We start from the raw sequence: 55,788 nt of genomic DNA, 5'->3' as shown, positions 1-55,788 counted from the left end.
GTCCGACGCCAAGCTCTCCCGCCCGATGAAGATCGTGGTGGACAGCGGCAACGGCATCCCCGGCGCTACCGCACCGGCCATCCTGCGCGCGCTGGGCTGCGAGGTGGTGGACATCTTCTCCAAGGTGGATGGCGACTTCCCCAACCACCATCCGGACCCGTCGCGCCCCGAGAACCTGGAAGACCTCAAGCGCATCGTGCATGCCACCGATGCCGAACTGGGCCTGGCCTTTGACGGTGACGGCGACCGCCTGGGCATCGTCACCAAGGACGGCACGATGATCATGCCGGACCGTCAGATCATGCTGCTGGCCGCTGACATCCTGAAGCGCCTGCCCGGTTCCGAGATCATCTTCGACGTGAAGTGCTCGCAGCGTCTGGGCCCCTGGATCGAGGAACACGGCGGCAAGCCGCTGATGTGGATGACCGGCCACTCCCTGGCCAAGGCCAAGCTGAAGGAAACCGGTGCGCCGCTGGCCGGTGAGCTGTCGGGCCACATCTTCTTCGGCGAGCGCTGGTATGGCTTCGATGACGCCATGTACACGGCCGCCCGCATGCTGGAGATCCTGTCGCGCTCGGACGACCCCAGCCAGGTGCTCAACGACCTGCCCAACAGCGTCAACACGCCGGAACTGAACGTGCCTTGCGCGGAAGGCGAGCACCACGAGGTGGTGGCCAAGCTCAAGGAGATCGCCGAGTTCCCCAATGCCAAGAACGTGATCACCATTGACGGCATCCGGGTGGAATACGACGACGGTTTCGGCCTGGTCCGGGCTTCCAACACCACGCCGGTGCTGGTGCTGCGTTTTGAAGGCCACACCCAGGAGGCGCTGGAGCGCATCCAGAAGGAAGTGCTGGCCCAGCTCAAGCGCGTCAAGCCGGACATCACCTTCTCGGCCGGCCATTGAGTCTCCCTCGAGATTCCTGGCGGGAGCGTCTCGCCCGCGGCTTCTTCAGCAGCGTGCTGCGTCTGGGCACGCCGCTGTACCTGCTGCGGCTGATGCGCCGTGGCAGTGCGGAGCCCTTGTACCGGGCCCATCTGCCGGAGCGTTTCGGTTTCGGGCCCGAGATCGAGCCTGGCGCGGTCTGGGTCCATGCCGTGTCGCTGGGCGAGACTCGTGCGGCTGCGCCGCTGATCGAGCGCCTGCGCCAGGACCGTCCCGGGCTGCGGCTGCTGCTGACCCACACCACGGCCACCGGTCGCGAAGCGGGTCAGGCCTTGCTGCAGCCGGGCGATACCCAGCGCTGGCTGCCGTTTGATACGCCGGGGGCGGTGCGCCGCTTCCTGCGTGCCACGCGGCCGGCAGTGGGCGTGCTGATGGAAACCGAGATCTGGCCCAACCTTCAGCACGAAGCAGCGCGGGCTGGGGTGCCCATGGTGCTGGCCAATGCACGCTTGTCTGCCCGCAGCCTGCGGCGCGGCGAGCGTTTCAAGGCCTTGCTGGCCCCGGCGGCGCGCACCTTGCGTCTGGCCTTGGCGCAAACCCGGGAAGATGGGCAACGCCTGACCCAGGCGGGGGTGCCTGAGGTCCAGGTCAGCGGCAATCTCAAGTTCGACCTGCAGCCGGATGAGGCCTTGGTGGCCCGCGGCAAGGGCTGGCATGCCGGCCTGGGCCGACCGGTGGTGATGCTTGCCGTCTCGCGTGAAGGCGAGGAGGCGGCGATGCTGGCCCAATGGCAGGCCACGGCGTCGCGACGGGCCGGGGGGACAGGCCCCTTGCTGCTCATCGTGCCGCGGCACCCGCAACGTTTTGATGAGGTGGCGACGCTGGTGCGCAATGCCGGCCTGCGGCTGGCGCGGCGCAGCGCTTTTGCACCGGAGGGTCCCACGGCCGAGGACATCGGCGCTGACGTGTGGCTGGGCGATTCCATGCGCGAGATGGCGCTGTATTACGGTCTGGCGGACGTGGCGCTACTGGGCGGCAGTTTTGAGCCGCTGGGTGGGCAGAACCTGATCGAGGCGGCCGCCTGCGGCGTGCCGCTGCTCATGGGCCCGCACACCTTCAATTTTGCCGAGGCGGCCACGCTGTCGCTGGAGGCGGGCGCTTCCGCCCGCGTGCAAACGCTGGGCGAGGCCACCACCCAGGCCCTGGACCTGCTGGGCGACCCATCCCGCCGCCAGGCCATGGCCTCAGCGGCGACGGCGTTTGCCGCCGCCCACCGCGGCGCGGCTGCCCGTATGTCGCAGCGCATCCTCGCCCTGACCCCCCAGCGTTGATCCACCACAGTTCTCCCTGCACCTTCGGCGCAGAGCACTGCAAGCCACACCGCACCCCTACGCACCAAAGCGCTTGAACGCGCGCAGCGCCGTTCAAGCGGGGCTCTGATGAGCGAAGAGGGCCGCCGCCGGGCCGCTCCCAAGGCGGCCCGCAGCCCCCTCGGGGGGCGGATGGGCGGGCCTTAGGCCCGAACAGCCGGGGGCTACTGATTACTTGTAGCCCGCACTTCGCTGAGGGAGGTCACGCCTTGCAGGACTTTGGTGATGCCATCCTGCCGCAGCGTCCGCATGCCTTCACCCATGCCCTGGTGCATCAGCTCCTCGGCACGTGAGCCCGTCTGGATCAGGCGGCGCACGGTCTTTGAGACCACCAGCAACTCATGCAAACCGGCACGGCCCTTGTAGCCCGTGTTGTCGCACTTGGCACAGCCCGGGCTGTGATAGTGCAGCAGGTTGGGCTGGCCATAGGCCCCTTGCCACTCGGCCAGCACCGACTCCCGCGTCGGCCGGTTCTCGGCCGCGAAGCCGTGCAGGAAGTCGTCCAGCAATTCCTGCAGGCGCGCATCCGGCATCGGCTCGGACTTGCGGCAGGCCGGGCAGAGCCGGCGCACCAGGCGCTGGGCCAGCACCGCCAGCAGTGAATCAGCGAAGTTGAACGGGTCCATGCCCATGTCCAGCAGCCGGGTGACGGTCTCGGGCGCGCTGTTGGTGTGCAGGGTGGAGAGCACCAGGTGGCCCGTCAGCGAGGCTTCCACCGCAATCTCGGCGGTTTCCTCGTCACGGATTTCACCCACCATGATCACGTCCGGGTCCGCCCGCAGGAAGGCGCGCAGTGCCTTGGCAAAGGTCCAGTCAATCTTCGGGTTGACCTGTACCTGCCGCAGCCCGGCCTGGGTGATTTCCACCGGGTCCTCGGCGGTCCAGACCTTGCGGTCGGGCGTGTTGATCTGGGCCAGCACCGAGTGCAGCGTGGTGGTCTTGCCGGAGCCAGTGGGGCCCACACACAGCACCATGCCGTAAGGGCGTCCCGCCGCCACCTTCAGGTTGTCGAAGTTGTAGGCGGACAGCCCCAGCTTCTCCATGGGGATAGGCTTGGCCGAGGCCAGGATCCGCATCACCACATCCTCCAGCCCGTTGTTGGTCGGGATGGTGGCGACCCGCAGCTCGATGGGATGCTGCGCGGAGAAACGGGCGAAATTGATCTTGCCGTCCTGCGGCTTGCGACGCTCGGAAATGTCCAGGTCGCACATGATCTTGATCCGGGCGATCAGCGCGCTGCGGTAGGTGTGGGCCAGCTCCAGGTGGGGCTGCAGCACCCCGTCCTTGCGGAAGCGGATCCGCACCTTGTCCTTGCCCGGGTAGGTTTCGATGTGGATGTCCGACACATGCTGGTTGTAGGCGTCAATGATCATGCTGTTGATCAGCCGCACCAGCGAGTTGTCGCTCTGCTCGATCGGACGCTCTTCCTCCCGGGCCGCTTCCCGGGCCTGCTGTTCCTGGCCTTCGCGCTCCAGGGTCTCGATCAGCTTGTCCGAGCTGTCCAGCTCGAAGTCCATGCCAATGGGTGGCAGGCTGGCATCGCGGCCTGCCGCGCCCTGGTTGCCAAAGCGTTCATAAGCCATGGGCAGGGCGAATTGCAGCGAACCCACCCGCGCTAGGGCCGGCACCACCTTGAGCTGGGTGATGAACTCCACTTCGTCGATGCAATCCCGGCGCGTCGGGTCTTCCATCGCCACGATCAGGCGGCCATCCCGCAGCACCAGCGGCAGCACCTCCAGCCGGCGCGCCACGGACAGCGGCAGCTTGCGCACGGCGTCCGGTTCGATGGCGAAGTGATCCACGTCCACCAGCGGATAACCCATCTTGCGGGCCAGCGCCGATTGCAACTGGGCGCGCGTGACCACGCCCTTGCGGACCAGCAATTCGCCCAAGGGCACCGAGCGGTCCAGCTTCTGCTGCTGCAGCGCTTCGTCCAGTTGCGCCTGGCTGACCAGGTCCAGTGCCAGCAGCGCCTCGCCGATGCGCACCATCGGCATCTTGGCCTGCTGCTCGATGGCCTGCATCAGCTGCTCGGCGCTGACGATCTGCTGGGCCACAAGAATGTCGCCCACGCGGCGGTCGCGCAGCTGTTTCTGTTCCTGCAGGGCGTCGTCCACCTGGTCGGCCGTGGCCACATGCTCGCGCACCAGCAGGTCGCCAATGCGGTCGCCGACCTCATAGCTGGTCAGCACCTCGCGCGGCACAAACATGCAGCGCACCCAGTCGCTGGTCTCGCTGACCGGCGGGAACAGGAACAGGCCGAGGTCGGATTCCTGGTGGCCGATGGTCGTGCCCTGGAACTCCTCGCCGCTCTGGTAGACCAGGCGGAACTCGGTGCGCGGGCGCTGGTCCAGCGAGTGCGGGTCGTTGAGGGACGCGGGATCGCGCGGCGGCACCTCGATGGCATGCAACAGCTTGAGCGCCCGGAACTGCGAGAACTTCAGCGGCATGGCGTTGCGGGCCGGCGGCACCAGCACCTGCGCCAGGCGCTCTTCCGGCACCATCAGGATCACCTTGCCGACCGTGCGGCTACCGTTCAGGCCGAGGATTTCACAGGCCAGCGGATCACGTTGAGACTTGGGCCGCGGGTAGGCGGCAAAGGGCGGGGTAGGCCATTCGAAGCCGCTGTCGCCCCCGCGCCGCGTGCCCGCATGGGCCGCCGGGGCAGGGCTCTGCGGAGCGGCCGCAGGGGCCACCGGCAGCTGGCCTGGCTCGGTGTGAGTCCATTGCAGCGGGACGGACGGGTCGGACATGTAGCGGTCTCCGCGAGTATTTTTGACTGGACAAAGGGGCGTCTTAGGCCTAAGCCTAACGCGTTTGCGCTACTTCCATAACGAGTAATAGCAATTGAGAGGCCCGCTAGACTCGGTTCCGTGAAGAACATCCTGATCACGGGCTTCGAGCCTTTTGGTGGTGAAGCCATCAATCCGTCCTGGGAGCTGGCCCAGGCCCTGCACGGTGAAGTGATCGCCGAGGCGCGGGTGGTGGCGGTGCAACTGCCCTGCGTGTTTGGTGAGTCCTTGCAGCGCCTGGACGACGCGCTCACGCGTGTGCGGCCTGCGTTGGTGCTGGCGGTGGGGCAGGCCGGCGGGCGTTGTGACCTGTCCCTGGAGCGGGTGGCCATCAACGTGGACGATGCGCGCATTCCCGACAACGCCGGCGCCCAGCCGGTGGATGAGCCGGTGGCGGCGGACGGGCCGGCCGCCTACTTCAGCACTCTGCCGATCAAGGCCATCGTGGCCGCGCTGCGGGCGGCCGGTTACCCGGCTTCCGTGTCGCAGACGGCCGGCACCTTCGTCTGCAACCACGTGTTCTACGGCCTGCAGCACCGGCTCATGGGGCAGGGCGTGCCGAGCGGCTTCATGCACATTCCCTACCTGCCGCAGCAGGCCGCCCACCATCCGGGCGCCGCCAGCCTGCCCCTGGACACCCTGGTGGCCGCCACGCGCCTGGTGTTGAAGACGGCGCTGACGGGGCAGGAGATCCGGATGGCGGCAGGTCAGCTGGATTGATCCGCCCGCAGGGCCAGTTCTTGCGCCACCGTGCGCAGCGCTGCCACCAGGGCGGGGGGCTGCAGGATCTTGAAGTCGAAGGGCAGCGCCGCCAGGCTGCGCGCCATCCACGCCAGGTCATCGATCTGGCACTGCAGCAGCACCCCATCCACGCCGGATTCGAGGCTGCTGATGGCTGCCAGCGGCTGCTGCACCAGCGCTTCCAGCGGCGCCTGCACCTTCAAATGCACCGCATGAGCACGCGGCACGCGCACCATGGATGCCTGCAGATGCGCCAGCACGTCGAACGACTCGGGCCGACCAAAGCTCTGGGGTAGCGGCTCGACCGAATCGATGCGGTCCAGCCGGAACGAGCGCATGGCCTGGCGCAGCCCGCAGAAGCCGACCGCATACCAATGCCCGCCACGAAAACCCAGGCCGTAGGGGTCGAAGTCGCGTTCTGACCGCTGCCCCTGCACGTCCTGATAAACCATGCGCATGCGCTGCTGCGAGAAGGCGGCCGCACCGAGCGCGGCGATGACGGCCGGATCGGCGGCGTCCCGGGTAGGCTTGAGGTCCAGGGCTACACGCTGGGAGATGCCGCGCTGGCGCTTCTGAAGCGCCGCTGGCAACACCCGCTCCAGCTTGGCCTGGGCACTGGCCACGGCCGGGCTGGCATCCGCCCAGCCCAGTTGCCGCACCGCCAGCAGCCCCAGGCCGATGGCCAGCGCCTCGTCGTCCGAGAACATCATGGGCGGCAAGCGGTAGCCCGGCATGAGCCGGTAACCACCGAACCGGCCCCGCTCCGCCTGTATGGGAATGCCCAGATCTTCGAGTGCGGCGATGTAGCGGCGCACGGTACGGCGCTCCACCTGCAGCTCGTGCGCCAGGGTCGCGCCATCGACCTGGCCACGGGACTGCAGCAATTCCAGCAGGACCAGCACGCGTGAGGCGGGTTTGGACATGCGAAGGAGTCTAGAACGGTCGGGTTCGATATAGGCTGTATTTTGTCCTATATGCCTCCTAGGCTTGCGGCTCTTTCAAGGGAGATCAGGATGACTGCTGCCGAGTTGGGGGTGTACTTCGCGCTGGTGCTGGGGGTGGTGGTACTGCCGGGCGTGGACATGGCGTTTGTGGTGGGCTGGAGCCTGGCCAGGGGATGGCGGGCGGGCGCGGTGGCGCTGGCCGGCGTGGTGGCTGGCGCCTTGTGCCATCTGAGCATGGGCGCGCTGGGCCTGGCCCTGCTGCTGAAGGCGGTACCGGGCGCGTTCACTGCGATGATGATGGCCGGCGCGCTCTACCTGGCCTGGCTGGGCTGGGGGCTGATGCGCGCGCAGCCACAACCCGCAGGCGATGGCGGCTCGCCGGCCGGCTTGCCCGGGGGCTTGCCGAACGGACGTCGCCTGGAGGGGCAAGGCGGGCAAGACGGGCAAAGCGGGCAAAGCGGGCAGGGGAGGCTGGAGAGTCTGGGGGCCGTGTTTGGCGGCGCCGTGCTGACCAACCTGCTCAATCCAAAGGCCTACCTGTTCAGCCTGGCGGTGCTGCCGCAGTTCCTGCATCCTGAGCGGGGCGGGCTGGTGTGGCAGCTGGGGGCCATCGGTGCCTTGACCGCACTGGCGCAGATCTCGGTGTACGGTGGGCTGGCGGTGCTGGCCACGGCGGGGCACCACCGGCTGCGCAACCTGTCGGTGTCGCGCCAGCGAGTGCTGCTTCGTGCGGTGGGCCTGCTGTTATGGGCCACCGCGCTGTACACGGTCTACAGCGGGTGGCGATGGGAGAGCGGGGAGGCTGTCCCGCCCTCGCCATCACAGGCGGCTGTTGACGTCCCAGGCGCCCATCACTCGCGCGGCCGGAAGGTGATGAGCATCACCTGGGGCACGGTGCCGTCGGTGTCGCGCGGCAAGATCTCGGTCTTGTCCAGCGCCCGCAGCACCGCAGCATCAAAGTCCGGCAGTCCGCTGGACTTCATGATGCGGCGAGCCACGATGGTGCCGTCCGGGCTGCAGCGCACTTCCACTTCCGCCTGTGGGTTGTCGGTGCCCCCCGCATCGGCGTAGATGATGTTGGGCCGCACGCGCGCCTTGATCCGGCCTGCGTAGTTGGCCGACGGGCCCGCACTCTTCAACGCCGAGCCGGTGGCATTCGGGGCGCCGGTAGCGCCGGCCATGCCCATGATGCGCTTGACGTTGGCATCATGGCGCGCCTGCTCGGCTTTGGCCTCGGCGTCCTTGCGAGCCTTCTCGGCCTTGTCAGCCTTGAGCTTGTCGGCCTGGTCCTTCTTGGCCTGCGCCTCCTTGCGGTCACGCTCCTGCTTGTCAGCGTCTTCCTTCTTCTGCTGATCAAGCTTGCGTTTCTTTTCTTCCGCGTCGCGCAGTTCCTGGTCTTCCTTCTGCTTGCGCTCCTTGGCCTTGGCAATGGCGATCTCGGCATCGCGCTGGGCCTGCACCTCCTCGGCCGAGGGTGTCTGTGGCTTGGGGGGCTCGGGCTTGGGTTCCGGCTTGGGGGGCTGCGGCTCTTCCTGGGGCAACTGCTCCTTGGGCGCGGCGGCCACCGGAATGGAGGCCCACAGCTCGGCCTCGGAGGCCGGGACCGGGGTGGAGCGCCAGCTCACGCCAAAGCTCAGGGCCAGCACCAGGAAGATGTGCGCCACGACGGCCAGCACCAGGCCGCGGCCCATGCCAGGCGCTGGCGGCGGGCGCAGCGCATCGCGGTCCATGGGGAAACGGGAAACAAGACTGCTCATGGGGCGTCAGCTGTCCGACGGACCGTTCTTGACCGACAGGCCGACCCGCTGGATACCGGCACGCTGCAGCACGTCCATGGTCTTCACCACGGCTTCGTACTTCACATTGCGGTCAGCGGAAATCACCACCGGGGTGTTGGCGTCGCCGGCCTGGGCATCCTTGACCCGGGCGGCCAGCGCCTTCAGCGGCACGGGCTGAGGGTCCTGCTCGCCGTCCAGCTTGATCTTGAGTTGTTCGTCCTTGCCGACGATCACCTGGATCACGTGGGTGGGCTGCTGCTTGCTGGTGCCGACGCTGGGCAGGTCCACCACCCCGGTGGTGATCAGGGGGGCGCTCACCATGAAGATGATGAGCAGGACCAGCATCACGTCGATGAAGGGCACCATGTTGATTTCGTTCATGGTGCGGCGGCGGGAGCCGCTGCGGGATGACATCGCGGGCATGGCGGGGTGCTCCGTTGTGTCTGCTCAGCGGGCCGCCGCAGGTGCCGGCTGGCCGGCATTGCGCTGCAGGATGTTGGAGAACTCTTCGATGAAGGTCTCCAGCGTGATGGCGTTGCGGTCGATCTGGCGGGCGAAGCGGTTGTACGCCAGCACGGCCGGGATGGCGGCGAACAGGCCGATGGCGGTTGCCACCAGCGCTTCGGCGATGCCGGGGGCCACGGTGGCCAGCGTCACCTGCGTCAGGTTGGACAGGCCCACGAACGCATGCATGATCCCCCAGATCGTGCCGAACAGGCCGACATAAGGCGAGACTGAACCGACCGAGGCCAGGAAGGACAGGTGCGACTCCATCGCGTCAAGCTCACGCTGGAAGCTGGCCCGCATGGCGCGGCGGGCGCCGTCCAGGAGGGCGTTGGATTCGGTCACGCGGCGTTCGCGCAGCTTCAGGAACTCGCGCATGCCGGAGGCAAAGATGCGCTCCAGCGGGGCGCCGTCATGGTGGTTGGAGACGCTGTTGTACAGATCGTTGAGATTCTTGCCCGACCAGAACTCCTGCTCGAACCCCTCGTTGCGGGCCTTCACGCGCGACAGCGAGATCAGCTTGCTGAAGATCACGCTCCAGCTCGCAAGCGAGACCAGCAGCAGCGCGGCGATGACCAGCTGCACCGTGAAGCTGGCATGCATGATCAGGGAGATGATGGAGAGGTCTTGGTTCATGAAGTCAACGTGAGATCAACGTGAGGTCAGCAAGGGGCCGACGCCCGGGTGTGCTGAGGGTAGGGCGGCGCAGGGACGCGGCAAACAGGTAATTTTTGCTCGAAATCGACCCGGCACTGTGTCCGGATGTTGGCTGGGCCGTTTCAGCGCTGCAGGCATTGCAGGATGCGTGCCGGGATTCTCGCCGGCTTCAGGCTGGCCGCATCGACACAACCGATGCGGATGCGACCCTCGGTCAGCAGCTGTTCACCGCGCCAGACCTGCTGGTCGATGGTCAGGCTGGCCCGGCCGATCTCGGTGGGATGCACGGTGATCCGCAGCCAGTCGTCCAGCCGGGCGGGGGCCAGGTAGCGCAAGGCCGTGTCGCTGACCACGAACATCAGGCCCTCATCACGCCGCATCAGTTCCTGCTCGAAGCCCAGGCCGCGTAGCCATTCCGTCCGGGCACGCTCCATGAACTTGAGATAGTTGGCGTAGAAGACGACGCCACCGGCGTCCGTGTCTTCCCAATAGATGCGCAGCTCATGCTGGAAGGCTGGGAGCCGCGGTGCGTTGGACGATGAGGTGGGGGCGATGGCGGTGCCGGTCATGGCGTGGGGCGGGGGTGAGTAGCGCGAAGATCGGCCAGCCGCACACGGATGCGTTGCAGCGCTTCACGCAGATCGTCCGTGCTGCTGGCGAAAGACAGCCGCAGGAAGCGTTCGCCCAAGGCGGGCCCGAAGTCGCGGCCCGGGGTCAGGGCCACCTGTGCATGTTGCATCAGGTCCATGCACAGGTCCCAACTGCCCAGGCCCGTGCCGGAAGCGTCGGCCCAGACATAGAAGGCGCCGTCCGGCACCACCGGAACGGGCAGGCCCATGGCGTTCAGTTCAGGCACCACCATGTCACGCCGGCGCCGGAGCTCCTCGCGGCGCCGTTCGAACTCCGCCAGTGACTCGGGTTCGAAGTTGGCCAGGGCCGCCTTCTGGGCAATGGTGGACGGGCAGATGTAGAGGTTTTGTGCGAGCTTCTCCACCGGGGAGACCAGCGCAGGCGGCAGCACCAGCCAGCCCAGCCGCCAGCCGGTCATGCCGAAGTACTTGGAGAAACTGTTGATGGAGATCACGTCGTCGCCCAGGGCCAGCGCGCTGCGGCGGTAACGGTCGTCATAACTCAGCGCCTGGTAGATCTCGTCCACTACCGTGACGCCGCCCTGCGCGCGCACAAAGGCGTGGATGCGTGCCAGTTCATCCGGCGCGATGGAGGTGCCGGTGGGGTTGCTGGGCGAGGCGAGCAGGACACCCCGGCTGTGTTCGGTCCAGCGCTTTTGCACCTGGGCCATGTCCAGCTGGAAGCGTTGCTCCGCGCCCGCGGGCAGCAGCACCGCCGTGGCGTCCACGGCGGCGAGGAAGTGGCGGTTGCAGGGATAGCTGGGGTCGGGCATCAGCACCTCGTCGCCACGCTCGAACAGCGCCAGGCAGGTGAGCTGCAACGCGGCGGACGCACCGGCGGTGATGACGATGCGCTCAGGCGCGATGGCGAGGTCCTGCGTGTTGCGGTACCAGTCGGAGAGCCGCTGGCGCAGGGCCACCAGGCCGGTGGCCTGGGTGTAGGGGATCTGGCCGGCAGCGGTGAAGCGCGCGGCGGCCTCGCGAACCGCCGCACTGGCGCCGAAGTCCGGTTCACCGATGTTCAGGTAGATCATGTGCCGGCCGCCCTGGGCCGGGTCGCACACGGCGGAGCGGGCGATCTCATCGGCGCGCTTGGCGCACTCCATGACGTAGAACGGTTCGATCCGTGCAACTCGATCGGAGAGTCTCATTTCATGCGTTCTTTGATGATAGTAGATGCTAACAAAAGTCAAAGTACGGAATTTTTACGTCACGGCGCTGGTGAACGCCGCTGCGCGTTACAAGAATAATAGCCGTCCGGCCCAGCGCCTCCCCCGAGGCGTCATGCTGAGATGGCAGCAAGCAGCTCTGCGAGTTGATCGAGCTCCCTGGGAGAGAGTCGGCTTGCGCGCGCGATAGCTTGAATCGCTTCATCGCTCAGGGCTACCGTCAGAGGGCCGTTCATGGGGAGTCTCCCAAGGCTTGACATAGATGATGCGGAGTGACGACGATCAGCAAGGCCTACGAGGTGCAAGGCAGTAGCGACAGCATGGCATCCTCCAAAAAGGCCCTTGGTGTCTGCAACAGCCTAATGCTGATGTTCAAGGCAGCCCCGATGATTTCCGGCGCAATTCGTCGTGAGCATCGTTACCATCATCGTCGCCTTGTTGCGCGGGGCTTCAACCTGTCGGTTCCAGGAACCAAGGACACCCCTGGATATACCCCGCAGTGGTCCTTGCTGACCGGTTGGAGCGCGCAGCCACAGGGGTTTGCCGGCCAGCGTGAAAGGCGCTGAGTACAGCACGCGTTCGAACTGCAGGTGGCAGTCGCGGTGCACCGTGACGCGGTGCCAGCTACCCAGGTCCGGAGCGATGGCGGGCAGAGGCTGCAGCCAGGCCCGTTCCAGTTCGAACAGCGCCAGCGGCTTGACCCGGGTGGTGCCATGAACACGTTGGCTCGCCTCCTGCATGACCCACAGACGCACCTGGGCGTTCAGGTCCGCCAGATCACGGAACGTCCGAGTGGGCAGGAAGTTGCCCTTGACGTACTTCACCCCAGCTTCCACGATGCCCTTCTTCTGGGGATCGTGGGGCGGGCAAGCATCGATCTTGAAGCCGTAGCCTTCGGCACACTCAGCGTAGGCACGTTGGACCAGTGGATCCTTGGCGCAGGCGCGGATGATGGCGCACTTGGCGTTGTCGATGATCAAGCGGCTCGGCACGCCGTGGAACCATTCGAACGCCCGCCGATGACAGCCCAGCCATGTTGCCACCGTCTGGTCCCAGACGAACTCCACATATTGATGGCGGCTGTGGGCCAGGGTCATGACGAACGCCCACGTTCTGCGGGGACGACCATCGGGATGCACCAGAACAGGCCCTGCGCCGAAGTCCACCTGGGCTGCATCACCTGGCTCGAAGCTCAACCGTACGGTCACGTTCGCCGGCTGTCGCCCTCGCAGATCCACCAGCAGCCGTGCCACGGAGGAGTAGCTGCCGTGGTACCCGTGCAGCCGGCATAAGGCAGCGTGGATCGCCTTGCCTTGCACACCAGCCGATTGCCACTGGGCCACCAGGTCGCGCCAGGGCTCCACGCTGGAGATGGAGGAGGCGGCCCGTCGCTGGCCAGCGAAGGCCTGTGCCAGTTCCTCGTCCGTCGGGAGATCGACGCTCGGATCCAACCAGCCGCGGAACTGCGCAACAGACCTCACCTGGGCCAGTTTCTGCCGCCCCATGAGGCCAGCCCGGGCGAGGTCGCGCTCAGAATCACCCGCGCGAAGCCGCACGAGCACTTGTCGATACTGGAACATCTCGATTCTCCTGCGGCTCACGATTGCTCCCAGGTGGCGGAGAAGCCATCAAGGTAGCGGTAAGCGAAACAAGGTCGAGATGCACGCCCCAGGGGCGGGGTGGCCTGTAACTCCCGCTGCTATTGAACTATGTCGCGCGGGCACTGACGCTAATCGCGGCGCCATTGACGAAAACGTGTTGGGGCCGGAGTGTGGCGCTGCCCACCACTTCAGTGGACGAGGGCTGCGAGCGCAACCGTCAATTGGGTAAATTATTGGAGGGTGGTGAAAAGTTCCGCCAAGGTTAGCGAATATTCGCCATCGCTTGTCTGAAGGCGAGCGCCCTGCTCTATGAGAGATTTTAGTTCGTTAAGAACGTATTGCTGAGCCAACTGCAATGCCTGCCAAGGGTCAATGCCGACCAGATATCGACTTCTGGGGTGCAGCCCAACAATCTGTGCACTGCACCTCCAGTCAACCTCTGCAACCTCCGGGTATCCAATTTGTATCTCGAGTGCCGCGGAGTTGTCGTCGGAAAAGACTGCGAGAAGTGGCTTTTGAAGCATGATTGAGTTGGCCTCCATGGTAATGAATAGAGTCTGAATAACGCGAGGGCTCTTCAGCGAAGGATATCCTCTAGCAGGCTGCTGAAATACTGCCGCGACTCACGCCGCCCTGCACCTCAGTTGTCGGAATTTCGACCAGTCTGATTCGAAGTCGATTCGACAACGCTTTTCGAGAGCCCAAATGGGGCGTTGGGCGGCGTTTCAGGCGCCGCTATCGCTCATCCGGCGACTGGCAGAAGGACTCGCCCTAGCGAGCGCATGCGCACCAAGTTGTAGGCTGCCATGTTCAGCACGAACAGTTGGTCCACTTTCTTCAGTCCGCGCACCATCACTTGGCGGATCGAACCGATGGATTTCGCCCACCCGAAGCCTTGCTCGATGCGTTTGCGGCACCGCATCGACAAGTCGTAGCCTGGTGTCTGCGCAATCGCTTCGGGCACGGCCGAGCGGCGTCCCGATTTGTTCTGTGCCACATGAGGCACGACCTTGGTATCCGTCCGGTCAACTCATCTTGAACGGCGCGTGACCGGCAGCCAGGATGGTGCCCACCAAGTAAGTTAGGTGGACACCATGTCAGACGCCAAGCCGGCCAGCCGCCGGCGTCACGATGCAGAGCTGAAGCGGCAAGTCATCGCCGCATGCGCGGTGCCAGGCGCGTCCGTAGCCCAGGTGGCGATGAGCTACGGCCTCAACGCCAATCTCGTTCACAAGTGGCGCCGTTTGGTTTCTGGTGACGATGAGATTTGCAACTCGCCCGCCTTCGTCCCCGTGTCGGTCGTCTCGGTGACACCACCATCTGATCCACCGCAGTCCATCGAACTGGAACTGCGGCGCGGCCCGGTTCATGTCCGCGTGCGCTGGCCGATGAGTAGCGCTACGGCCTGCGCTGCCTGGCTCCGCGAGATGCTGCGTTGATCCGGGTCGATGCGCTTTGGCTGGCGGTCGAGCCACTGGACATGCGCGCCGGCACCGAGGCCGCCCTGCGGCGCGTGGTCACGGTCTTCGGCGCGGCCCGCCCCCACCACGCCTACCTGTTCGCCAACCGCCGCGCCAACCGGATGAAGGTGCTCGTGCATGACGGTATCGGCGTGTGGCTGGCGGCCCGCCGCCTCAACGCGGGCCGCTTCGTCTGGCCCCGCGACGTGACCGGCACGCTGAGCCTGAGCCGCGCTCAGTTCGACGCCCTGGTGCTTGGTCTGCCCTGGCAGCACGTCGGCGAAGCCGGCGTCATCACGCTGCTGTAGCTCCGCGTCCATTGCGGCATCTGCCGATAGGCAGCGAGGTCCACTGCAGGCAGCATCACCACTCGTGATTGCCGACGACCTCGACACGCTCGATGCCAACCAACTGCGCGATGCCCTTCGGGCTGCACGCGCCGAGGCTGCGTTCAAGCAGGCCGTCATTGACAAGCTCACTCACGAGAACGCCATCCTCAAGCGGCTGAAGTTCGCGGCGCAGAGCGAGCGGTTCAGCGCCGAGCAGAAGAGCTTGCTGGACGAGACGCTGGACAGCGACTTGGCGGCCGTCGCCGCCGAGATTGAGGCGCTGCAACCTGGCCGCGCTGCTGGCGAGCGGCAACAGCCGCGGCGCGAGAAGCTGCCGGCGCACCTGCCGCGTCGCGACGTGCACCATGAACCCGAGAACACTGCCTGCGGCTGCGGGCAGGCCATGCAGCGCATTGGCGAGGACGTAGCCGAGAAGCTGGACTACCAGCCTGGCGTGTTCACCGTCGAGCGCCACATCCGCGGCAAGTGGGTGTGCAAGTGCTGCGAGCGCATCGTGCAGGCGCCGGTTGCTCCGCACATCATCGACAAGGGCCTACCGACGACGGGCCTTCTTGCGCAGGTGCTGGTCGCCAAGTACCTGGACCATCTGCCGCTGTACAGGCAGGAGGCCATCTTCGAACGTGCCGGTCACGCCATCGCGCGCTCCACATTGGCCCAGTGGGTCGGCGAGTGCGGCGTCCAACTGCAGCCGCTGGTGGACGCGCTGGCCGCGGAACTGCTGCGCCAGCCGGTGCTTCACGCCGACGAGACCCCAGTGGCCATGCTCAAGCCAGGCCACGGCAAGACACACCGCGCCTACCTGTGGAGCTACTGCAGCACGCAGTTCAGCCCGTTGCAGGGCGTCGTCTTCGACTTCGCCGACAGCCGCGGCGGCCAGCACGCCCGGGACTTCCTCTGACTGCCCGGGACGCTAAGCAAGCCAGCTTGGCAAGGCAAGCTTGTCTGTGACGACTTCGCCGGCTACAAGGCTTGCTTCGAGCTGGGCGTGACCGAGGTCGGCTGCATGGCGCACGCCCGGCGCAAGTTCCACGAACTGTGGGCCAACCACGGCAGCCAAGTCGGCGAGCAGGCGCTGAAGTTCTTCGGCCAGCTCTACGAGGTGGAACGGACAGCAGCCAACGCCGATAGCCAAGCCAGGCTTGAAGCACGCCGATCAGCCCGGCCGTTGGCCGATGCACTGAACCAGTGGCTACGGCAACAACGCCAGCGCGTGCCGGATGGCTCAGCCACCGCCAGGGCCATCGACTACAGCCTCAAGCGTTGGGCGGCGCTGATCCGCTACCTCGATGACGGTGACCTGCCCATTGACAACAACTGGGTGGAGAACCGCATCCGGCCCATTGCACTCGGGCGGCAGAACTGGCTCTTCGCCGGCAGCTTGCGCGCGGGCAAGCGGGCTGCGGCCGTGATGAGCCTCATTCACTCGGCCAAGCTCAACGAGCTTGAACCCTACGCCTACTTGCGCGACGTGCTGGAACTGCTGCCGACGCAGCCGGCCAGCCGCATCAATGAGCTCCTGCCCCATTGCTGGCGAGGAGAATGTCAAGAGTGAAGTCAACAACACAACCTACTCGATGAAGACATACCTGTCGATCAGCTTCAGGACCGGGCTCTCGCTCGAGGAGCTTGCCGAACGGGTCGGGCTGGACCCCGTCGAGTTCGACGCTGAGAACGAAGACGAGTGGGCGCTGGGCACATTAGGGGACTTCAACGACATCGACATCGCACGAACCCATCTTGTGCCAGCAAGCGAGACGCAGACGTCGGTGTGCCGATACACCAGTGATACGGATCGCGGCATGCCCGTTGAACTGCTTCGCAGCATCCGCAGCTCGCTCAGAGACGTCGCAACGGAATTCGAGGTGCATGGCACCGAATCCACGGGCCAGTGGTTCAAGCTGGGCTCCGAAGAGGTGGAACGACTCTGACGCTTGATCGGGACTGGCGTCAGCCGGATGCCTTTGCCGGACGCTTACCGACCTTGATCTGCTGCAGATCTTGAACGAACTCTGTAGCGTCGTATCCCTTGTCCGCCCCAGCGTGATCATGGCCTGCGGGTTGCTCTGGCGAGCGTCGCTCACCATGCTCAGCGCGGCTTACCGCTCGGCATGACCATCGGCCGGGGTGACTCGGGCGTTCACGATCAAGCCATGGCGGTTGTCCATTAACGTGTGACCCATGAAGCGCAACTCGCTCGCCGTCTTGCCCTTGCGATACAGCCGGCTGTCGGGATCGCTCGTGGACTCGTGTGTGTCGTTGCTGCGCGGCTGGCCTCGGAAGTCGTCGCCGCCCCCAGGACGATCGGCGTCGCCGTCCTTGTCCTGCTTATCCTTGCGAACAAAGCTCTTGTGGCTGGCTCATGCCTGGATCAACGTCCCATCGACGCTGAAGTGCTCGTTGGATAGCCAGTTCTTCTGCTCGGCCTGCGCCAGCACCTCGTTGAAGAAGGCCACCACCGCGTCGTGCCTGGGGATTCAGTCCGCCGATCATAAGCGCGCAGGCATGGGACCCCGGTCAGGGGCGCTGCTGGCCCGCACCCGTGGGCATTCGCGGGTACCGGTGGGCACTGGCGCACTGGTGAACAGTCAGCGCCGCTGCGTGCGGTGCCTAGCCCGGGCCGCCCCACAGCGCCACCGCCTGCACCAGCAGGATTTTCACCACCGTCATCGACGGGAAAATCATCGCGTAGCCAATGTCGGGCTTGTCGGTGGGCGCGATGCGGTTGGAAAAGGCCAGGATGGCCGGATTGCCCGTGGCGCCAGCCACCACGCCGGTGGCGGTGTCAAAGGGCAGCTTGAAGACCAGGGTGGCCACCAGCAGTGTCACGATGACCAGCGTCGCTACGATGGCGCTGCCCAGCGCGAGATACATCAAGCCGCTGTGCGCCACCGTCGAGGCGAAAGTCGCGCCGGACGAAATGCCCACCACGGCCAGGAAGACGGTCAGCCCGAAATTGCGCAGCACCAGATTGGCGGACACGGGCATGGCCCACTGCAACGGCCCGGTGCGCCGCCGCCAGCCCAGCAGCAGGGCCACCAGCAGCAGGCCGGCAAAACCCAGCGAGAAGTGCCCCAGCAGGGGCAGCGGCCACACGATGGCCCCCACGCCCAGCCCCAGCACCACCCCCACGCCCATCCCGATATAGCTGACCTCGCCCGTACCGCGCACCGAGTCGCCAAACAGCTTGCTCAGCGCGGCGAAGCTGTCGCGGGGGGCCAGCACCCCGACACGGTCACCGAATTCAAACTGGCGGTCGTCGTGCGGGGCGAGGTCGGCATCGCTGCGCCGCAGGTGCAGCACGCGTGCATGGAGTTCCGGCGGCAGCTGTAGATCCGCCATGCGCTTGCCCGCCACGGCCGGGTTGGAAATGAAGAAACGGGCGTAGTCCAACTCGCTGCGGTCCCGCAGCACGCGGCCAGGATCCGACGGGCCGAAGCGCAGTGCCGCATTGCGCAGGGCCGTGCGGTCCGTGCCGGTGAGCAGCAGCACGTCGCCGCGTTGCAATTCAGTAGTGCCGGAGGCTCCCACGTTGTGATGGCCGCGCCGGACGGCGGCAATGGTGACACCGCGCGGCAGGGTCTGGGAGGCGGTGGCGATGCTCATGCCCAGCACGGTGAACTCCTGCACGTCGACTTCCTCGACATGCAGCATGGGGGGCTTGGGCTGCAGCAGCACCGGCTTGCGCCAGGCGTTGTACAGCCCCAGCAGCACGATGGGGATGGCGACACCGACCGGGTAGGCCACCGAGTAGCCGGTGGCCGGCTCAGCACCGAACACAGCCAATGCCGCCTGCAGCGCTGCCGTACTGGTGCCCGCGCCCGCGTAGGCCCCCAGCGCCTTGGACAGTTCCATGCCCGGCCAGTAGGCGACCGCCGCCAGCATCAGGCCCAACGCGAGCAGCACGGCGATCAAGGCGGCGGCATTCGCCTTGACGCCTTCAGCACTGCTGAGGCCACGCAGGAACTGCGCGCCGTAGGCAATGCCGACGCCATACAGGAACAGCATCAGCCCCAGGTTGCCCAGCAGCGGGGGCAGCTTCAGCGTCGGGGCCGCTGCACCCACCGCCAGGCCTACAAAGAGCACCGCCCCAGACCCCAGTGCAAAGCCCCTGACGCTGAGGGCGCCGAGCCAATAGCCGATGGCGATGGTCAGGAACAAGGCCAGCAGGGGCTGTGCACTCAGAAAATGACTGATCTCATTCATGGCGTCACATAGGGCGCAAGTGGCGACGAGATCGAGTTTAATAGTCATCTGACAGCCATTACACGGTCAATATCTCAGGGGGAACGATGAGAGCTGCAGTTTTCAGTACGCGGCGCTACGACCAGTCTCTGCTGGCACGGGCGAACGAAGCGGCGGGGCACGAGCTGGTGTTCATCCAGGATCGGCTGACGGTAGAGACTGCCGCGCTGGCAGCGGGCTGCCGGGCCGTGTGTGTCTTCGTCAATGACAACGTGGATGCGGCAGTGCTGGAGGTGCTGGCCCGGCAGGGCACCGGTCTCGTCGCCACCCGGTCCACCGGCTACAACCATGTGGATTGCGAAGCCGCTGCCCGGTTGGGCGTCGAAGTGGTGCGCGTGACCGACTATTCACCGCATTCGGTGGCGGAGTTTGCGGTCGGCCTGCTGCTGGCGGTGAACCGCAAGATTGCGCGGGCCAGCGCACGCACGCGTGAAGGCAACTTCGAGCTGGACGGGTTGATGGGGTTCGACCTGCACGGCAAGACCGTGGGTGTGATTGGCACCGGCAAGATCGGCTCGATCTTTGCCCGCATCATGTTGGGGTTTGGTTGCACCGTGATCGGCTATGACGCCTTTCGACGCCCCGAGTTCGAGCAGATGGGCGGGCGCTATGTCGAGCTGGCGACCCTGGTGGAAACCGCCGATGTGATCTCGCTGCACTGCCCGCTCAATGACGACACCCGACACATCATTGATGCGGGCACGTTGGGCAAGATGAAAAAAGGCACCGTGCTGGTGAATACCAGCCGAGGCGGGCTGGTGGATACCGAAGCGGCCACTCAGGCGCTCAAGTCAGGGCAACTGGGCGGCCTGGCGATCGACGTCTATGAGCAGGAAGCCAGCCTGTTCTTCCAGGACCTGTCTTCCACCATCATCACCGACGACGTGATCCAGCGGCTGGTGTCCTTCCCCAACGTGATCGTGACGGGGCACCAGGCCTTCTTCACCGTGGAGGCCATTGGCCAGATCATGGCGACCACCATTGCCAGCATCAGCGCGTTTGAACGCGGCGAGGAACTGGTGAATCGAATTCCGAGGGATTGAGAGCGCTGCCGGCTCGGCTGCGGCAGGGCCGGGTGGGGCGATCACGGTGACCGGTCGGGGTGACCGGTCAGGCTGGCCGGGGCCGGGGCAGGTTCATGCCCCGGTGGCTGATCAGCCGCGAGCGGCCTTCACTTCGACCGGGCGCAGGTCTTCCGCTGCACGGTCCAGCACGCCGTTGACGTACTTGTGGCCGTCGGTGCCACCAAACGACTTTGCCAGCTCGACCGCCTCATTGATGGCAACCTTGTAGGGGATGTCAATGCAGTGTTTGAGCTCGTAAGCGCCCAGCATCAGGATGGCGTGCTCGATGGGCGAGAGCTCGGTGGTCTTGCGGTCCGCATGGCGGGCCAGCACTTCGTCCAGCGAGGGGGCGTCTTCGATGGCGCCGTTGAACAGCTTGTCGTAGTGGCCGCGGTCGCTCTTGCCGAAGCCTTCCTGCTCGCGGGTGTTGGCGTCAATGACCGCCAGGTCATCGCCGGTCAACAGCCATTGGTAGACGCTTTGCAGCGCATGTTCACGTGCGCGGCGGCGCGCTGACTTGGCGGCCGGGCGCTTGGCCCCCGGCTTGGCGGGAGGCTTGCCGGCGGGTTTTGAGGTGTTGTCGTTGGAGGTCACTGGAGTTCTTTCAGCAGCAGGGCCATTTCCACCGCAACGGTGCCGGCGTCGCGGCCCTTTTCCTCGGTACGGGCCCAGGCCTGGGCTTCGTTCTCGACGGTAAGGATGGCATTGGCAATAGGCAGGCCATGGTCGAGCGTGAGGCGGGTGACGCCTGCGCCGCTTTCATTGGCCACGAGTTCGAAGTGGTAGGTCTCGCCACGGATGATGCAGCCCAGGGCCACAAGCGCGTCGTAGCGGCCGCTGCGGGCCATGGCTTGCAGCGCAATGGGCACCTCCAGCGCGCCGGGCACGGTCACGTGGCGGATGTCCGCCTCGGCCACGCCATGCTGCTTCAGGGAGCCCAGGCAGGCCGTGGCCAGCGCGGTGGTCAGCTCGTCATTGAAACGTGCCTGGACGATGCCCACCCGTAGCCCGTGGCCGTTCAGTGCGGTCGGTTGACCCTTGTCAGATCCTTGCATGGAGACCTCTTTTTAGGAGCGCTGCTCAGCCGTGCTGGTCAGCAATTTTGGGCGGCCTGGAAGCCGGTCACTTCCAGCCCGTAGCCGGTCATGCTGGGCATGCGGCGCGGGCTGCCCAGCAGCTTCATGCGGTGGACGCCCAGTTCACGCAGGATTTGCGCGCCCACGCCGTAGGTGCGCAGGTCCATGGTGGTGCGCGGCTCCTGGCCTGCGGGCGCTTCAAGGCGGCCCAGCAGGGCGTGCGCTTCTTCGCCGCAGTTCAGCAGCACGGCCACCCCCCGGCCTTGCGACTGGATGGCGGCCAGCGCCTCCGGCAGGGGCCACGAGTGGCCGCACCGGCCGGCTTCGAGCAGGTCCAGCGCCGAGAAGGGCTCGTGCACGCGCACCAGCACCTCGTCTTCCTGCTTCCACGCGCCCAGCACCAGGGCCATGTGCACGCCACCGGTACGGTCGCGGAAGACATGGCAGTCGAACTGGCCTTGGCGGGTGTCCAGCGGACGCTGGGTGACGCGCTGCACCAGGGATTCGTTGCGGCTGCGGTATTCGATCAGGTCGGCGATGGTGCCGATCTTCAGGCCGTGCTGCTCGGCAAAGATCTCCAGGTCCGGCAGGCGGGCCATGGTGCCGTCGTCGTTCATGATCTCGCAGATCACGCCGGCGGGCGTTAGGCCGGCCATGCGGGAGAGGTCACAACCGGCTTCGGTGTGGCCGGCGCGCATCAGCACGCCGCCATCCTGCGCCTGCAACGGGAAGATGTGGCCGGGCTGGACCAGGTCCGCCGGTCCGGCGCCGCGGGCCACGGCGGCCTGCACGGTCCGGGCACGGTCCGCGGCGGAGATGCCGGTGGTGACGCCGGTCGCAGCCTCGATGGAGACGGTGAAGGCGGTGCCGTGCTTGGTGCCGTTGCGGGTAGCCATGGGCGGCAGCTGGAGCTGTTCGCAACGCTCGCGGGTGAGCGTCAGGCAGATCAGGCCGCGGCCGAACTTGGCCATGAAATTGATGGCTTCAGGCGTGACATGGTCCGCCGCGAGCACGAGGTCACCCTCGTTTTCGCGGTCTTCCTCATCGACCAGAATGACCATGCGGCCGGCCGCCAGTTCGGCAACCAGCTCGGGAATCGGAGAAATAGGCATGGGCGCGATTGTAGGCGGGCGGGGCGATGGTCCGCGGCGGAGGGGCTACCGGGCGGTGGAGGGCGGGCTTAAAAAGCCCCCGAGGGAGGGACGGAGCCGCAGCCGGATGTCCTGGCCTACGGGGCGCATATCGACCACCTCATAGCGGGGCGCCTGGTCGAGCGCGGTCAGGGTGCCCAGGTCCACCATGCCCCGGCCGTCACCCATGAGCATGGGCGCCAGGTAGACCAGCAGTTCATCCACCAGCCCGGTCCGCAGCAGCGAGCCGTTGAGCTTGTTGCCGGCCTCCAGGTGCAGTTCGTTGATGCCACGGCCGCCCAGGTCCTGGATCATGGCGGCCAGGTCCACCTTGCCGCGTGGGTCGGGCAGGGAGATAAGTTCAGCATGGCGTGCCATGAGCGCCTGGCCCAGCGGCCCGGGTTCTGGCTGGGCGTGGTAGATCCATAGGTTGCCGGGGGCGTCCAGCAGGCGGGCGTCGGGGAACAGTGTCAGCCGGGAATCCACCAGCACGCGTTGCGGTTGCCGCGCGGTGGGGACTTCCCGGACATCCATGCGGGGGTTGTCTTCCTTGGCGGTGCCGATGCCGGTGAGCACGGCACCAGCACGGCGGCGCCAGGCGTGGCCGTCCGCGCGGGCCTCGGGGCCGGTGATCCACTGGCTGACGCCGTTGTGCAGGGCGGTACGGCCGTCCAGGGTGGCCGCGATCTTCATGCGCACAAAAGGCCGGCCCCGTTCCATGCGCGAGAGGAAGCCGATGTTCAGTTCCCGCGCGGCCACGGCCAGCGGGTGGTCCGTTGGCAGCACGTCGGCCTGGACGCCGGCCGCGCGCAGGCGCTGGACGCCATGACCACCGACCAGGGGGTTGGGGTCCCCCAGGGCCATCACCACGCGGGCGATGCCAGCGGCCACCAGGGCGTCGCAGCAGGGGGGGGTGCGGCCGTGGTGGGCGCAGGGTTCCAGGGTGACATAGGCGGTGGCGCCACGGGCGTCATGGCCACGGGCCTGCACGTCGCGCAGCGCCATGACCTCGGCATGGGCCTGGCCGGCAGGCTGGGTGTGGCCGGCGCCCAGGATGTCGCCCTGGGCGTTGGTGATGACGCAACCCACCCGGGGGTTGGGGTCGGTCAGGCCAATGGCCAGCTCGGCCAGTTCGAGCGCGGCGGTCAGGTGGTCCAGGTCCTGGCGGGACAGAGCGGCGGGCGCGTGGACAGAATCAGGATGCATGGGGTGAAGTCTAGGGGACATCGGTCTTCCGTTTTGCATCCGAAACTGGGTGGCGAAAGGGCGGTGGCGCGTCATGGGGGTGTCCTAACCGTCGGCCCGGGTGAGCCATGCGTGGAGGGCCGGGTCGGCGGTGGAGATCAGCGTCTGCAGGTCCACTGTGTGGCGTTGGCCGGTGCGGTCCGTCCAGGCCACGCTGACCTGGGCGGATCGAAGGGGGAAGGTGTCGATCAAGGTGAGGCTGGTGCTGCCACCCGGGGCGACATCGGTGGTGTGGCCCTGGATGTCGAAATCGGCGGAGGCGCCCGACCATCGTGTGGAGGAAACACTCAGTGAGCCGTGGGCCCGTTCCAGTGCCTGCTGGGCCAGCCAGAGCGCTTCGCCCTGGTGGCGGATCTCATCGCCAGCCCAGGTGAGGCGGGCATGAATACGGGCCAGTCCGGCGGCACCGGTGGCCAGCAGGCTGACGGCCAGAAGGGCTTCGAGCAGCGCGATGCCTCTGCTGCCGGCAGACATGGCGGGTTTCATCGGCGAGGACTCCATCCGCCGGGAACGGGAAGAAAACTCCCCATCTGGCGGTTGATGCGTTGGAGGAGTTCGGCGTCGAGCTGGATGTCGATACCGTCTTGGGGTGTCCAGCGTCCATCCGTGATCAGAGCGCCCCGGACGGTGGAGCGGCTGCCGGTCGGGGGCGTCCAGCGGATGCCGGTGCGGGCGTAGAGCACGCCGGAAAACTGCATGGCGACGGTGATGTCCAACTGGCCATCGACCAGCAGCACCACGGGTTCGTTGTCGGGCGGCGAGGGTAGCGGCTCGCGCAGGCTCAGGCCGCCGTCGATCCAGATCAACCGCCGGCCCCGGGCGAAGGCCTGTCGCAGATCCGCGCTGCAGGTGCTGCTGCAGCGCAGCCGGGTGAGGGCGGGTTGCAGGCGGTATTGGCTGGCGGGGTAGCCGAACACGCGGAGGAAGGCGTTGTTGCCGTCGGTCACAGCCTGGCTGGGTGGCCGGCGTAGCGCGCTGAGCAAGGCCATGTGCTGACCGTGTTCGGCCAGACCGACGCCTTCGGGATCCGGGCGGCTGGCATCGGTGCAGGCGTCGGCCGGCTGGCTGCAGCCTCGGGAAACCAGGGTGAGCTGGCCCGGGGCGTCGGTGGGGAGGAAGCGGATGGCGAAGGTGGGTTGGAATGCGGTCGTGTCGGGCGTGGCCGAACCGCTGCCGGTGCCTGGGCTCGTGACGGTGCCGCCGTTGGCGGGAGGTGTTCCCCCATCGCAGCGGCAGTCCCAGCGATGCAGGCCGTTGTTGATGCACACCGCTGCAGCCGCATCGCCACTGGCAGCCAGGTAGTCGCCGTCAGGGCCGTGGCGCAGCGCGCGTTCCCGGAAATCCCGGCCGCTGTTGTAGTCCGGACGGCAGGTGTTGTCGAGGCGCCCGGTGTTGAGCATGGCGCGGGCCCAGGCGAGCCCGGCATCGGCCGCCTGGATGGCCACCGCTGCACGGTGATCGTTGGCAGCGATGCGCTGGGCCACGGCCAGGTGGCGGCCGGCCCATAGAGCGGCCAGTACCAGCATGGACAGCAGAAGGCCGCACAGCAGGAGGGTGATGGCGCCTTGCTGCAGAAGTGGTTGGTGCAGATGCCTGAGCGGACGCCCGAGTGGACGCCCGAGCGGATGCCCAAGCGGTTGCGGGCGCGGTGGCTGAAGCGGCTGCCACCGCATCATCGTCCATGTCAGCGTTGACGGCGGCCTTGATGGCTGCCGCCGATGTGCGGGTTGCCCGGGATGGTGGCGCCGGCTCATCAACAGCCTCCCGCCACGACGTCGTTGCGAAGGTGCACCGTCAGGGCCAGCCGTTGCTGCAGCTGAGGCTGCTGCGGCGGCTGCGCCTGCAAGGAGAGCTCCACCGTGCGGCTGTGCACTGTGCCCGCGCAGCCGCCGGTGCCCGCGTGGGCAAGCGTTTGCACGGTGGCGGAGAAGCTCGTGACCTCCATCAGGCCGGGGTCGGTCAAGGGCTGGAAGCGGCCTCCCAGGGATTGATCCATGCGGCCCTCCGCCCAGCGGAATCCGGTCTGACCCGAAGTGCCGGGTTGGGTGGCGTTGTCGTCGGTGGCACGGCTGAACCGCAGTGTGCTGCCGCCGTCTTCCAATGTCAGGGTGGAAAAGGCATTGGCCGTGGCGCCCGTGTCCTGGCGCCATACCAGTGCGGTGGGGCGGCCGTGGGCGCCCGCCCGGCGCAGCTCCATCTGTAGTTGCAGGGCCAGCGCGCGCAACTCCCGATGCATCTGCCATTCCTGCAGCTGCCGCTGCATCTGGCCCAGGGTGTGGCCGGCCCATCCCATGGCGCCAGCGACGACCCATAGGCCGACGGCCAGCCCCACCATGAGTTCGATGAGGGTGAAGCCGCCAAGGCCGCGGATACCGTAGAAGCCGCTGAAGCGGCTGTGAGCACAAAAGCCGCTGAAGCCGCTGAAGCCGCGTGGTGGGAGGATACGCATCATTGAGGCCAGCAGCCGGCGGACTGCTCCATGGATGCGCCCATGCCCTGATGGGTGACCTGTCCGAAGGACTGGGTCAGCCTCAGTCTGCTGCATCGGTGGTCCTGTGCCTGCTGGCCCTGTGCGTCCGCTTCCAGCACATAGCCCTCGGCAGTGGATTGGGCCACGCTCAGGCGATAACGGCCGTTGGCGGACAGCGCCGGCTGCCCCAGTTCCTGCAGGCTGCGTGCATAACGGGTCTGCCGGCTCCGAAAACGCTCCTGGGCCAGGTGCAGGTCGTGAAGGGCCTGCGTTGCTTCAGCGCGATGGGCGGCAAGCACCTGGCGTCGGTATCCCGGCAGCGCCAGGCTCAGGATCACGCCCAGGATCAGCAGCACGAACATCAGCTCCATGAAGGACAGCCCGCGCATGGCGCGGCGTGCTCGGCGCGCTTGTCGTGCTTGTCTTGCATGGCCCGCGCGGTGGCGGGGGTCTGGGCGCCCTTGCATCACATACCCCCTTAGCAGCGTGCCCAGCGCATGAAGGCGTGATCCGCACTGCAACTGCGGACGCGGCCGGTGATGCTCACGACGTGGCGGACCTCGCCCACCCCTTCGCTGCGGACCTGCAGGGTGGCGGCCAGGGAGGTGGTGCCTTGTCGTCCGCTGAACAGCATGGACGACACGTTGCTCAGCAGGTTCGGATAGCCTGGCCGTCGCGGCCACTGCGCTTGCTTGAGAGCCTGTGCGTCGGCACGGCAGGTGGGTGGGCCAGTGAGTTCGCAACTGCAGGCGTTGAGGGGGCCGCTGTGGATGACGTAGCAAGTGCCGCCCGCCGACTGGATGACCCGGAAGATGACATTGCGTGCACCGTGCAGGGCTTCGCTGCGCGCCAGGTACAGATCGTTGAGAACGGTCTCGGCAGCATGCCCCAGGCGTTGGCGCTGCAGCCAGGCATGGCCGGCAGGCAAACCCATGCCCAGCACCAGGGCGAGGAGTGAGACCACCACCAGGACTTCAATGAGGGTGAAGCCTGCTGGGGTGTGAGCCTTGCTGCGATGGTTTTGAGCGCTGTGAGCGGGCAGTGCACGTCCAGGCTCAAGCCATCGGGGAGACGACGGGATTTGGGAAAAGGGCAGGGCACTCAACATCAACCACCTCCATGAGCCGCAGGATCAACGGCCACGGAACGGTGGCTGGTGATCGATGCTTCACTCTAGAAGTTGGGCTGTGGATGCGCGTCGCCCTGAGGGTGGGGTGACGGGCCCCAGGAAGTTGGGGACTGCAGGTTTTGGGTCGGAGCCTCGGGACGAAGGCTTCAAGACTGCAAAAGAAAAAGCGGGCCCGATGGCCCGCTCTCAGCACTCAGGGTGCCACGCTCAAATATCCCGAATCAACTGCCTGAACTCGTCCACATCCTCAAAGCTGCGATACACCGACGCGAAGCGCACATACGCCACCTTGTCGATGCGTTTGAGTTCCCGCATGACGTGCTCACCCAGCTTGGTGGACGCGACTTCGCGTGCGCCGCTGGTGAGCAGCTTTTCCTGGATGCGCTCCAGGGCTGCGTCGATCTGCTCGATGCTCACCGGCCGCTTGCGCAAGGCCAGTGACATCGAGGCTCGCAGCTTCCCGGCATCAAAGTCGGCGCGCGTGCCGTCCTTCTTCACCACCATAGGCAACGCGATTTCCGCGCGCTCATAGGTTGTGAAACGCTTGTCGCAGGACTGGCAGCGCCGCCGCCGGCGCACCACGTCGCCTTCATCGGACTCACGGGTCTCCGACACCTGGGTGTCGCCATGGCCACAGAACGGACAACGCATGCGCGGCCGCCTCTCAGCGGTAGACCGGGAACTGGCGAGCCAGTGCGGCCACCTTGGCGCGGACCTCGGCCAGGTTGGCTTCGTCGTGCGGCTTGTCCAGCACGTCGGCGATCAGGTGGGCCGTCTGGCGCGCCTGCTCTTCCTTGAAACCACGCGTGGTCATAGCCGGCGTGCCCAGGCGGATACCGCTGGTGACCATCGGCTTCTGCGGGTCGTTGGGGATGCCGTTCTTGTTGGTGGTCATGTGGGCGGCGCCCAGGATGGCCTCGGCTTCCTTGCCGGTCAGGCCCTTTGGACGCAGGTCCACCAGCATGACGTGGCTCTCGGTACGGCCGGAGACGATGCGCAGGCCGCGCTCGATCAGGGTCTCCGCCAGCGCCTTGGCGTTGGCCACGACCTGCTGCTGGTACGCCTTGAATTCAGGCGTCAGCGCTTCCTTGAAGGCCACGGCCTTGCCGGCGATGACATGCATCAGCGGGCCGCCCTGGATACCGGGGAAGATGGCCGAATTGATCTTCTTGGCTATCGCCTCGTCGTTCATCAGGATGATGCCGCCGCGCGGGCCGCGCAGGCTCTTGTGGGTGGTGGAGGTGACCACGTCGGCGAACGGGATCGGGTTGGGATAGACACCCGCAGCGACCAGGCCGGCGTAATGCGCCATGTCCACCATGAAGTAGGCGCCGATCTCCTTGGCGATCTTGGAGAAACGCTCGAAGTCGATGCGCAGTGCGTAGGCGGACGCGCCAGCGATGATCAGCTTGGGCTTTTTCTCGCGGGCCAAGGCTTCCATGGCGTCGTAGTCGATCTCTTCCTTGTCGTTGAGACCGTAGCTGATGACGTTGAACCACTTGCCGCTCATGTTGAGCGACATGCCGTGGGTCAGGTGGCCGCCTTCGGCCAGGCTCATGCCCATGATGGTGTCGCCGGGCTGCAGCAGCGCAAAGAACACGCCCTGGTTGGCCTGCGAGCCGGAATTGGGCTGCACGTTGGCGTATTCCGCGCCGAACAGCTGCTTCAGACGGTCGATGGCGAGTTGCTCAACGATATCCACATATTCGCAGCCACCGTAATAACGCTTGCCCGGATAACCCTCGGCGTACTTGTTGGTGAGCTGGCTGCCTTGCGCCTGCATCACCGCCGGGGAGGTGTAGTTCTCGGAAGCGATCAGCTCGATGTGATCTTCCTGACGCTGGGTTTCCTGCTGGATCGCGGCAAAGACTTCCGCGTCCACGTTGGCGAGGGTTTGTTGAGTGCGGTCAAACATGATGGTGTCGGGCTCAAGGGTTGGCGCCGCCTGCAAACGGCCGCGGCATCTCGCCAGAAAGGGCTGGGGAGCGACGGACGACTGCGAGTGGCGGCCCAGGCGAACGGCACAAGCGACGCGGCAGACCCCGTATTAGATCCCGCATCGTTCGCGCTCCCCGGTGGTGACCCACCTCGGCCCGACCTGATGGCCGGACCTCATCGCCAGTCGCGCGAGCCGCAAGTGTACCTCTGCCGCGCCACCCGGGGCCCAAGCTCAGGCCCCTTTTCAGGGCGGCTGCACAGGCGTGGGGCATCGGCGGGCCGACCAGGAAAAACGGCAACCGAAGCGGTTGCCGTTGATGCGGGACGGAGGACGCAGCGTCAGTTGGTCGTGTGGCTCACCATGGCCACCTGTTCGCCATTGGGTTGCGGATTCGGTTGAGGCGCCGAAGAGGGCTCCCGGGCCGGACGCGGCGCATTGGGCGACACATTGCGGCCCGCCACCACCATCTTGAGCAAGTCCTGCTCGGAGAGCACGCGCGCCGCATAACCGGTGTCGTCCGGTAGATTGGCAGCGCCCACATAGCGGCGCAGGCCTTCTTCGATGCCACCGGCGCGCTGGATGCACTCCTTCAACACCTGCACGCCCACGCGCAGGTTGGTGATCGGGTCGAAGGCAGCCAGGTTGCCCCCGAAGGCTTCGTACTTGTCGTCATGCACGCGCGTCAGCACCTGCATCAGGCCCTGGGCTCCTACCGAGCTCTGGGCAAACGGGTTGAAGCCCGATTCGATCGCCATGATGGCCAGGATCAGCGTGGGATCCACGCGGGCACGCTGGCCCACGTCCCAGGCTTCCTTGACCAGGCGGCTGACCGGCTCCGGCGCCACGCGGTAACGGCGCGCCAGATACTGGGCCACGGCCGCCTGCTGGCGGGTGAGCTCCTTGGGGTCCACCGCCGTGGCGCGGGTGATGGCTTCGGGCTCGGCCAGCAGCGACAAGACATCGCCCGAGGCTTCGACACGGGCCTCATGGCGGGCATTCAGCCAGCCCAGGACCTGGTTTTCAGTCTGTTGACGAAGATCTGCCTGGCTGGCGAACACCACGCCGATAGCCAGCACGGCAAAGCCGAGCAGGGCGAGGGTGTTGTGACTCACGACCAGCAGACCCTGGCCAATATCCTTGACGAACAGTACCAGGGCGGAACGGGCCTGGCGTGAGAGGGAAAGAACATGAGAACGCGCTGTCATGCGACTCCTTTCTCCGACATCCCTGCGTTGGCCTCTGGACGAGACCCCCGCAAGGGGTGGCGATAATGGGCCGGGTCAGACCTGCTCAGCACCAGTCTCCTGAGAGACCGACCAAGCTGGACTTCCGGCGTCCATTGGCAGCGGGCCGGGCCTTGCTGTCCCAAAAGCAAAGACCGGGATTACCCTGGGGGCCAGGGCAGGGCGCGATTCTATGGACCAAAAATAACCCGTCAAGCTGATGGGGGCTCTTCTAAATTTCTTTTAGTTATGAAGTATCGGGATTTACGTGACTTTGTAGGCGCTCTGGAGGGCATGGGCGAGCTTCGCCGTGTCGCCGAGCCGGTGTCGCCGGTGCTGGAAATGACGGCCCTGAGCGACCTCGTCCTCAGGGCGGAGGGCCCCGCATTGCTGTTCGAACAGCCGCGCGGCTATCGCACGCCGGTCCTGGCAAATTTGTTTGGGACCCCCCGTCGGGTGGCGCTCGGCATGGGGGCCGAATCGACCACCCAGTTGAGGGAGGTCGGGCAACTGCTGGCCAGCCTGAAAGAGCCTGAACCGCCGCGCGGACTGAAGGATGTCGGCCGGCTGGCGCAGATGGCCAAGGCGCTGTGGGACATGAAACCGTCCGTGGTTCGCCGCCCGCACTGCCAGGAGCAGGTGGTCGAGGGCAGTGACGTGGACCTGAAGCGGCTGCCCATCCAGACCTGCTGGCCGGGGGACATCGGCCCGCTGCTGACCTGGGGGCTGGTCGTGACGCGGGGCCCGCAGGGGGTGGCCCAGCCGCGCCTGCGCCAGAACCTGGGCATCTACCGGCAGCAACTGATTGGCCGCCGTCAACTCATCATGCGCTGGCTGGCTCACCGGGGAGGCGCCCTGGATTTCCGGGACTTCGCCCTCGCGAACCCGGGACAACCGTTCCCCATCGCTGTGGCCCTGGGGGCCGACCCGGCAACCATCCTCGGCGCGGTGACGCCCGTGCCGGACACCCTCTCTGAATATCAGTTCGCCGGCCTGCTGCGAGGCTCCCGCACCGAGCTGGCGGACACGCAGGTGGGCGAGGCCGGCCGCATGCTGCAGGTGCCGGCCAGCGCTGAATTTGTGCTGGAGGGCTGCATCCCCACGGCGGCGCCGGGTTTCAGCGGCCGCAGTGAAGATGGCGTGCCGCTGAAGGAAAAGGGCGGCTACCTGCATGCACTGGAAGGCCCCTTTGGTGACCACACCGGCTATTACAACGAGCAGGACTGGTTCCCCGTGTTCGAAGTAAACCGCATCACCCAGCGGGACGGCGCCATCTATCACTCCACCTACACCGGCAAACCACCGGACGAGCCAGCCGTGCTGGGGGTGGCGCTGAACGAGGTGTTCGTGCCCATCCTGCAGAAGCAGTTCCCGGAGATCGTGGACTTCTATCTGCCGCCCGAAGGTTGCAGCTACCGCATGGCGGTGATCTCCATCCGCAAGGCGTATCCGGGCCATGCCAAGCGGCTGATGTTTGGCCTGTGGAGCTATCTGCGCCAGTTCATGTATACGAAGTTCATCGTCATCGTGGACGACGATGTGGACATCCGCAGCTGGCAGGACGTGATTTGGGCCATCACCACCCGCATGGACCCGGCCCGCGACACCACGCTGGTGGAGAACACGCCCATCGACTACCTGGACTTCGCCTCGCCGGTCAGTGGCCTGGGCGGGAAGATGGGGCTGGATGCCACCAACAAGTGGCCGGGCGAGACCCCGCGTGAATGGGGGCGGGTGATCGAGATGCCAGCCGAGCAGAAAACCCGCGCCGAAGATTTATATAGGCGTTTGTTCGGGGGCTGATTTGCGGGGCTGGCCGGGCTGGCGCCTTGAAAGGCATCAGCCGCCCGGCTAATGTTGAGGTGCCTTTCGAGGCATTTCCACTGGCGCAGTCACTGCGCGCCAGGAGCCCCACAGCAAATCGCTGCGGAGCCCCAAAGGCGGCTGGTCCGCCCACCCCTCCCATGTCCGGCGCACCCGGCTCGGGAGGGGTTTCTTATTGATGCTCCCTGAACGCGGTTTCTTGACCGCCGTGGACCCGGCATGGGCTCATCGCGTGCGGGATGCTTGCTGGATGTTTACTGGAGGTCTGCTCAATGGCCGGCCATCCAGCCCAGCCATTCATAACCCAGATACCGGGCGCGGGCGATGCCTTCGCCGGAGGGCAGGGCGTCCCGCCAGTCCATGCCATCACCGCTCACGCCCACCGGCGCCGGGATCAATTCGATGTTCGGCGGCAGGGCGCTGCGGAAGGCCCGCATGGCGCGTCGCATGTGCACGTCATGGGTGACGAGGATGACACGGCGCACGCCGGTGTCCCGCAGCATGGCGGCGCTGTATTGGGCATTTTCGCGGGTGTCAAACGCCTGGTCTTCCAGCCAGCGGGGTTCGAAGCCGAACTGGTCACGCGCCAGGCGGTCGGCCAGCGCGGCTTCGCTGGGTTGGCCGGATTTGGCGGCGCGGCCGGTTCCGCCGGTGAACAGCAGCGGGCAGTTGCAGCGCCGCGCCAGCCAGATGCCGTAGCGCAAGCGTTCGATGGAGTTCGTCTTGAGTTGCGGCGATTGGTATTCCGGCATCAGCAGCCGGGCGCCGCCGCCCAGCACAACGATCGCGGTCTGCTCGGGGGGCCCCTCGTTCAGGGTCTGCAGGGCCAACGGCGCGTAACGTCCCAGCAGGCGGTCCTGCAGCCATTGGGCGCCCATGTCGCTGCTGCCCACCCACATGCTGACCAGGCCCAGCAGGAAGAGCGCAGTGGCCACACGCGCATGGCGGGAGCGCCACCACCAGGCCAGCAGGAGCAGGGGGACGGCCCCCATCGGGGGGAGCAGCCAGGCGGCGATGCTGTGGATGAGTTCGTTCATCAGTGTCAGGTGTTGAGCCCGCCAGCATAATCGGGCCCTTGAACGATTTCATTGGCTGTACTTGTGTTGTTCGCTGCTTTACCGATGTGGCCCCGGCGCCTTTTAAGGGCTGTACTGGGGCTGGTGCTGACCCTGCTGGTGATCTTGCTGATCACCTGGGTGGCCTTGCCCCTGTGGATTGAACGCCAAGGGGTGCGCATGGCCAGCGAGCAGCTGGGACGGCCGGTCTCGCTCACAGCCGCTCATTTCAGCCCGTGGCGGCTGGCGCTGAACCTGGAGGGGCTGCGCATTGCCGGCCCCAACGCACAGGCACCGGATCTGCTGGCGGTGAAGCAGCTGGAGGTGGCCCTGTCGCCGCGATCGGTGCTGCACCTGGCGCCCATCCTCTCGTCGCTGCGCATCGAGGCGCCGACGGTGCGGCTGGCCCTGCTGGGGGATGGCCGCACGGACGTGGATGACATCCTGGCGCGGCTGAACAGCCAGCCCCAACCCGCTGCCGAGACGCCCGCCAAGGAGCCGGACCTCGCCCTCTACAACATTGAGCTGACCCAGGGCGACATCCAGCTGGATGACCGCCATGCAGGCATGGTGCACCGGCTCAGCGGGCTGCAACTGGGCGTGCCCTTCCTCTCCACCCTGGATGCCGATGTGGAAGTGACGGTGCAGCCCCACCTGGCCGGGCAGCTCAACGGCGTGCCTTTCCAGACGGAGGCGCAGGCCCAGCCGTTTGCGCAGACCCGTGCGGCCAGCCTGCAGTTCAAGCTGGATGGGCTGGACCTGTCCGCCTACCGCGCGTATTGGCCCAAGGCCTTGCCGATGCGGCTGGCGACCGGGCTGGTGGATGCCCACCTGACGGTGGATTTCCGCCAGCCGCTGTCGCAGCCGCCCGCGCTGAAGATCAGCGGTGATGCGCAAGTGCGTGAACTGGCGTTGCAGCGGCGTGTGGATGGGGGCGCAGGTGCTGGTGCGGCCGAGGCCTGGGAAGATTGGCTCCGCTGGAAGCGGGTAACCGTGGCACTGGCGGACCTGCAACCCTTGAAGCGCCAGGTCCTGCTGGACCGCCTGTCGGTGCAGGCGCCGGAGCTGCGGCTGACGCGAGACGCTCAAGGAAAAGTGTGGCTTCCTGTCGCGCAGGACAGCGCGGCCGCAACACCTGCGGCCCGGCCGGCAGCGGCGGCCGCCTCGGCGAGCCAGCCACCCCAAGTTGCGGAACCGCTTGCGGCCCATACCTCCGGCTCCGCGCCGGCCGGGGAGGGCGCACAGGCGCCCGGCGGCGCTGGCTGGCGCTTTGGCCTGCGGCAGTTGGCGCTGGTGGATGGCCGTGTCTCGTGGCAGGACGCTGCGCTCACGCCCGCCGCGCAATGGCGGGTGGAGGGATTGACGCTGATGAGCAGTGGGCTGGCGTGGCCGCTGGCCGGGCCTGCGGCGTCAGTGGAACTGTCCGCATCGCTGACGGCTGGCCCGTCAGTCCGGTCCTCGGGCGGTACACCTTCGGCATCGGTGGCGAAGGCGCAGGTGCCGGCGAAACGGTCCGGCAAAACGGCGACCTCTGTATCGGCAGCCGCCATGCCGCCAACCGCAAAGTCGGCGACGTCCGAGGCCACCCCTGGTGCGACTGCCCGTGCAAACGCGAGCACCACGTCCGGCACCACCCCCGGCACCACGTCCGGCACCACCCAGGGCACGACCGCGGGCATCGCCCCCGTCGCCAACCTCGGTACTGCGACGCTCCGCGCCAAGGGCACAGTAGGCCCGAATGGCGTCACGCTGGATTGGGGCCTCCAACAACTCTCGCTGGCCTGGCTGGCGCCTTATCTCCATCCCGTCACGCCACTGGAGGTGGCCGGGCAACTGGCGGTGCAAGGGCAGGTGACGGCCGGGCCGAAGGGCGAAGACCTGAAGCTCGGGCTGCATGACCTGCGTCTGGCGGACCTGACGCTGCTGGAGGACCGCAAGACGGTCGCCTCGCTGGCCGAACTGACGCTGGACAAAGCCGATCTTGCCCTGGCGACCCAAGAGGTCTCGCTCGGCCGGCTGACCCTGAAGGAGCCCCAGGCCCGATTGGCGCGGGATGCGCAAGGGCGTTGGAACTGGGCTGGCTGGACAAGGTCTGCGGCCTCCGGCCAGGAGGCAGCCTCCTCGCATGCTCGCGCTGTCCCGGCGACCCCGGTTTCGCCAATGACCCCGGCTGGTCCGGCGGCCTCGGCCCCGGTGGCCGCGCCGGCCTGGCGCGCCCGGGTGGCTGAACTCCTGATCGAAGGCGGCCAGGTCCAGTTGCTGGACCAGTTGACCCATGTGCTGGATGACGAACCTGTTCGCCCGATCGGCGTGCAGGAACTGGCGGTGCGTGTGGCGGGCGTGGACTGGGACGGCCATCAGCTCCGGCAGGCCTTGCCGGTGCGCATCAGCATGGTCGCGCGTCGGCCGGATGCCGCCCGCCGTAGCGCGCGGGAGACCCCGCGCCTGCAGTGGGACGGCCAGGTGGCCCTGGCGCCCGTGCGCATCAATGGCAAGCTGCTGGCCGAGCATCTGCCGCTGCACTGGGCCGACCCTTATCTGGATCCATCGATCGGCATCCACCTCCAGCGCGCCGAAGGGAACTTCAAGGGCGATGTGAGCCTGGCCCTGTTGCCAGCCGGCCCACGGGTGCAGGCGGTGGGTGATCTGCTGCTGGCCGACCTGCGGCTGCGCCAGGCCCGGCTGCAAGAGGGGCGCCGACGTTCCGCCGAAGACCTGTTGAGCTGGCAGGCCTTGCGCCTGTCGGGCTTCAAGCTCCAGTTGGCGCCGGCTGGGGTGCCGGACATCAACATCCGCCAGGCCAGCCTGGACGAGTTCTATGCCCGTCTCATCATCAATGAGCAGGGTCGCTTGAATTTGAGGGACTTGCGCCAGACCGAGCAAGGCCAGGCGGTGGCCGCTGTGGCGGGCACTGCGGCGGCTTCCGCACCGGTCGCTGCTACCGTGGCGGCGGCCACCTCTGCATCGACCCCCGTGGCGACGACCGACGCCGCCCGGACAACAGTTGCCTCTACCGCCTCCCAGGCAGTTTCCGCCGCCGCCTCCCCAGCAGCTGCATCCGCTGCAGCCCCGGCAGCCTCTGGACCACCGTTGCGCCTGAGCATCCAGGAGACCCGGGTCAACGCCGGCCAGGTGGATTTCAATGATCGTTTCGTCAAACCCAACTACAGTGCCCGGCTGAGTGAACTCACCGGCACCCTGGGCGGCTTCTCGGCCGGCTCGGAAGCCATGGCGCCCTTGCAACTGCGAGGCCGCGTGGCGGGCACGGGGCTGCTGGACATCAGCGGCCAGCTCAATCCCAGCGGCGCGCCCCTGGCCCTGGACATCACCGCCAGTGCCACCGACATCGAACTGGCGCCGCTGTCGCCCTATGCGGGCAAGTACGCCGGTTATGCCATCGAGCGCGGCAAGCTCTCGTCGCGCGTTCACTACCAGATCGACCCGGCCGGCCGATTGGTGGCGGACAACAAGATCGTGCTGAACCAACTCAGCTTTGGTGAGCGCATCGACAGCCCGGATGCGACCAGGTTGCCGGTTCGGCTGGCAGTGGCCCTGCTGAAGGACAGCAACGGCGTGATCGACGTCAACCTGCCCGTCAGCGGTTCCATCAACGATCCGGCTTTCAGCATCGGTGGCGTGGTGGTGAAGCTGATCGTCAACCTGCTGACCAAGGCCCTGACGGCGCCGTTTTCCTTGCTGTCGGGTGGTGGTGGCGGTGACATGAGCCACTTGGACTTCACGCCCGGCACCGCGGTGCTGCCGCCCGCCACTGAACGTGGCCTGGACAGCGTGGCCAAGGTGCTCACTGAAAAGCCCTCCTTGCAGCTCAGCATCACCGGCTGGGTGGACCCGGCGGCCGAGCGCCGTGCGGCCCAGGCGGCGCGGCTGGAAGAGGCTCTGCTGACCGAGCGCCGCCGGGAGTTGCGGCGGCAGCAGACGCCGGAAAGTGCGGCCGCAGCAGCGGGAACGTCAGCGCAGGCGCCTGCGAGCGCACCGCCTGCGACCAGTGCGACCAGCGCTGCCGGCTCCGCCACGCCCGTCGCCGCCACACCCATCACGCTGGACGATACCCAGCGCCAGCGCCTGCTCAAGACGGTCTACGACAACGCCAAGCTGCCCAACAAGCCGCGCAACCTGCTCGGCCTGGCCAAGGACCTGCCGCCGGCCGAGATGCGAGAACTGCTGATGGACAGCTACACCGTCACCGACGAGCAGATGCGGGAGCTGGCACTGCAGCGCTCGGTAGCCGTGCGCGATGCGCTGATCACCAAGGGCGTGCCCAACGCACGGCTGTTCCTGGCCTCACCCATGCTGCATGAGTCCAAGGATGGCCAAGGCTGGCAACCGAGGGTGGATCTGTCGCTGACCGCGCAGTGACGCTGGTGGCCCCAGCCGCCGCCACCAGCCGCCATCCCCCCGCCCCCGCCCGCTGCTCTTGGCCTCGGGGGTTTTAGCCCCATATGGCGTTGGGAACTTCCTGACCCGCCAAGACCACCGAATCACAGCAAGAAAGGACGCTGCCATGAGCACCGCAACCCCGAACACGAACCCCAACGCCGCCGGCCCCGCCACCGCGCTGACCGAGGATCTCATCACCCTCGGGGGTGGCTGCTTCTGGTGTACCGAAGCCGTCTTCCTGAAGGTCAAGGGCGTGCGCTCGGTGGAATCCGGCTACACCAATGGCACGCTGCAGAACCCCAACTACGAGCAGGTCTGCTCTGGCAACACCGGGCATAACGAGGTGGTGCGGGTGCGCTTCGACCCGAACGCGGTCAGCCTGACCGACCTGCTGCAGGTGTTCTTTGCCATCCATGACCCCACCACCCTGAATCGCCAGGGGGCGGATGTGGGCACGCAGTACCGCTCCGGTATCTATTACCAGCGCCCGGAACAACTCGGGGAGATCCGCCAGGTAGTGGATGAAGCCAACCGGGCCCACAACGGCAAGGTGGTGACCGAAGTGCAGCCGGAGCAGAACTATTGGCCGGCGGAGGCCTACCACCAGCGCTACTTCGAACACCATCCGGAGCAAGGCTACTGCGCCTTTGTGGTGGCACCGAAGGTGGACAAGTTCATGAAGAAGTTCAAGGAACTGGTTCGCGCCGATTCGGCTTGAGTCGGCGCCCGTCCCCTGTTTTTCGGTCGTCAAGTGCGGTGTCCGCCCCTCCTGGGGGATTTTCGGGCGGGGGCGCCACACCCCGAAGACAGTGACTTCAGGCAACGCGGTGAAGCGCAGGCACAATCCTGAGTTCTTTCATCCAGCGCCCCATGTATCCCCAGCCCGCAGCCGCTCGTCGGCGTCACCCAGCGCGTGCCTTGAACGGCACTCAAACGCTGCCGCAGTTCCTGCGGTGGTGGGTGCTGGTGTGCGTGGTGTCGCTGCTGGGGTTCCAGTCGCTGGGGCTGGTGCACAAGGCCTTGCACGGCGGCAGCATGGCGCCCCGTGTATTGCTGGCCGCCACCCAGGCCAGCGCCGCCCATGAAACGGCAGACACGGCCTCCCGGAGTAGCGCGCCCGCCCTGAGCAGCGCGCCCGTTCTGAGTACCGCGCCCGCCCTGAGTACCGCGCCCGCTGCCGACATCAAGACAGCCAGCGGCCCGAATTTCGGCCACGCCGCCGGCAGCAGCGACTGCCAGTTGCTGGATCAGCTCAGCACTGCGCTGGGCCCTATCGCCCAGGCGCTCGCCTGGACGGCCTCGCTGCCGGACCATCCGGTGGCCACCCCGCAGCCTCACAGCGCCGTGGTGGCGCAGGTCTGGCGCGCTCCCGCCCGGGCACCGCCCCTGGCATGACCGCAGCCCGCTGTACCGGTCGCTCCTGAGGACCGCTGCGGGTCTGTTGCTTTCACACCTCCCGTTCTGCGCACAAACACCTGCCGGCACCGCGCCGCGCGGGTGCGCGCAACCTGTTCGTGTTCCTGGCGCCGCGGCGCCCAGTGATACGTCCACAGCCTGAACCCTGTTGTGCCGCTTGCGCCTGGTGCCTCCACGACATCCGTGTGTGGCCAGGGCGCCAAGGGGCAGGGCCGTCATGCCGGACGAATCACCCCAGGCCGGGTCTTCATCGAGGGATGAGACCGGCCCGGGGCCGCGTGCTGCCGACCAGAAAGAAAAGTCATGTCCAAGAATTCATCGGTCGTCCTGTCTTCCGCGCTGCCCACCCACGCCGCCCATCCCGACGCGGCCTCGGGGCGCCTGACCCTGTCCCCGATCGCCCAGGCCATGGGGCTGGTGCTGGCGTTGAGTTGTGGCGCCGCCGTGGCCCAGCAGGCCGCAGTTGCATCCACCGACCGGGCCGCCAGCGCCAGCAGCTCGGCCAGCGCCAGTCCTTCTGACACGGGGTCAGACGCAGCGTCTGCCCCCACGTCCAACGCCGCGTCCAGTGATGGCGCCTCCGCCACGGCGGACAGCGGCACCCCAGCGCCCGGCAAGGCCCGCCAGAAGCAGAGCCTGCAGCAGGTGGTGGTGACCGGCAACCCGCTGGGCCTGCGCGACATGGTCGCCCCGGTGCAGACCCTCAGCGGTGACGCCCTGACGCTCAAGCGCGGTGCCAGCCTGGGGGACACGCTGGAAGGCATGTCCGGCGTCGGCTCCACCTACTTCGGTCCCAACAGCAACCGCCCCACGCTGCGCGGCCTGGACGGTGACCGCGTGAAGATGCTGAGCAACTCCGGTTCCTCGGTGGATGCGTCCAGCCTCAGCTTTGACCATGCGCTGCCGGTAGACCCGCTGGTGCTCACACGCATCGAGGTGCTTCGGGGCGCCGCCGCGCTGCAGTACGGCGGCAATGCCATCGGCGGGGTGGTCAACGCCATGGACAACCGCATTCCCCGTGCGCCGCAGCCCGGCATCAACGGTGCTGCCGAGGTGCGCCTGGGCGGTGCAGCCAATGAATACGGTGGCGCAGCGGTGCTGGATGGCGGTACCTCACAGTTCGGCTGGCACGTGGATGCCGCCGACCGCCATGCCGACGACCAGCGCGTGCCCCGGTTCACCGACAGCGAAGGCACCACCAGCACCCACGTCCGCAACTCCGAGAACCACACACGCAGCGGCGCGCTGGGTGGTTCGTTCTTCTTCTCGGACGGTTATGCCGGTGTGTCCGTGGAGGACTATCACAGCAATTACGGCGTGACCGTCGAACCCGACACCCACATCGAAATGCAGCGCCAGCGCATTGCCACTGCCGGTGAATGGCGCGATGTGTTCCCGGGCCTGGCCAAGGTGCAGTGGCAACTGGCCAGCAGCCGCTACAAGCACCAGGAAGTGGAGGGCACGGGCGAGGTCGGCACCACCTTCCAGTCCGACGGCAAGGACGCCCGCATCGAAGCGCAGCACGCGGCTATCCAGACGCCGTGGGGTGCAGTGCAAGGCGTGCTGGGTTGGCAGTGGGAGAAGAGCGACTTTTCTGCCTTGGGGGAAGAGGCCCTGGTGCCCAACACCACCACCCGGACCGGTGCGCTGTTCCTGATCGAGAACTTCAAGACCGGCCCCTGGAGCCTGCAGGCCGGCGCCCGCGCCGAAAGCGTGACCGTCGCCTCCACCGGGGGAGACGAAGACAAGTTCGGCGCTCCCACCACCAAACGCTTCAGCCCCAACAGCTTCTCGCTCTCCGGCGCCGTGGACCTGGGCAGCGGCTTCAGCCTCTCCAGCAGCGCCAGCAGCTCCGAGCGTGCGCCGACCTTCTATGAGCTGTTTGCCAACGGCGTGCACGTGGCTTCGGGTGCTTATGAAATCGGCGATGCCTCGCTGGGGCTGGAAAAGGCCAAGTCCATCGACCTGGGCCTGCACTGGCAACAAAACGGCGCGAAGTGGAGCGTGCAGGTCTATCAGACCCGCTTCTCCAACTTCCTGGCGATGGATGCCAACGGCAAGACAGTGAGCGAGGTCAATGACGACGGCGAGCTGGAGTCCATGCCGGAATATGTGTATCAGGGGGTGCCTGCCCGCATGCATGGCATCGAGCTGGAAGGCCGCCAGCCGCTGCCGGCCGTGGCGGGCTGGGATCTGACACTGGGTACCAACGTCGATCTGGTGCGCGGTACCAACCGCCTGACGGGCGAGCCGTTGCCGCGCCTGGCCCCGCTGCATGGCAGCCTGTCGCTGACCGCCGAACGTGGCCCTTGGCTGGTGGAAGCCGAAGTGCGCGGGGCGGCCCGCCAGACCCGGGTACCCACGCTGGACACGCCAACCGCCGGTTACGGCACGCTGCGCCTGAACGTGGCGCGCCATTTCGAGCTGGGCAGCTACGACGCGCTCTGGTACGTGAAGCTGGACAACCTGGCCAACAAGCTGGCCTACAGCGCCAGCAGCGTGGCCACCATCCGAGACCTGACCCCGTTGCCGGGCCGCAGCATCTTCACGGGTGTGCAGGTGAAGTTCTAAGCAGCTCGGCCTACTGGTGGGCCGGCCCCGCGGTCAACAGGCTGCGGGGCCTTTTTGTATCAGGGTGCCAGCCGCTCCCGCAGCCACACCCCGTCTTCGAGCCGGTAACTCAGCCGGTCATGCAGACGCGACTTGCGCCCCTGCCAGAACTCCCACCGGTCTGGCACCAGGCGGAAGCCGCCCCAGTGCGGCGGCCGGCCAGGGCTCAGGCCGTGTTCCAGCGCGGCCTTGGCCGCATTGGCCACCAGCACCGCTCGGCTGCTGATGACCTGGCTCTGCGGCGAGGCCCAGGCGCCCAGGCGTGAATCCAGGGGGCGGGAGGCGAAGTAGGCGTCGGACTGCGCGGCGTCCACCTTCTCGACACGGCCTTCGATGCGCACCACGCGCTCCAGCTCCACCCAATGAAATTGCAGTGCGGCAAAGGGGTTGCCGGCCAGCTGCTGGCCCTTGCGGCTGTCGTAGTTGGTGTACCAGACCAGGCCCTGGGCATCGATGTCCTTGATCAGCACGATGCGGGTCGAGGGTCGCCCATCCGGCCCCACTGTGGCCAGGGTCATGGCGTTGGGTTCAGGTATCTTGGCGTCCATCGCCTGGCGCAGCCAATGCTGGAACTGCGCCAACGGCTCGGAGGCGGAGGCGTTTTCGTCGAGTTCGTCACGCTCGTAGCTCTTTCGGAGATCAGCCAGTTTGTCCATGAACTGAAGTATCGGGTGAATCGGTGTCGCCGGCATGTGGCAATGCAGAGGTTCCCCTTAAGTAAAGCTCCCAGTCGTGAAACTCCGGGTGTGCCGGAGCATCCCAGGCAGGCATGCTGATGACAACTGACCATCGCCAGAGTCAGCCGCAGCGGGGAATCAACCTGAAGGAAGTACGCATGGATCAGCGACGACCGGCTGTCGTCGTGCTCGCGGCAGGACGTGGCCAACGCTTTCGCGGCGAAGGCCACAAGCTCGAGCAGTTAGTGGGTGGGGAGACCGTGTTGGCTCACACCCTGCGCCAGACGATGGCCACGGGACTGCGGTATGTGGTGGTGACCTCCGAGGGCCTCGCGCCCCTGGTGCGTGACCATGTTGCCGAGCGCGACATGCTGGTGCTGCCCGCACTGGACCGGCTGGGCAGGCCCATGCCGGTGGGCATGGGCCATTCGATTGCCGCTGGCGTGGCGGCCACCGGAGACGCCCAGGGCTGGCTCATCGTGCCGGCCGACATGCCGTTGCTGCAGGTCAGCACACTCCTGGCCGTGGCCAAGGCCTTGGAGCAGGACCCCATTGCCTATGCCCAGTTCGACGGCCAGCGCGGCCACCCGGTGGGGTTCAGCGCCGAGCTCTTCTCGGAGCTGACAGCCCTGCAGGGGGATGAGGGCGCCCGCAAGCTGCTGGCGCGTTTCCCGGCGCAGGCCGTGGATGTGGACGATGCGGGTGTGCTGGTGGATGTGGACACGGTCGAGGACCTGGAACGGGTGCAGTCCGTGCATCCGGCGGTGCCGGTGCCGGCCTCCCCAAAGGCGCGTTCTCAACGGGCGAGCGGCAACGCGACCGGCTGAACTGCTCAGAGCCCGTGCAAGCGCGCCAGGGCCAATTGATGTTCCAGTGACCGGTCGTGGATGCCGTGCTCCCGCAGGCAGTGCACAGCGCGCTCCAGGTAATCCAGCGTGGTGCCGTAGCGGCCCCTGGCGTGGCGCAGGATGTGGATGAGCCGCTCATCGTCCAGCTCCCCGACCCAGCCCGGGCTGCGGCGTGAGAGGGTGAACGCCAGGGCCTGGTGTTCTCCCGCATTGCTGAAGCAGGGCAGCCAGCGCGGCACATAGGTGCCCACCACCATTTCCCGCAGCCACAGGCGTTGCAGCTCCGCTTGCGCGCGTTCTGGCGGGATGCGGTAGACCAGGCCACGGCAACTGCCGCCGGACAACAAGGTCATGACCAGCCCCGGCTGGTCCGCGCTGCCCCGGTTGACCAGCGAGCGAAGGCGCAACGCCCGGTGGTAACCCCGCACCTTGGCCACCAGGGTATCGGCAGGGGCGAAGCCCGGGTTCCACATCAGCGAACCATAGGCAAAGACCCACAGGCCGGATTCACGGTCCCATTGCTGCTGGAACTGGGTCAGCCAGTCCCGGCTGTGGGCAGGGAGATCTTCCAGCCGTGCCCCTGCCAGAGGGTCAGCCAGAGGCGCCGTCAGCGGGCCCGTCAGCGTCGTCGTCAAAGGCTGCGTCGGAGGGCCTGCCTGGGGCGCGGCCGCTGTTGGCGTTGACGGGTCCGCCCGTGGGGTGTCGGTGGGGGCGGCAAGGGCGGCAGCATGCGCAGGCAACATGGCTTTGATGCTGCCACAAGCGGGCACCTTCCGTCCCGGGGTAGTCACATTCCGAGCGGGGCTGAGACACGCCGTGACGGCTGTTGCTGCCCTGATGCTGTTCGGCCTGCGGTGGCGTGATGCAGAGCTTCCCTCGAGGCTGGCGAGGGCGCCTCAACGTTTTCCGCGTGCGAGCCAGACGCCGAAGGCCGCCAGGCCCATGCCGACCAACGCCAGGCCGCCCAGCTTCTCGCCAAACAGGCCCCAGGCGATCAACGCCGTGGTGGGCGGTGTGAGGTAGAACAGGCTGGCCACGTTGACGGCGCTGCCACGTCGGATCAGCAGGTTCAGCAGGCTGACCGCACCGATGGACAGCACCAGCACCAGCCAGGCCAGCGCAAAGATGAAGGCGGGCGTCCAGTGCACGGCCGTGGATTCAGTAGCCAGCGCCAACACGGCGGTGACGGCCAGGCAGGGCACGAACTGGATCACCGAGCCGGTGCGCAGGTCAAAGGAGGGGCAAAAACGCTTCTGGTACAGCGTGCCGGCCGTGATGCCCAGCAGCGCGACCACGGCGGGCAACAGCATGGTGGCCAGGGCCTGGCCGTGCACGGACGCCGTTTTCTCCGCCACCACCAGGCCGACGCCCAGGAAGCCCAGCGCCAGGCCGGCCCATTGCGCCGGAAGCACCCGCTCGCCGAGGAAGGCGCGGGCGCCCAGGGCGGTGACCACCGGCTGCAGGCCCACCACCAGCGCGGTGAGGCCTGCCGGCAGCCCGTGGCTGATGGCGGTGAACACACCCCCCAGGTACACGCCATGCACCAGCAGGCCGGAGACGCCGATATGCGCCCAGGCGCCCGACGCCTGCGGCCACGGTGCGCGGGTCAGGGCCACGATCGCGCCCATCAGCACGATCACCGCAGCGTAACGCCAGGCCAGGAAGGTCAGTGGCGCCGCATCCGGCAGGCCAAACTTGGCGCCGATAAACCCGGTGCTCCACAACAGCACGAACAGCAGCGGATACATCGCCTCGATGGCGGGACGGGCAGGGCCGTGCTCAGACATCGGCGCAGCGGACGTGGGGTGGTTTCGCATGGGCGGAGTGTGGCGTAAAACGTCAGGCGGGCGCCTTGCCCCGTAACACCTCCGTACCCGGAAAACGCTCGATGGCCATGCCTTGAGCGTGTAATATGGTTACCAATCCAACCCAAGTCGAGTTACATCGACCGCAGGCATGAACAAGACGCTACTCGACGTCACGGCACGCATCCGCGCCCGCAGCGCCGCCAGCCGCGAGCGCTATCTGGATCTCATCGATCGCATGTCCGGCCGACAGCGCGGCATTCAGCGCATGGGCTGCGCGAACGTCGCCCACGCGGTGGCCGCGCTACCGGAAAACGACAAACTGCGTATCGTCGCGGAGAAGGCGCCCCATCTGGGCATCGTCACCGCCTACAACGACATGCTGTCGGCCCATCAGCCCTACGAGTCTTATCCGGCGCTGATCCGCGACGAGGTGCACCGCCTCGGCGCCACGGCCCAGGTGGCCGGTGGCGTGCCGGCGATGTGCGACGGCGTTACCCAGGGCACGCCCGGCATGGAGCTGAGCCTGTTCTCGCGTGACACGATTGCCATGGGCACGGCCGTGGCGCTCTCGCATGATGTGTTTGACGGTGCGCTTCTGCTGGGCATCTGCGACAAGATCGTGCCGGGCCTGCTGATCGGCGCCTTGCACTTCGGCCATCTGCCCTGTGTGTTCGTACCGGCGGGGCCGATGAGCTCCGGCCTGTCCAACAACGACAAGGCCAAGGTGCGCGAGCTGTATGCACAGGGCAAGGTCGGTCGCGACGAGCTGCTCAAGGCCGAATCCGCCGCCTATCACGGCGCCGGCACCTGCACCTTCTACGGCACCGCCAACAGCAACCAGATGCTGCTGGAGGCCATGGGCCTGCATGTGCCGGGCGCGGCCTTTGTGCATCCGCATGATGGACTGCGTGAAGTGCTGACCCGCCAGGCCGTGCGCCAGTTGATGGAGATCATTCCCCAGCGCAACTACACACCGATCGGCAAGGTGGTGGATGAGCGCTGCATCGTGAATGCCATGGTGGCCCTGCTGGCCACCGGGGGCTCGACCAACCACCTGATCCACTGGGTGGCCGTGGCCCGATCCGCCGGCATCCTGATCGACTGGAGCGATTTCTCCGAACTGTCGGCCGTGGTGCCGCTGCTGGCCCGTGTCTACCCGAACGGCAGCGCCGACGTGAACCAGTTCCAGGCGGCCGGTGGCCCCGGCTTCGTGATTCGCGAGTTGCTGTCTGCCGGCGCGATGCACGGCGACGTGCTGACCAGCGTGTCCGGGCAGTCCCTGAGCGCCTTTGCCCGCCTGCCCGAGCGTGCCGAAGACGGCAACGTGCGCTGGCGCGATATGCCGGCCACCAGCAGCGATGAAGGCGTGCTGCGCACCGCCACTGCGCCGTTCTCGCCCACAGGCGGACTCAAGCTGCTGGCCGGCAACCTGGGCCGTGCAGTGATCAAGGTGTCCGCTGTGCCGGAGGACCGCCACACGGTGGAGGCCCCGGCCCGCATCTTCGACAGCCAGGAAGCCATGCAGAACGCCTTCAAGGCTGGCGAGCTGGAGCGGGACGTGGTGGTGGTGGTCCGCTTCCAGGGGCCGCAGGCCAACGGCATGCCGGAGCTGCACAAGCTCACCCCGCCGCTGGCGGTGCTGCAGGGCAAGGGGTTCAAGGTCGCGCTGGTGACGGACGGCCGCATGAGCGGCGCGTCCGGCAAGGTGCCTGCCGCTATCCATGTCAGCCCCGAAGCCTTGTCAGGCGGCCCGTTGGCCAAGCTGCGCGACGGCGATGTGGTGCGGGTCTGCGCCAACACGGGCGCGCTGACGGCGCTGGTGGACGAAGCCACCTGGGCCGCCCGGGAGATCGCCCAGATCACGCCTGAGGCGGTGGAAGACAACGGTGCCGGCATGGGCCGAGAGCTGTTTGCCGGCATGCGGCGCAATGTGTCCAGCGCGGAGCAGGGCGCGGTGACCTGGCTGTAAGCCGGCACAAGCCTGACAGCCCAAAGCCTCAAGGCCTCAAAGCCTTACATAGGAAAACAATCATCATGAGCGAGACCCTCGATACCCTGAGCCTGGCCCAACATGGCCCGGTGATCCCCGTCATCGTGATCGAGAAGCTGGAACATGCGGTTCCGCTTGCCAAGGCCCTGGTGGCCGGCGGCGTGAAAGTGCTGGAGGTGACGCTGCGCACCCCGGTGGCGCTGGAAGCCATTGCCGCCATCGCCCGCGAGGTGCCGGATGCCATTGTGGGCGCGGGCACCCTGCGCACCGCCGCTGATGCGGCCGCCGCGAAGAAAGCGGGCAGCCGTTTTGCGGTCAGCCCGGGCTTCACGCCGGAACTGGCGCGGGCCTGCGAGGCGCAGGGCCTGCCGCTGCTGCCCGGGGTGTCCACCGCCAGCGAAGTGATGCAGGCGGCGGATGCCGGTTATCGGTTCCTCAAATTGTTCCCCGCCACGGCGGTGGGCGGCACCAGCTTGCTGAAGGCACTGGCCGGGCCGTTCCCGGACATCATGTTCTGCCCCACGGGCGGCATCACGCCGCAGACCGCGCCGGACTTCCTGGCGCTGGCCAATGTGAAGGTGTGCGGCGGCTCGTGGCTGACACCGGCCGATGCCGTCAAGTCGGGCGACTGGGCCCGCATCACCCAGCTGGCCAAGGACGCAGGCGCGCTGCGCGCCTGATTCAAGTCAGCTCAGCCTGCCGTTGGCGGGCGCGGGGTGGGCGGATCGAAGATCAGGCAGGTGGTGCTGGCGTGGGCGTAGAGCTTCCCATCCGGCCCCACCAGATCCGCCTCAGCGGTGGCCATCTGCCGGCCCACGTGACGAACACGCCCGGTGGCCCGGACCAGAGGCACGCGCTCATTGAGCGCACGCACCAGGTTCACCTTGATTTCCAGCGTGGTGTAGCCACGGCCGGGTGCCAGCGTCGTGTGGACGGCGCAGCCCAGCGCTGAATCCAGCAGGGTGGCGAACCAGCCGCCGTGCACGGTGCCCAGTGGGTTGTAGTGGCGGAACTTCGGTGTGCCCTGAAACACGGCCAGCCCTTCGCCGACGGTCACCAGCGTGAAGTCCAGCGTCTGGGCAATCGGTGGCGGGGGCAGGCGGCCGTCCAGCAGGGCCTGCATCTGTTGCAGGCCGGTCAGCCCGGCAAGTTCTTCCGGGGTGGCCACGCCGTAGTCGTTGCGGATGCGGGCCCTGACCGCGCGCTCCTCGTCCTGCCACTGTGCCAGCACCTTGCCGAGCGCCTCTTCCGTCTGATGATTCATCGGAACTCCGTCTGCTTTGACTTTCAGCCGGAGGATACCGAGGGACGGGGTATTACGCACAGTCCCTGATTGATGGGCGGCGGCCTGATGCATCGCTTCCCGGCGAGGCGGGCAGGCCCGGCGTCTCGATTCAGTCCAGCGTGACGATGACCGGCGCGTGGTCGCTCGGGCGTTCGTTCTTGCGCGGGAGCTTGTCGATCACACAGGCGGTGACGCGCGGCTTCAGGGCTTCGCTGACGAGGATGTGGTCGATGCGCAGACCCTGGTTCTTGCGGAAGGCCAGGTTGCGGTAATCCCACCAGCTCCAGCTCTTGGGGGGCTGCTCGAAGAGGCGGAAGGCATCCACCAGGCCGCTGTCCACCAGTTGCTTGAAATGCTCACGCTCCTGCGGCGTGCAGTGGATCTGGCCCGCCCAGGCGACGGGGTCGTACACGTCACGGTCTTCCGGGGCGATGTTGAAGTCCCCCATCAACACCAGGTTCGGATGCGTCTTGAGCTCTTCGGTTACCCAGGCGCGCAGGCCGTCCAGCCACGCCATCTTGTAGACAAATTTTTCGCTGTCCGGGGCCTGGCCGTTGGGGAAATACGCGCCGATGACCCGCACGCCGTCCAAGGTGCCGGCGATGACCCGGGCCTGCTCGTCGGCATAACCGAGGATGTTGCGGACGATGTCGGTGGCGGGCACCTTGCTCAGCAGGGCCACGCCGTTGTAGGTCTTCTGACCGAACCATTGCACCTCATAACCGGCGTCCTGGATGGCTTGCGATGGGAACTTGTCATCCGTCAGCTTGGTCTCCTGCAGGACGATAGCGTCGACCGGGTTGGCGGCCAGCCAGTCCAACAGTTGCGGGAGCCGTACGGCAAGGGAATTGACGTTCCAGGTGGCGAATTTCATGGACTTCTTCGAATATTGGATCTGAAAGGATCTTTGGGAGATTGTTCTTCTGATTTTGTCCTGGTTACCATCCCGGCGCCCAAAACTTCACCCGAAAATCCTTCATAGAGACTGGAACCCTCGCGCAGCGACTGGAACCCTCGCGCCGCGGTGACGTCGCCCCTAGCTGCGCAGTCCCACCGCATCCCGCTCTGCGAGCGATTGCTTGCTGGCGTCCAGCCGGAACAGCTGGAGGGAATCACTGACGTTGTCCACCTGCCGCGTCAGTGCCTGAGCGGATGCGGCGAGTTCTTCCACCATCGCCGCGTTCTGCTGGGTCAGGCCATCAATGTGGGCCACCGCGCTGTTGACCTGGGACACGCCGCTTTGTTGTTCCACTGCTGCATGGCTGACGCGGTCGAGCAAGGCCTGTACTTCTTCAAAGCTGCTCACCACATCATGCATGTGTGTGCGGACCTGGCCTGTCTGTCGATTTCCGGCCTCCACGCGGCTGCCGGCTTCTTCGATCAGCTGCTTGATCTCTCGGGCGGCACCGCCGGTGCGGGCTGCCAGTGCGCGTACCTCGGCGGCCACCACGGCAAAACCGCGGCCCGCTTCGCCTGCGCGGGCGGCCTCGATGGCTGCGTTGAGGGCCAGAATGTTGGTCTGGAACGCCACACCTTCGATCACCTGGGTGATGTCACCGATTCGCCCGGATGACTCCGAGATGGAGCTCATCACCCCCACCAGCGCATCCACGGACTGGTTTCCGGCACGCGCACTGACTGCGGAACGGCGTACAAACTCCGCGCCTTGCTGCGCCGATGCAGCACTGTTCTGGACGGTGCCGTTGATTTCTTCCATTGATGCGGCGGTCTGCTGCACGCTGCCGGCTTGGGCCTCGGTGCGGGAGGACATGTCCAGGTTGCCGGCAGAGATCTCTGCAACCGCCTTGCGCAGTTGGTCCATTTCACCGGCCACGTCGCCAATCACGGTCTTCAGGTTGACGCTGAGCTGTCTGATGAGCTGGCGCAGTTGCCCAACGGGCGTGCCGTCCGGAGGGGTGATGTGCACATCCAGGTCGCCCCCGGCCAGTTGGGTGGCAACCAGCGCCAGCTCGTCGAGCGCATGGGCCTGCATGCGTCGCTGCAACAGCGGCGCGACCAGCCCTGCGGCAATAGCCAGCGGCAGCCCCCAGGCCACTGATGCGAATTGACCCAGGCCGAAGGCTGCTGCCGCCGCCCCTGCCGCCAGGATTCCAGGCCAACCCACCGCAGCAAACCCACGGCGCATGGCGGCGGCCGCGCGTCCCTGGAGATCCAGCCGGGTCACGACGCCATGACGCAGGCCCGTCACCGGGCGGGCCTCGGTGACTTGCTGGCGCATGGTGGCATACAGCTGTTCTGCGCTCGATACCTCCTGCCGGCTTGGCGCGACTCGCACCGAGAGAAAACCCACCGTCGTGCCGTTGCGAAACATGGGCGTGGCGTTGGCCATCACCCAGTAGTGGTCGCCGTCCTTGCGCCGATTCTTGACCATGCCGGTCCAAGGCTTCCCTGCGCCGATGGTGGCCCACATGTCGCGAAAGGCTTCCTGGGGCATGTCGGGATGTCGGACCAGGTTGTGGGGCTGCCCCAGCAACTCGTCCTTCGAATAACCACTGACTTCGATGAAGGTACTGTTGCAGTAGACGATGCGGCCTTTGAGATCGGTAACGGAGACAAGGGTCTTTCCCGCAGGGAACGGAAACTCCCTTTGCGTCACCGGCGTGTTCATTCTCATGGGGTGCTCCTGTCATGGCGGGTCTCGACCCTGGTGACGTGGGACTTCCGCTGCCCCCTGGAAGTCGGTGCGGTCTGCGGTCATCAATATCGAAAACGTTAGTTGATATTGATCTTGCGACCTTCGGCTTGATTTGCGTCAAGTGGTTGTGCGTCTTATGTGCCGCGCCCCGTTCTACCAGGACATCAGTCACACATCACGTGCAGGCAGGAATTCATCCCGCCCGTACAACGGCAGGCGAAATGAATGCCATCAACGCCGCGGACTGAACGTTCGGGGAAAGAAGACCGGCGCCGTCCGGTCCTTGAGGCGATAACCCATGGGAGGCCGGTTGGCATGGCTGTCCACCACGCCCACTTCCTCCAGGAAATCCGCCGCCATCATCCGCGTACGGAAGCCGCTCTTGTCCACTGGGCGGCCCAGCACCACCTCATAGGTGCGCTGCAACTGCGGAAGGGTGAAGGGCTCCGGCAACAGGAAGGCCGGCAAGGAGGTGTATTCCACCTTGCTGCGCAACCGTTCCACCCCGGCACGCAGGATGTCGGCATGGTCAAAGGCCAACGGCACTGGCGAAGCTGGCGGCATCAGCACCTCATCCACACCGAACCACGCCACAGCCGCAGCATTGGCGCCCTTGGTGATCTCCAGGCCATGCGCCGCAATCAGCGCGAAATAGGCATGCGTGGCGGACCACCCGCGCGGGTCTCGCATGGCGCTGCCCCAACTGCCCAACTGCTCCAGATAGGGGGAGGCCACCGCCGTCTTCTCCTGCAGCTTGCGCCGTGCACAAGCCTCCAGGTCGTCGTCCACCGCAATGTCGACGTAGCCACCCGGCAAGGCCCACTGGCCCGGGAAGGGCTCCGACGCACCGGACGGCCGCTGCACCAGCAGCACCTTCAGCGCGTCCTCCAGCACCGTGAGGATGAGAACGTCCACCGTGGTGAACGGGCGTGGGAAGTCCTGGGCAGGCGATTGCCGGACTTGCCTGCCTGCGGGTGCTGATTTTGTTGCCATCGGTGAGTGCGCTTGACGGTTCTGAATATGAGTTGTACTGTACGCCTAATTAAAAGATGTACAGAGCAACTAACGGCTGAGGCAACGATGCCCCTCAGTCTTCACCACGAAGGAGGACCCTCATGTTTGGCGTTCGTTTCATCAAGGCCCAACCGACCATTCACCTGATGCAGTTCCGCAGCGGCCGGCTCGCGCGGCAGGGGGCGGGTTTGTCGTTCTTCTATTACGGGCCTGCCAGCACGCTGGTGGCGGTGCCGGTGGCCAGCAACGACCGCCCGTTCATGCTGGAGCTGGTGACCTCGGACTTCCAGAGCGTCACCGTTCAGGGCCAGGTCACCTACCGCGTCAACGCGCCGCAGAAGACGGCGGCCCTGATGGACTTCTCGCTGCGGCCAGATGGCCGGACCTATGTGTCCCAGGATCCGGCGCGTCTGGCGGACCGGGTGGCCCAGCAGGCGGAGGTGATCGTGCAGCAGGCCGTGCAGGCACTGGACCTGAAGCAGGCGCTGCGCTCCTCAGCCTTGATTGCACGCACTGCCCAGCGCGAACTGGGGGCTCAGCCCGAAATCGCGGCGCTGGGCCTGGAGATCCTGGGGCTGTCGATTCTCAGCGTGAAGCCCACGCCGGACATCGCCCGCGCCCTGGAAGCCGAGGCCCGGGAATCCAACCTGCGCGCGGCTGACGATGCGGTCTACGCCCGGCGCATGTCCGCCGTGGAGAAGGAGCGGGCCATTCGCCAGAACGAACTGGACACCGAGATCGCCGTGGAGCACAAGCGCCGCGAGATCAGCGAGACACAGTTGGAAGCCAAGGCCGCCCTGATGCGCAAGGACAACCAGTTGCGCGCCGAGCAGATGGAGGCCGACATCGAATTGGAGGACAACCGCAAGGCCTTTGTCGCCGGGGCAGCGGCCAACAGCCGCACGCTGGCCGAAGCGGAAGCGCACCGTGTGGCGAGTGTGATGACCGCACTGAGCCAGGCGGACACCCGCGTGGTGCAGGCGCTGGCCGCCGTGGGCATGCAGCCGGCCCAATTGATCGCGCAGGCCTTTGGTGGCATTGCGGAGAACGCCGAGCGCATCGGCCAGTTCAACATGGCGCCCGAGCTGCTGCAGGCGCTGCTGGGGCACACCGAGGTGGCGTCCGCGCCCGTGCCACCCGCATCCAACCAGGGGAATGGCCGTGGCCGCAGCCGCTGACCGCAAGGTGGTGCTGGTCACCCGCCGCACCCGGCTGCAGGAGCTGGTGACCAAGTACCACACGCTGGCCCAGGCGCGCTTTTATATCGAACACCTGGGCGCCGATTTCACCGACTACGTGCAGGAGGACATGGCCTACGCGCAGAGCCTGCATGAGGTGGGCGAGGCGCTGCGCGCCTGGGGCCGGCACCAGTTGCTGGACCGTGCCCTGCTGCCCAACTTTGTGTTTGCGCCGGACGACATCGTGATGGCGCTGGGCCAGGACGGGCTGGTGGCCAACACCATGAAGTATCTGGAGGGGCAGCCACTGATCGGCGTGAATCCCGAACCGACGCGGTGGGACGGCCTGCTCCTGCCGTTCGAGCCCCGGCAGGTGCCGTCGCTGCTCAAGGCGGTGGCGCAGGAGCGCCGGCCCACCCGGTCGGTGACCATGGCCGAAGCCACCCTGTCCGACGGGCAGCGGTTGCGGGCCGTCAACGATCTGTTCATCGGGCCCCGCACGCATACGTCCGCGCTCTACGACATCACGCTGGGCAGCGTGGTGGAACACCAGTCGTCTTCGGGTGTCATTGTCTCGACCGGGCTGGGGTCCACGGCCTGGCTCAAGAGCGTGATGACGGGCTCCATGGCACTGGCCGCCGCCTCCGGGTGGGCAGGGCGGGGCGGGTATGAGCCCATGCCCTGGGACACGGACCACCTGGCGTTTGCGGTCCGGGAGCCGTTTCCCACGCAGCGCTCTCAGGCGACGCTCGTGTATGGGATGGTGAACCCCCGGCAACCGCTACGCATCCGTTCCCGCATGCCGGAACACGGAGTGATCTTCTCCGACGGGATGGAGGCGGATTTCCTGCGCTTCACGGCGGGCGTGGAGGCCACCATCGGCGTGGCGCCGACGCGGGGCGTTCTGGTGGTGTGAGCCGGGGCCTTCACGCAGGAGCGGCCTGCCGGGGCCCGCGGCGGGTCATCCCTCCATCAGATGCAGCTCACCGGCAGGTGACGGCGGCAGCAGATGGGCGGCGAATCCCTCCACACCAGGCGCCACATGCGCTTGCAGTGCATGGCGGCGCTCATCGAAATCCCCACCGTTCTGCGGCCGGTAACCGATAGGCGTCTCCTCGAACACGCCGTTCAAGCGCTGCGCCCAGGTCGCCAGCGTGTCCTGGACGGCCGCAGCGTCCATGCGCCCCGCGCCGTGAACCGCATGGGTGCGAAGCACCTCCATGCCGGGATAGAACAAGGTGCCATGGGTGATGGGGAAGAGCAGTTGGTCCAGCGGGCCGTTGATGCCGCGCGGGCCGTAGTCCTGGGCAGGGCCACCGGTCGTGACCGAGAGCAACGCACGTCGTCCGTGGAGGCCGCCCTCGCCATAGCGGTGGCGGTTGCCGGCGCCCCGATAGCCGTAGGCCAGGCCATAGGCCCAGACGCGATCGATCCAGCCTTTCATGATGGCCGGCATGCCGAACCACCACAGCGGAAACTGCAGGATCACCAAGTCCGCGGCCAGCAGCTTGCGCTGTTCCTCGACCACCTCGGGCGGCTGGGTCCCACCGCCGTAGGCGTGCCCGGATTCGGCAACGAAGGAGAGCCGGGTCGGGTCGAGCCGCTGCGGGAAGTCCTGCTCGTCATAAACCGCTTTCCACTGCATGGCATAGAGGTCTGACGCCATCACCTCGTGCCCTTGCGCTTCAAAGGCCTGCCGGGCCGTGTCCACCATGGACCGCGTGAGCGAGGTGGGCTCGGGCTGCGCGTGGACGATCAGGATCCGCCGGCGGCGGGGCAGCGGAATGGAGGAGTTGGAGGGGTTGGACGGGGTTGAAGGTGTGGAGTGCGTGGAGGGTATTGTCATGGCGGTGGGGCCCCTGTCTGGGGCGCTCTGAACAGCAATGCCCTCAGTCTGAGCCGTCCGCTGCCATCCGTGAAATCATGATTCGCATGGCCTACTATCCAGCCCATGGATACCAGCCGTCTCGATCTCAACCTGCTTGTGACCCTGGAAGCCCTGCTGGTGGAGCGCAACGTCACCCGTGCCGCCGCACGGCTGCATTTGAGCCAGCCCGCGGTCAGCGCGCAATTGAACCGCCTGCGCGACCTGTTCGACGACCCCTTGCTGCTACCGGCCCAGCGCGGCATGACGCCCACGGCCAAGGCGCTGGATCTGCTGGGGCCATTGCGGGCGTCGCTGGACCAGGTGCGTGGCGCAGTGGCGGCCAATCTGGATTTCGATCCCGCCACGGCCGACCTGACACTGACCATCGCCGCCTCCGACTACATGCAGACCGCACTGGTGCAGCCGCTGGTGCTGCGGCTGCTTCAACGGGCGCCGGGGGTCCGGGTGGCTGTTCGGCACATGGATCCGCACCAGATCGATGGTCAACTGGCCCGTGGTGATGTGGATGTGGGCTTCCTCATGCCCAGCGAGGCACCAGCGTCCGCACGGTTGCGGCATCTGTTCCATGAGCGTTATGTGCTCATCGCGCGGCGAGGACACCCGGAGCTTCAGGGCCAGGGCCAGGGCAAGACCAGGGGCAAGGACAAGGACAAGTGCTCACTGACCCCCAGGCGTTTTGCCTCGCTGGCACAGGTGATGGTGTCGCCCGCCGGTGGCGCGTTCACCTCACCGGTGGACCATG

48 protein-coding genes, 5 pseudogenes and 1 riboswitch (2 of these 54 running past the window's edge) are annotated in these 55,788 nt (G+C 66.7%); of the genes and pseudogenes, 20 read left to right on the top strand and 33 right to left on the bottom strand.

Annotated features, from left to right (window positions below):
* Positions 1 to 907: the 3' portion of a phosphomannomutase/phosphoglucomutase gene (locus BMY53_RS11820; RefSeq protein ID WP_092946683.1), read on the top strand. It extends 482 nt beyond the left edge of the window; only the last 907 of its 1,389 coding nucleotides appear in the window; its start codon lies off the left edge, out of view; it ends in the stop codon at positions 905 to 907.
* Positions 904 to 2,217, top strand: coding sequence for a 3-deoxy-D-manno-octulosonic acid transferase (locus tag BMY53_RS11815; RefSeq protein WP_255370157.1), 1,314 nt, complete (start codon positions 904 to 906; stop codon positions 2,215 to 2,217). Before BMY53_RS11820 ends, BMY53_RS11815 begins: the two co-directional genes overlap by 4 nt.
* Positions 2,218 to 2,420: 203 nt before the next feature.
* Here the strand turns inward: BMY53_RS11815 and BMY53_RS11810 are convergent, their stop codons facing one another.
* Complete coding sequence (locus BMY53_RS11810) at positions 2,421 to 5,009, bottom strand: GspE/PulE family protein (RefSeq protein ID WP_092946682.1); 2,589 nt, start codon at positions 5,007 to 5,009, stop codon at positions 2,421 to 2,423.
* Positions 5,010 to 5,129: 120 nt separating this feature from the next.
* Here BMY53_RS11810 and pcp point away from each other — a divergent pair, with 120 nt between their 5' ends.
* On the top strand, positions 5,130 to 5,768 hold the full coding sequence (gene pcp / locus BMY53_RS11805; RefSeq protein ID WP_092946681.1) for a pyroglutamyl-peptidase I: 639 nt from the start codon (positions 5,130 to 5,132) through the stop codon (positions 5,766 to 5,768).
* On the opposite strand, the gene BMY53_RS11800 is transcribed toward pcp, so the two are convergent.
* Positions 5,756 to 6,712: a helix-turn-helix transcriptional regulator gene (locus BMY53_RS11800; protein ID WP_092946680.1), complete on the bottom strand. Its 957-nt coding sequence runs from the start codon at positions 6,710 to 6,712 to the stop codon at positions 5,756 to 5,758. The genes pcp and BMY53_RS11800 overlap by 13 nt on opposite strands.
* A 51-nt stretch (positions 6,713 to 6,763) precedes the next feature.
* On the opposite strand from BMY53_RS11800, the pseudogene BMY53_RS26370 reads away from it, so the two are divergent.
* Positions 6,764 to 7,498, top strand: a pseudogene (locus BMY53_RS26370) (LysE family translocator); the annotation flags it as partial.
* An 86-nt stretch (positions 7,499 to 7,584) separates the two neighbouring features.
* On the opposite strand, the gene tolA reads toward BMY53_RS26370, so the two are convergent.
* From tolA to BMY53_RS11755, 8 genes and pseudogenes are all read right to left on the bottom strand, one after another.
* A complete protein-coding gene (tolA, locus tag BMY53_RS11790) occupies positions 7,585 to 8,490 on the bottom strand; it encodes a cell envelope integrity protein TolA (protein ID WP_255370156.1) in 906 nt (301 codons plus the stop codon).
* Positions 8,491 to 8,496: 6 nt separating this feature from the next.
* Positions 8,497 to 8,934, bottom strand: coding sequence for a protein TolR (gene tolR / locus BMY53_RS11785; protein ID WP_092946678.1), 438 nt, complete (start codon positions 8,932 to 8,934; stop codon positions 8,497 to 8,499).
* A gap of 24 nt (positions 8,935 to 8,958) precedes the next feature.
* Positions 8,959 to 9,651, bottom strand: a complete 693-nt coding sequence (tolQ, locus tag BMY53_RS11780) for a protein TolQ (RefSeq protein ID WP_092946677.1) — start codon at positions 9,649 to 9,651, stop codon at positions 8,959 to 8,961.
* Positions 9,652 to 9,794: 143 nt separating this feature from the next.
* Positions 9,795 to 10,241: a tol-pal system-associated acyl-CoA thioesterase gene (gene ybgC, locus BMY53_RS11775; protein ID WP_092946676.1), complete on the bottom strand. Its 447-nt coding sequence runs from the start codon at positions 10,239 to 10,241 to the stop codon at positions 9,795 to 9,797.
* Positions 10,238 to 11,452: a pyridoxal phosphate-dependent aminotransferase gene (locus tag BMY53_RS11770; RefSeq protein WP_092946675.1), complete on the bottom strand. Its 1,215-nt coding sequence runs from the start codon at positions 11,450 to 11,452 to the stop codon at positions 10,238 to 10,240. Before BMY53_RS11770 ends, ybgC begins: the two co-directional genes overlap by 4 nt.
* A 539-nt stretch (positions 11,453 to 11,991) precedes the next feature.
* Positions 11,992 to 13,050: pseudogene (istA, locus tag BMY53_RS11765) on the bottom strand (IS21 family transposase); the annotation flags it as partial.
* A gap of 251 nt (positions 13,051 to 13,301) precedes the next feature.
* The gene (locus tag BMY53_RS26800; protein ID WP_404947871.1) at positions 13,302 to 13,595 is read right to left on the bottom strand and encodes a DUF6968 family protein; all 294 of its coding nucleotides are present in this window, start codon (positions 13,593 to 13,595) and stop codon (positions 13,302 to 13,304) included.
* Between the two features lie 218 nt (positions 13,596 to 13,813).
* Positions 13,814 to 14,083, bottom strand: a pseudogene (locus BMY53_RS11755) (transposase); the annotation flags it as partial.
* A gap of 82 nt (positions 14,084 to 14,165) precedes the next feature.
* Between BMY53_RS11755 and tnpA the strand changes: the two are divergent.
* The 4 genes and pseudogenes from tnpA to BMY53_RS11735 all read left to right on the top strand — a co-directional run bounded on the left by tnpA (position 14,166) and on the right by BMY53_RS11735 (position 16,809).
* Positions 14,166 to 14,510 (top strand): IS66-like element accessory protein TnpA, encoded by a 345-nt coding sequence (gene tnpA, locus BMY53_RS11750; RefSeq protein WP_092946673.1) that lies wholly within the window; start codon positions 14,166 to 14,168, stop codon positions 14,508 to 14,510.
* Entirely contained in the window at positions 14,507 to 14,839 is a 333-nt protein-coding gene (gene tnpB, locus BMY53_RS11745) for an IS66 family insertion sequence element accessory protein TnpB (protein WP_143074039.1), read from the top strand. The genes tnpA and tnpB overlap by 4 nt, the downstream gene beginning before the upstream one ends.
* Before the next feature lie 43 nt (positions 14,840 to 14,882).
* Positions 14,883 to 16,433: pseudogene (gene tnpC / locus BMY53_RS11740) on the top strand (IS66 family transposase).
* A gap of 22 nt (positions 16,434 to 16,455) precedes the next feature.
* Positions 16,456 to 16,809, top strand: a complete 354-nt coding sequence (locus BMY53_RS11735) for a hypothetical protein (protein ID WP_092946672.1) — start codon at positions 16,456 to 16,458, stop codon at positions 16,807 to 16,809.
* Between the two features lie 49 nt (positions 16,810 to 16,858).
* On the opposite strand, the pseudogene BMY53_RS11730 reads toward BMY53_RS11735, so the two are convergent.
* Both BMY53_RS11730 and BMY53_RS11725 read right to left on the bottom strand, forming a co-directional pair.
* Positions 16,859 to 17,349 (bottom strand): annotated as a pseudogene (locus tag BMY53_RS11730) (IS5/IS1182 family transposase); the annotation flags it as partial.
* A gap of 139 nt (positions 17,350 to 17,488) precedes the next feature.
* Positions 17,489 to 19,084, bottom strand: a complete 1,596-nt coding sequence (locus BMY53_RS11725; protein ID WP_092946671.1) for an aspartate:alanine exchanger family transporter — start codon at positions 19,082 to 19,084, stop codon at positions 17,489 to 17,491.
* A gap of 86 nt (positions 19,085 to 19,170) precedes the next feature.
* Between BMY53_RS11725 and BMY53_RS11720 the strand changes: the two genes are divergently transcribed.
* A complete protein-coding gene (locus tag BMY53_RS11720) occupies positions 19,171 to 20,166 on the top strand; it encodes a 2-hydroxyacid dehydrogenase (protein WP_092946670.1) in 996 nt (331 codons plus the stop codon).
* A 111-nt stretch (positions 20,167 to 20,277) separates the two neighbouring features.
* Here BMY53_RS11720 and nusB read toward each other — a convergent pair whose 3' ends face one another.
* From nusB to BMY53_RS11660, 12 genes are all read right to left on the bottom strand, one after another.
* Entirely contained in the window at positions 20,278 to 20,781 is a 504-nt protein-coding gene (gene nusB / locus BMY53_RS11715; protein ID WP_092946669.1) for a transcription antitermination factor NusB, read from the bottom strand.
* The gene (gene ribH / locus BMY53_RS11710; protein WP_092946668.1) at positions 20,778 to 21,242 is read right to left on the bottom strand and encodes a 6,7-dimethyl-8-ribityllumazine synthase; all 465 of its coding nucleotides are present in this window, start codon (positions 21,240 to 21,242) and stop codon (positions 20,778 to 20,780) included. Before ribH ends, nusB begins: the two co-directional genes overlap by 4 nt.
* Before the next feature lie 38 nt (positions 21,243 to 21,280).
* Positions 21,281 to 22,375 (bottom strand): bifunctional 3,4-dihydroxy-2-butanone-4-phosphate synthase/GTP cyclohydrolase II, encoded by a 1,095-nt coding sequence (gene ribBA / locus BMY53_RS11705; RefSeq protein ID WP_092946667.1) that lies wholly within the window; start codon positions 22,373 to 22,375, stop codon positions 21,281 to 21,283.
* A gap of 45 nt (positions 22,376 to 22,420) precedes the next feature.
* On the bottom strand, positions 22,421 to 23,599 hold the full coding sequence (gene ribD, locus BMY53_RS11700) for a bifunctional diaminohydroxyphosphoribosylaminopyrimidine deaminase/5-amino-6-(5-phosphoribosylamino)uracil reductase RibD (protein WP_092946666.1): 1,179 nt from the start codon (positions 23,597 to 23,599) through the stop codon (positions 22,421 to 22,423).
* Positions 23,600 to 23,683: 84 nt separating this feature from the next.
* Positions 23,684 to 24,124 carry a type IV pilus modification PilV family protein gene (locus BMY53_RS11695; protein WP_218151224.1) on the bottom strand — a complete coding sequence of 147 codons (441 nt, stop codon included), beginning with the start codon at positions 24,122 to 24,124 and terminating at the stop codon, positions 23,684 to 23,686.
* Positions 24,121 to 25,164, bottom strand: coding sequence for a hypothetical protein (locus BMY53_RS11690; protein ID WP_143074038.1), 1,044 nt, complete (start codon positions 25,162 to 25,164; stop codon positions 24,121 to 24,123). The genes BMY53_RS11695 and BMY53_RS11690 overlap by 4 nt, the downstream gene beginning before the upstream one ends.
* Positions 25,165 to 25,391: 227 nt before the next feature.
* Complete coding sequence (locus tag BMY53_RS11685; RefSeq protein ID WP_092946663.1) at positions 25,392 to 26,090, bottom strand: PilW family protein; 699 nt, start codon at positions 26,088 to 26,090, stop codon at positions 25,392 to 25,394.
* Complete coding sequence (locus BMY53_RS11680; protein ID WP_177200840.1) at positions 26,087 to 26,497, bottom strand: type IV pilin protein; 411 nt, start codon at positions 26,495 to 26,497, stop codon at positions 26,087 to 26,089. Before BMY53_RS11680 ends, BMY53_RS11685 begins: the two co-directional genes overlap by 4 nt.
* 89 nt (positions 26,498 to 26,586) lie before the next feature.
* The gene (locus BMY53_RS11675) at positions 26,587 to 27,216 is read right to left on the bottom strand and encodes a GspH/FimT family pseudopilin (RefSeq protein ID WP_092946661.1); all 630 of its coding nucleotides are present in this window, start codon (positions 27,214 to 27,216) and stop codon (positions 26,587 to 26,589) included.
* Between the two features lie 228 nt (positions 27,217 to 27,444).
* Positions 27,445 to 27,888: a transcriptional regulator NrdR gene (nrdR, locus tag BMY53_RS11670; protein WP_092946660.1), complete on the bottom strand. Its 444-nt coding sequence runs from the start codon at positions 27,886 to 27,888 to the stop codon at positions 27,445 to 27,447.
* 13 nt (positions 27,889 to 27,901) lie between these two features.
* A complete protein-coding gene (glyA, locus tag BMY53_RS11665) occupies positions 27,902 to 29,152 on the bottom strand; it encodes a serine hydroxymethyltransferase (RefSeq protein ID WP_092946659.1) in 1,251 nt (416 codons plus the stop codon).
* Positions 29,153 to 29,238: 86 nt separating this feature from the next.
* Positions 29,239 to 29,373: riboswitch (ZMP/ZTP riboswitch) on the bottom strand.
* Positions 29,374 to 29,514: 141 nt separating this feature from the next.
* Positions 29,515 to 30,381, bottom strand: a complete 867-nt coding sequence (locus tag BMY53_RS11660; RefSeq protein WP_092946658.1) for a lytic transglycosylase domain-containing protein — start codon at positions 30,379 to 30,381, stop codon at positions 29,515 to 29,517.
* A 267-nt stretch (positions 30,382 to 30,648) separates the two neighbouring features.
* Here BMY53_RS11660 and BMY53_RS11655 point away from each other — a divergent pair, with 267 nt between their 5' ends.
* On the top strand, positions 30,649 to 32,202 hold the full coding sequence (locus BMY53_RS11655; RefSeq protein WP_092946657.1) for a UbiD family decarboxylase domain-containing protein: 1,554 nt from the start codon (positions 30,649 to 30,651) through the stop codon (positions 32,200 to 32,202).
* Positions 32,203 to 32,492: 290 nt separating this feature from the next.
* Here the strand turns inward: BMY53_RS11655 and BMY53_RS11650 are convergent, their stop codons facing one another.
* Entirely contained in the window at positions 32,493 to 33,260 is a 768-nt protein-coding gene (locus tag BMY53_RS11650) for a YdcF family protein (protein WP_092946656.1), read from the bottom strand.
* An 84-nt stretch (positions 33,261 to 33,344) separates the two neighbouring features.
* Here BMY53_RS11650 and BMY53_RS11645 point away from each other — a divergent pair, with 84 nt between their 5' ends.
* From BMY53_RS11645 to BMY53_RS11630, 4 genes are all read left to right on the top strand, one after another.
* The gene (locus BMY53_RS11645) at positions 33,345 to 37,655 is read left to right on the top strand and encodes a DUF748 domain-containing protein (protein WP_092946655.1); all 4,311 of its coding nucleotides are present in this window, start codon (positions 33,345 to 33,347) and stop codon (positions 37,653 to 37,655) included.
* 145 nt (positions 37,656 to 37,800) lie between these two features.
* Entirely contained in the window at positions 37,801 to 38,394 is a 594-nt protein-coding gene (gene msrA, locus BMY53_RS11640; protein ID WP_092946654.1) for a peptide-methionine (S)-S-oxide reductase MsrA, read from the top strand.
* Between the two features lie 200 nt (positions 38,395 to 38,594).
* On the top strand, positions 38,595 to 39,071 hold the full coding sequence (locus BMY53_RS11635; RefSeq protein WP_092946653.1) for a hypothetical protein: 477 nt from the start codon (positions 38,595 to 38,597) through the stop codon (positions 39,069 to 39,071).
* A 324-nt stretch (positions 39,072 to 39,395) separates the two neighbouring features.
* The gene (locus tag BMY53_RS11630) at positions 39,396 to 41,663 is read left to right on the top strand and encodes a TonB-dependent receptor (protein ID WP_255370155.1); all 2,268 of its coding nucleotides are present in this window, start codon (positions 39,396 to 39,398) and stop codon (positions 41,661 to 41,663) included.
* A 59-nt stretch (positions 41,664 to 41,722) separates the two neighbouring features.
* On the opposite strand, the gene pdxH is transcribed toward BMY53_RS11630, so the two are convergent.
* Positions 41,723 to 42,358 (bottom strand): pyridoxamine 5'-phosphate oxidase, encoded by a 636-nt coding sequence (gene pdxH, locus BMY53_RS11625; RefSeq protein ID WP_092946652.1) that lies wholly within the window; start codon positions 42,356 to 42,358, stop codon positions 41,723 to 41,725.
* A gap of 179 nt (positions 42,359 to 42,537) precedes the next feature.
* Here pdxH and BMY53_RS11620 point away from each other — a divergent pair, with 179 nt between their 5' ends.
* Entirely contained in the window at positions 42,538 to 43,206 is a 669-nt protein-coding gene (locus BMY53_RS11620; protein ID WP_092946894.1) for a nucleotidyltransferase family protein, read from the top strand.
* A gap of 5 nt (positions 43,207 to 43,211) precedes the next feature.
* On the opposite strand, the gene BMY53_RS11615 is transcribed toward BMY53_RS11620, so the two are convergent.
* Together BMY53_RS11615 and BMY53_RS11610 are read right to left on the bottom strand one after the other, a co-directional pair.
* Positions 43,212 to 43,970, bottom strand: a complete 759-nt coding sequence (locus tag BMY53_RS11615) for a gamma-glutamylcyclotransferase (protein ID WP_092946651.1) — start codon at positions 43,968 to 43,970, stop codon at positions 43,212 to 43,214.
* Positions 43,971 to 44,123: 153 nt separating this feature from the next.
* Positions 44,124 to 45,014, bottom strand: coding sequence for a DMT family transporter (locus BMY53_RS11610; RefSeq protein WP_092946650.1), 891 nt, complete (start codon positions 45,012 to 45,014; stop codon positions 44,124 to 44,126).
* A gap of 169 nt (positions 45,015 to 45,183) precedes the next feature.
* On the opposite strand from BMY53_RS11610, the gene edd reads away from it, so the two are divergent.
* Positions 45,184 to 47,004, top strand: a complete 1,821-nt coding sequence (gene edd / locus BMY53_RS11605) for a phosphogluconate dehydratase (RefSeq protein WP_092946649.1) — start codon at positions 45,184 to 45,186, stop codon at positions 47,002 to 47,004.
* A gap of 65 nt (positions 47,005 to 47,069) precedes the next feature.
* Positions 47,070 to 47,705 (top strand): bifunctional 4-hydroxy-2-oxoglutarate aldolase/2-dehydro-3-deoxy-phosphogluconate aldolase, encoded by a 636-nt coding sequence (locus tag BMY53_RS11600; RefSeq protein ID WP_092946648.1) that lies wholly within the window; start codon positions 47,070 to 47,072, stop codon positions 47,703 to 47,705.
* A gap of 11 nt (positions 47,706 to 47,716) precedes the next feature.
* On the opposite strand, the gene BMY53_RS11595 is transcribed toward BMY53_RS11600, so the two are convergent.
* The 4 genes from BMY53_RS11595 to BMY53_RS11580 form a co-directional block, all read right to left on the bottom strand.
* On the bottom strand, positions 47,717 to 48,289 hold the full coding sequence (locus tag BMY53_RS11595) for a PaaI family thioesterase (RefSeq protein ID WP_092946647.1): 573 nt from the start codon (positions 48,287 to 48,289) through the stop codon (positions 47,717 to 47,719).
* Between the two features lie 130 nt (positions 48,290 to 48,419).
* A complete protein-coding gene (gene xth / locus BMY53_RS11590; protein ID WP_092946646.1) occupies positions 48,420 to 49,184 on the bottom strand; it encodes an exodeoxyribonuclease III in 765 nt (254 codons plus the stop codon).
* Between the two features lie 162 nt (positions 49,185 to 49,346).
* On the bottom strand, positions 49,347 to 50,945 hold the full coding sequence (locus BMY53_RS11585; RefSeq protein WP_092946645.1) for a methyl-accepting chemotaxis protein: 1,599 nt from the start codon (positions 50,943 to 50,945) through the stop codon (positions 49,347 to 49,349).
* A 252-nt stretch (positions 50,946 to 51,197) separates the two neighbouring features.
* Positions 51,198 to 51,959: an NUDIX hydrolase gene (locus BMY53_RS11580; protein ID WP_092946644.1), complete on the bottom strand. Its 762-nt coding sequence runs from the start codon at positions 51,957 to 51,959 to the stop codon at positions 51,198 to 51,200.
* A 122-nt stretch (positions 51,960 to 52,081) separates the two neighbouring features.
* On the opposite strand from BMY53_RS11580, the gene BMY53_RS11575 reads away from it, so the two are divergent.
* Positions 52,082 to 53,158 (top strand): SPFH domain-containing protein, encoded by a 1,077-nt coding sequence (locus BMY53_RS11575; protein WP_092946643.1) that lies wholly within the window; start codon positions 52,082 to 52,084, stop codon positions 53,156 to 53,158.
* A complete protein-coding gene (locus BMY53_RS11570) occupies positions 53,136 to 54,074 on the top strand; it encodes a diacylglycerol kinase catalytic domain-containing protein (protein WP_092946642.1) in 939 nt (312 codons plus the stop codon). The genes BMY53_RS11575 and BMY53_RS11570 overlap by 23 nt, the downstream gene beginning before the upstream one ends.
* A gap of 45 nt (positions 54,075 to 54,119) precedes the next feature.
* Here BMY53_RS11570 and BMY53_RS11565 read toward each other — a convergent pair whose 3' ends face one another.
* On the bottom strand, positions 54,120 to 55,004 hold the full coding sequence (locus tag BMY53_RS11565) for an NAD(P)H-dependent oxidoreductase (RefSeq protein WP_092946641.1): 885 nt from the start codon (positions 55,002 to 55,004) through the stop codon (positions 54,120 to 54,122).
* Positions 55,005 to 55,109: 105 nt separating this feature from the next.
* On the opposite strand from BMY53_RS11565, the gene BMY53_RS11560 reads away from it, so the two are divergent.
* Positions 55,110 to 55,788, top strand: partial view of a LysR family transcriptional regulator gene (locus tag BMY53_RS11560; RefSeq protein ID WP_092946640.1) — the 5' portion only. 266 nt of this gene lie beyond the right edge of the window; only the first 679 of its 945 coding nucleotides appear in the window; its start codon is at positions 55,110 to 55,112; its stop codon lies off the right edge, out of view.

The sequence above is a fragment of the Roseateles sp. YR242 genome (assembly GCF_900109745.1).
Taxonomy (GTDB): domain Bacteria; phylum Pseudomonadota; class Gammaproteobacteria; order Burkholderiales; family Burkholderiaceae_C; genus Roseateles.
This window is presented reverse-complemented; position numbering and strand designations above follow the sequence as displayed.

What these genes read in the sequence shown, in the direction of transcription:
- BMY53_RS11810 (WP_092946682.1), bottom strand. Translation starts at nt 5,009, where the DNA reads ATGTCCGACCCGTCCGTCCCGCTGCAATGGACTCACACCGAGCCAGGC.
- BMY53_RS11800 (WP_092946680.1), bottom strand. Translation starts at nt 6,712, where the DNA reads ATGTCCAAACCCGCCTCACGCGTGCTGGTCCTGCTGGAATTGCTGCAG.
- tolA (WP_255370156.1), bottom strand. Translation starts at nt 8,490, where the DNA reads ATGAGCAGTCTTGTTTCCCGTTTCCCCATGGACCGCGATGCGCTGCGC.
- tolR (WP_092946678.1), bottom strand. Translation starts at nt 8,934, where the DNA reads ATGCCCGCGATGTCATCCCGCAGCGGCTCCCGCCGCCGCACCATGAAC.
- tolQ (WP_092946677.1), bottom strand. Translation starts at nt 9,651, where the DNA reads ATGAACCAAGACCTCTCCATCATCTCCCTGATCATGCATGCCAGCTTC.
- ybgC (WP_092946676.1), bottom strand. Translation starts at nt 10,241, where the DNA reads ATGACCGGCACCGCCATCGCCCCCACCTCATCGTCCAACGCACCGCGG.
- BMY53_RS11770 (WP_092946675.1), bottom strand. Translation starts at nt 11,452, where the DNA reads ATGAGACTCTCCGATCGAGTTGCACGGATCGAACCGTTCTACGTCATG.
- BMY53_RS26800 (WP_404947871.1), bottom strand. Translation starts at nt 13,595, where the DNA reads ATGCTTCAAAAGCCACTTCTCGCAGTCTTTTCCGACGACAACTCCGCG.
- tnpA (WP_092946673.1), top strand. Translation starts at nt 14,166, where the DNA reads ATGTCAGACGCCAAGCCGGCCAGCCGCCGGCGTCACGATGCAGAGCTG.
- BMY53_RS11735 (WP_092946672.1), top strand. Translation starts at nt 16,456, where the DNA reads ATGAAGACATACCTGTCGATCAGCTTCAGGACCGGGCTCTCGCTCGAG.
- BMY53_RS11725 (WP_092946671.1), bottom strand. Translation starts at nt 19,084, where the DNA reads ATGAATGAGATCAGTCATTTTCTGAGTGCACAGCCCCTGCTGGCCTTG.
- BMY53_RS11720 (WP_092946670.1), top strand. Translation starts at nt 19,171, where the DNA reads ATGAGAGCTGCAGTTTTCAGTACGCGGCGCTACGACCAGTCTCTGCTG.
- ribH (WP_092946668.1), bottom strand. Translation starts at nt 21,242, where the DNA reads ATGCAAGGATCTGACAAGGGTCAACCGACCGCACTGAACGGCCACGGG.
- ribBA (WP_092946667.1), bottom strand. Translation starts at nt 22,375, where the DNA reads ATGCCTATTTCTCCGATTCCCGAGCTGGTTGCCGAACTGGCGGCCGGC.
- ribD (WP_092946666.1), bottom strand. Translation starts at nt 23,599, where the DNA reads ATGCATCCTGATTCTGTCCACGCGCCCGCCGCTCTGTCCCGCCAGGAC.
- BMY53_RS11695 (WP_218151224.1), bottom strand. Translation starts at nt 24,124, where the DNA reads ATGAAACCCGCCATGTCTGCCGGCAGCAGAGGCATCGCGCTGCTCGAA.
- BMY53_RS11690 (WP_143074038.1), bottom strand. Translation starts at nt 25,164, where the DNA reads ATGCTGGTACTGGCCGCTCTATGGGCCGGCCGCCACCTGGCCGTGGCC.
- BMY53_RS11685 (WP_092946663.1), bottom strand. Translation starts at nt 26,090, where the DNA reads ATGATGCGTATCCTCCCACCACGCGGCTTCAGCGGCTTCAGCGGCTTT.
- BMY53_RS11680 (WP_177200840.1), bottom strand. Translation starts at nt 26,497, where the DNA reads ATGCGCGGGCTGTCCTTCATGGAGCTGATGTTCGTGCTGCTGATCCTG.
- BMY53_RS11675 (WP_092946661.1), bottom strand. Translation starts at nt 27,216, where the DNA reads ATGTTGAGTGCCCTGCCCTTTTCCCAAATCCCGTCGTCTCCCCGATGG.
- nrdR (WP_092946660.1), bottom strand. Translation starts at nt 27,888, where the DNA reads ATGCGTTGTCCGTTCTGTGGCCATGGCGACACCCAGGTGTCGGAGACC.
- glyA (WP_092946659.1), bottom strand. Translation starts at nt 29,152, where the DNA reads ATGTTTGACCGCACTCAACAAACCCTCGCCAACGTGGACGCGGAAGTC.
- BMY53_RS11660 (WP_092946658.1), bottom strand. Translation starts at nt 30,381, where the DNA reads ATGACAGCGCGTTCTCATGTTCTTTCCCTCTCACGCCAGGCCCGTTCC.
- BMY53_RS11655 (WP_092946657.1), top strand. Translation starts at nt 30,649, where the DNA reads ATGAAGTATCGGGATTTACGTGACTTTGTAGGCGCTCTGGAGGGCATG.
- BMY53_RS11650 (WP_092946656.1), bottom strand. Translation starts at nt 33,260, where the DNA reads ATGAACGAACTCATCCACAGCATCGCCGCCTGGCTGCTCCCCCCGATG.
- BMY53_RS11645 (WP_092946655.1), top strand. Translation starts at nt 33,345, where the DNA reads ATGTGGCCCCGGCGCCTTTTAAGGGCTGTACTGGGGCTGGTGCTGACC.
- msrA (WP_092946654.1), top strand. Translation starts at nt 37,801, where the DNA reads ATGAGCACCGCAACCCCGAACACGAACCCCAACGCCGCCGGCCCCGCC.
- BMY53_RS11630 (WP_255370155.1), top strand. Translation starts at nt 39,396, where the DNA reads ATGTCCAAGAATTCATCGGTCGTCCTGTCTTCCGCGCTGCCCACCCAC.
- pdxH (WP_092946652.1), bottom strand. Translation starts at nt 42,358, where the DNA reads ATGGACAAACTGGCTGATCTCCGAAAGAGCTACGAGCGTGACGAACTC.
- BMY53_RS11620 (WP_092946894.1), top strand. Translation starts at nt 42,538, where the DNA reads ATGGATCAGCGACGACCGGCTGTCGTCGTGCTCGCGGCAGGACGTGGC.
- BMY53_RS11615 (WP_092946651.1), bottom strand. Translation starts at nt 43,970, where the DNA reads ATGTTGCCTGCGCATGCTGCCGCCCTTGCCGCCCCCACCGACACCCCA.
- BMY53_RS11610 (WP_092946650.1), bottom strand. Translation starts at nt 45,014, where the DNA reads ATGTCTGAGCACGGCCCTGCCCGTCCCGCCATCGAGGCGATGTATCCG.
- edd (WP_092946649.1), top strand. Translation starts at nt 45,184, where the DNA reads ATGAACAAGACGCTACTCGACGTCACGGCACGCATCCGCGCCCGCAGC.
- BMY53_RS11600 (WP_092946648.1), top strand. Translation starts at nt 47,070, where the DNA reads ATGAGCGAGACCCTCGATACCCTGAGCCTGGCCCAACATGGCCCGGTG.
- BMY53_RS11595 (WP_092946647.1), bottom strand. Translation starts at nt 48,289, where the DNA reads ATGAATCATCAGACGGAAGAGGCGCTCGGCAAGGTGCTGGCACAGTGG.
- xth (WP_092946646.1), bottom strand. Translation starts at nt 49,184, where the DNA reads ATGAAATTCGCCACCTGGAACGTCAATTCCCTTGCCGTACGGCTCCCG.
- BMY53_RS11585 (WP_092946645.1), bottom strand. Translation starts at nt 50,945, where the DNA reads ATGAGAATGAACACGCCGGTGACGCAAAGGGAGTTTCCGTTCCCTGCG.
- BMY53_RS11580 (WP_092946644.1), bottom strand. Translation starts at nt 51,959, where the DNA reads ATGGCAACAAAATCAGCACCCGCAGGCAGGCAAGTCCGGCAATCGCCT.
- BMY53_RS11575 (WP_092946643.1), top strand. Translation starts at nt 52,082, where the DNA reads ATGTTTGGCGTTCGTTTCATCAAGGCCCAACCGACCATTCACCTGATG.
- BMY53_RS11570 (WP_092946642.1), top strand. Translation starts at nt 53,136, where the DNA reads ATGGCCGTGGCCGCAGCCGCTGACCGCAAGGTGGTGCTGGTCACCCGC.
- BMY53_RS11565 (WP_092946641.1), bottom strand. Translation starts at nt 55,004, where the DNA reads ATGACAATACCCTCCACGCACTCCACACCTTCAACCCCGTCCAACCCC.